The organism is Faecalicatena contorta, from assembly GCF_001404335.1.
Classification (GTDB): domain Bacteria; phylum Bacillota; class Clostridia; order Lachnospirales; family Lachnospiraceae; genus Faecalicatena; species Faecalicatena contortus_B.
On sequence record NZ_CYZU01000046.1, the window covers coordinates 1 to 44,060 of the forward strand.

A 44,060-nucleotide genomic window follows, 5' to 3' on the forward strand; every position below is an offset into this window, starting at 1 on the left:
CGCCTATCCGGCATCGGGTGTTCTAGAATCACTTAGCAGCATGGGTGCATATCGCAACGGCATATACAGCCCCAGCGCCTTCCCGGCCTCCCTGTCATAAAGCGTCCCCATCCGTCGACTAGGCTAAAGCTAGCCGACTAAATCCCGATTTAGATGTTGGCTTGGACGTGAAAGTAACGTCTGAACAGTAACCCCTCTGCAGACTCTGCCGAGTTAACTTTGAGGTTTTCTTTCCACTCATTGAATTTTGTGTTAAAATAGTTATTAAGAATTCTATCAAAGAAGGGCTGGAGATTATGGCGAAATCTAAAGAAAATAAGGGTGTGAAAGCAAGGCTTGTATCCGCTGCATGGCAGCTGTTCCACGATAAGGGATATGACCATACAACGGTAGACGATATCATTGAGCTTTCGGGTACTTCCAAAGGCTCGTTTTATTACTATTTTGACACAAAGGATGAATTGCTCAGTACTTTATCTACAGTGCTGGATGATTTTTACGAAGAGCTTTCTGCGGAAATAGATCCGGATATGAATAATTACGATAAGCTTTTGTACCTGAATTACAGAGCACATTCTATGATCGAGGAGAAGATCAATATAGATCTGCTGGCGTCTTTGTATTCCACTCAGCTGACCGCTAAGGGACAGAGACACCTTCTGGACAGGAACAGAGTTTATTACCGGTTGATCACAGGTATCGTGGAGGAGGGCCAGAAAAAAGGGGAGATCCGCCAGGATAAGTCTATCAATGAGATTACCAAGTATTACTCTCTGTGTGAGCGTGCGCTGATTTCAGACTGGTGTCTGAGCAGGGGGGACTATTCACTGGGGGAATACAGCCGGGAATATATGCCGGTCATGATGGGATATTTTAAAATTTGAGGAGTAAGCAGATGAATATTCAGGGTTTGCAAAAACTGACACTTTTGGATTATCCGGAGAAAGTGGCGTGTACGATTTTTACCGCAGGGTGTAACTTCCGGTGTCCTTTTTGCCATAACGCTTCTCTGGTAACGCATGTGGATGTGAATCTTAACATACCAGAGGAAGAAGTATTTTTTTTCCTTAAGAAACGCCGGGGGGTTCTGGACGGCGTATGTATCACGGGCGGGGAGCCATTGTTACAGCCGGATATAGAGGACTTTATAAAAGAGGTAAAGGATCTGGGCTACGCGGTAAAACTGGATACTAACGGAAGCAGTGCCGCCCGTCTGAAGCGGCTTGTGGATCAGCGTCTGGTCGATTATGTGGCGATGGATATAAAAAATGCTCCGAATAAATATGGTATGACCATCGGGATCGAAGGCTATCACTTGGAGGATATTCTGCAGAGCGTGGATTTCCTGATGTCGGGTGCGGTGCCCTGCGAATTTCGTACCACGGTAGTAAGGGAATTTCATAAAAGAGAGGACTTTGCGGCTATTGGACGCTGGCTCCGGGGAGCTGAAAGATATTATCTGCAGGGATTTGTGGATTCAGGGGATTTAATCAGGCCGGGGCTGCGCGCCTATACAAAAGAGATTATGGAACAGGCGCTGGAGATTGTAAAAAGAAATATTCCCAATGCTGAACTCAGAGGGGTTGAGTGATATTTATTCCCTCAGGCAGACTGCATGGGATGATGAAACAGCGAGGGACGGACTGTGACAGCGTTAAAGGTCAGATCCTTACATAGGAAACTGTAACTATATCTAGTTGGAAACAAAAAAGTTGCATACTAGATATTGTTGTTCTTTGTTGACAAGTGAAATATATGGTGATAGAATATTTTCAGATGCCCAACTGTATCCGGTTGGGCAAAAATTATCTGACTTTGATTAGAGAAAGGGGCGACCGTACAATATGTATCAGGTTACAAAAAGAGATGGGAAGGTAGCTGACTTCAATCTTGCCAAGATAGGGGAGGCAATCAGGAAGGCATTCGAAGCCCAGGAAAAGCAATACAATCAGGACATAATCGATCTGCTGGCGCTGAAGGTTACGGCAGATTTTGAACCAAAGATTAAAAAAGGCCTGGTATCCGTGGAGGATATTCAGGACAGTGTGGAGTCCGTGCTGATAAAGGCAGGATATGCAGATGTTGCAAAAGGTTACATTTTATACAGAAAACAGAGGGAGAAGATTCGGAATCTGAATTCAACCCTGCTGGATTACAAAGAAATTGTGGACAGTTATGTGAAGATTACCGACTGGCGTGTAAAAGAGAATTCTACAGTGACCTATTCTGTCGGCGGTCTGATTCTCAGCAACTCCGGCGCGATCACAGCGAATTACTGGCTGTCTGAGATTTATGACGAGGAAGTGGGGAGAGCGCACAAGAATGCGGATATTCACATTCATGATTTGTCCATGCTTACCGGTTACTGTGCAGGATGGTCCCTGAAACAGCTGATCCAGGATGGCCTGGGCGGCATAACGGGCAGGATCACGTCGGCTCCGGCCAAGCATCTGAGCGTACTCTGCAACCAGATGGTCAACTTCCTGGGAATCATGCAGAATGAATGGGCAGGCGCGCAGGCATTTTCATCCTTTGACACCTATCTGGCGCCCTTTGTCAAGAAAGACAATCTGACATATCCGGAAGTAAAGAAATGTATCGAATCCTTTATATACGGCGTAAATATACCGTCACGCTGGGGGACCCAGGCTCCGTTCTCCAATATTACACTGGACTGGACAGTACCGGGGGATTTGGCGAACCTTCCGGCTATAGTAGGAGGCGTTCAGCAGGATTTCACCTATGGGGACTGTAAAGCAGAGATGGATATGATCAATAAGGCATTTATCGAAACGATGATCGAAGGGGATGCCGAGGGCAGAGGATTCCAGTATCCGATCCCTACGTATTCCATTACAAATGATTTTGACTGGTCTGATACAGAGAATAACCGTCTCCTTTTTGAAATGACAGCGAAGTACGGAACTCCTTATTTTTCAAATTATATAAACAGCGATATGGAACCAAGCGACGTCAGAAGTATGTGCTGCCGTCTGCGCCTGGATCTGCGCGAACTGCGCAAGAAATCCGGCGGTTTCTTCGGAAGCGGAGAGAGTACGGGTTCTATTGGCGTAGTTACGATCAACATGCCGCGTATCGCATATCTGGCAGAGGATGAGGCCGGATTCTATAAACACCTGGATAAGATGATGGATATTGCAGCAAGTTCCCTCCATACAAAGCGTGTTGTTATATCAAAGCTCATGGAGGAAGGACTGTATCCTTACACAAAGAGATATCTTGGTTCTTTTGAGAATCATTTCTCCACAATCGGGCTGATCGGCATGAATGAGGCCGGCCTGAATGCAAAATGGATCCGAAAAGACATGACAAGCGCAGAGACCCAGCAGTTTACCAAAGATGTACTGAACCATATGAGGGAAAGACTTTCTGATTATCAGGAAATGTACGGAGAGCTGTTTAACCTGGAGGCAACTCCGGCAGAGTCAACCACCTACCGTCTGGCAAAACATGATGTAGAACAGTTTCCGGATATCATTACTGCTGCTGAAGGAGATGGAACACCATATTATACAAACAGTTCGCATTTGCCGGTTGGCTATACCGAAGACGTATTTGAAGCACTTGATATTCAGGATGAGCTTCAGACACTTTATACGTCAGGGACTGTATTCCATACCTTCCTCGGAGAAAAACTTCCGGGTTGGAAAGCGGCGGCATCATTGGTTAAGAAGATCGCAGAGAACTACAAAATGCCATATTATACAATGTCACCGACCTACTCCATCTGTAAGAACCATGGATATATTTCCGGAGAACAATACAAATGCCCGCACTGCGGAGAGGAAACGGAAGTATACAGCCGTATTACGGGGTACTACCGTCCTGTAAAGAACTGGAACGATGGTAAGACACAGGAATTCAAGGATCGCAAGGTATATGATATCAGTAATTCCAAGATGAGCATACGGACACATGAGGCACAGAAGGCGGCAGAAGAAGTGGCTGTACCGGCGGGAGAAATGAAAACGCTCCTCTTTACAACCAAGACCTGTCCGAACTGTAAGATTGCAACCAGTTCTCTGGAAAAAGCAAATATAGCCTATGAGATAGTAGATGCAGAAGAAAATGAAGAACTTGTGAAGAAATACGGTGTAATGCAGGCTCCCACATTGGTTGTAGTCGGTGAGGATGGCGTGCAGAAAATGGCAAATGCTTCGAATATAAAAGCGTATGCCGAGACACACTAGTACATCATATAATAATTAACTGCAACATAAGCCGACCTAAATTTCCGATAGCAATGTTCCCCAAGCCTCAGCGTAGCCCACTACGCCTGCGTTTGTGGAGCAGCACTCTCGAAAGTTTGTCTCAGCTTATGAGTCAGTTACTTATTTTACGGTATACTAGAGTATAACAGATAAACGGCAGTGGCGGGCGGAGAGGAATCGGTATCCCCCACTGAAATGAGCTTAATCTACACATCTTTATAGGATGTAGTCGTACTCTGTGAAATTACCGGGCGTGTTATTGAAACAACAAGGAGGGTTGATTATGTATGATATCGGAATTATCGGCGGAGGTACGGCTGGCATGACTGCGGCAATATATGGACAGAGAGCCGGGAAACGTACATTAATTATTGAAAGTATGAATTTCGGAGGGCAGATTACTTCTTCCCACAATGTAGAGAATTACCCCGGGATTGCCAGTGTAAGCGGAAGCGAATTTTCTATGAATCTGCTGGATCAGGCGATGAAGCTGGGAACAGAGACCGTGATGGAACAGGTTACGGGTATCCGGGATGAGGACGGCTTAAAGATCATAGAGACTGCAGGAAAAGAATACCCGTGCAGAACCGTGATTATCGCCACAGGAGTTACGCACCGGCACTTAGGGCTGGAAAAAGAGATCCAGCTCACCGGCGCAGGCATATCTTACTGTGCTACCTGTGACGGAGCATTTTTCAAAGGCCGTGATGTTGCGGTCATTGGAGGCGGAAATACGGCGCTTCAGGATGCGGAATTTCTTTCCAACTACTGTAAAAAGGTATATCTGGTACACAGAAGAGACGAATTCCGCGGTGACAGTAGCCTGGTAGACGCACTGAAGGCAAGAGATAACGTAGAATTTGTGCTCAGTGCCACAGTGAAAGATATCATAGGCGAAACCATGGTAGAGGGTCTGACCCTGAACAATAAAAAGACCGGCGAAGATTTCAACATAGAAGTCGCCGGAGTATTTGTGGCAATCGGACAGATCCCCCAGAACCAGGTTTTTGCCGAATTTGTAAAACTGGATGCAGATGGATTCATACTGGCGTCTGAGGACTGCATGACCTCCCGTCCAGGTGTGTTCGCAGCAGGAGACTGCCGTACAAAAGAAGTGCGCCAGCTCACAACAGCAGCGGCAGATGGGGCGGTAGCGGCTTTAGCGGCTTGTAAGTATTTGGTTTGATGGTCTGTCCGCCTGCCTTGGATGTTGTATGCGGCGCAGGATGGGATGTCTTCCGGTGTTTTTGGATACCGGAAGACATCCCATCCCACCCCGCATACAACATCCAAGACAGGCTGGGTGCATCCTGGCGGTAGAAGCCGTTGGCAAGAAAGGTTCCGTGCAGCAATTAAATATACACCGCACACCGTTACAGGAAGCTCCTTCTTATTTGGAATATTTATCTGCCGATTGGTTGAACCGAGCTGTATGGGGGCGCGGCAGGGCTCTTTGGGATGCTCTTTTGCGGTGTTACAGCCGCTTCATCAAAAGGAAAGCCAGCATATGAACTTTTTACAGGGCCACAAGCCCTGTAAAAAAGCCGACTCAAGCGGGAATGCATCCGGCATTCCCGTGTTTGTCGGCGGTGTTCATATATGCTGGCTTTCCTTTTGATTAGCGGCTGTTACACCGCAATACGCATCCCAGAGAGCCCTGCCGCGCCCCCATACAGCGCCCCCCCCCTTCTATCCAATTCCGTCCGTCTCAATCCAAATAAAGCTTCATCCCCATCCAGGATTTCATGTGGTTTAGCATGGTTTCGTCTGGTTCTATGATGATGCATGTGTTTTTCTGGTTCAGCTGGATCATGATGGAGTAAGCTTTTGCGTTGGCATCCTGTGAGGAAAAATCAAGGGTCTTTTCCGGGTTCTGGGAGTTCAAACGCGGTGAACCCTTTGGCGCTATAATTTCGGCCTGCTGGATGTCAAATGTGAGCAGTTTTTTTCTCTTGGATTTGCTGTAGATGGCATCTACTTCCATATCATGGTTCAGCAGTGTGTATTCGTATTCCACGCTTAGCTTAGGGAAGACAAAATAGTATGCCAGGAAAGCGAGTACGACTGTGATGATTACCCCCAGAAAACCGATGAACATCATGGAAAACACGAGGATCAGGGCGAGGGCCGCGATGATGAGGATACGGATTACGGTATCCAGCGGTCGGGATTTGCGGGCTACAAGTTGTTCGTAAAAAGCGTCATTCATATCAGGAGTTCCTTTCTGTTTGTAAATAGTTAATGACCATGGTGGCAATTTTGAAGGTCATGGCATCCTCGAATCTGCGGATGTCCAGGCCTGTCCTTTTTTCAATCTGTTCCAGCCGGTAGATGAGGGTGTTTCTGTGCATATGCAGCTGTCTGGATGTCTCGGCTATGTTCAGGTTATTTTGGAAAAACTTGTTGATAGTGGATGTTGTCTCCTCATCAAATGCGTCCGGAATATCGCTTCCAAAAATCTCTTTCAGAAAATTTTCACACAAGCTTACCGGCAGCTGGTAGATCAGTCTTCCAATACCCAGCTGATCGTGCGGAAATACGGTCTGCTCGGAATAAAACAACTTACCGACACGCAGCGCCAGGCTGGTTTCCTTAAAAGCGCCGGGCAGTTCCATGAGCGTGCTGATACATCCACTGTAGGCAACCTGCACGTGTGTCAGCGCCTCCATGTTCAGTGTGTCGACGATCATGTGTGCAATCCGGCTGATGTCGCCATCGGTGTCCGAGGACTTCCTTGGGCGTAGTATCACAAGGTTCTTTTCACCCATGGAAACAAGGTTAGTTTTGGCCTGTGAAGGAAACAAATTCTTAAGAATCTCTATGACAGTGTCATCCAGGGTATTTTTGGTTTCCACCAGAAATAAAGTCCTCTGAGATTCCGGATCGATGTGGAGACGGACGGCCCGCTCGTAGATGTCATACGCCGGAATGCTATCCGTCATCAGGCTTTGCAGGAAATGGTTCTTGTTGTACTTTTCCCTGTATGCCTGGGTGAGACAGCGGACTTGCGTCAGCGCATTTTCAAGCTCTTTCGGCGTGTCTGCGCGGACTTCGAGCGTCATGCCGGTTATTCTTTTCAGTTCGGACAAAGCTTTTACAAGCTCTGGTGTGTTCTCCATAATCATCCCTCGTATAGATAGAATTGAAGAGGCTGCACTTTTATAGTACAGCCCCTCTCTTAATTATTATAATATTATTCTAAAGCATTAGTTGGAAATCGTCAACTCTGTATCTTTATCGAATACGTGAATCTTTTCCATATCCAGTGCAAATACAGCATCATCACCGTTTCTCAGTGTTGTGCGCGGATTAACGCGGGCTGTCATCTGAGTGCCTTCTACGTCAAAATACAGATATACTTCTGCGCCGAGCAGCTCGTATACTTTAATTTTGGATTTGATTACGCTGTCAGGTGAGCTTGCGATAAATGCCTCTGAGTCATGTACGTCCTCCGGACGGATGCCGAGAACTACTGTCTTACCATTATAACCGCCATCGATCAGAGCTTTTTTCTTGGAAGCAGGTACCTTGAGCACATGCTCGCCAACGGTCAGTGTAACATCACTGCCTGCAACATTTACAACTGCATCCATAAAGTTCATCTGCGGAGAACCGATAAATCCGGCAACAAACAGGTTGCAAGGTGTATTGTAAAGATTCTGAGGTGTATCTACCTGCTGAACAACGCCGTCTTTCATAACAACGATTCTGGTTCCCAGTGTCATAGCCTCTGTCTGGTCATGTGTTACGTAGATGATTGTAGCTTTCAGATTTTCATGAAGCTTGGAAATCTCGATACGCATCTGAACTCTCAGTTTAGCATCCAGGTTGGAGAGCGGCTCATCCATCAGGAATACCTTAGGATTACGAACGATAGCACGTCCCATGGCAACACGCTGTCTCTGGCCGCCTGACAGAGCCTTTGGCTTACGGTCGAGTAATTTTTCCAGGTCAAGGATTCTGGCAGCCTCACGAACTTTCTTGTCAATCTCGTCTTTCGGCATCTTACGAAGCTTCAGACCGAACGCCATGTTATCGTATACAGTCATATGCGGATACAGAGCGTAGTTCTGGAATACCATCGCGATATCGCGGTCTTTAGGCTCAACGTCATTCATAACTTTTCCGTCGATTTCCAGAGTACCTCCTGAAATATCTTCCAGACCTGCGATCATACGAAGTGTTGTAGACTTTCCGCATCCTGATGGTCCTACGAAGATGATAAATTCTCTATCATCAATCTCAAGGTTGAAATCTTTTACTGCCTGAAATCCATTTGGATATACTTTCTGAATTCCCTTTAATGATAAACTTGCCATTTGTATAGCCTCCTTAAAATATTGTTTCGTTGTATTTTAGATTAAAACAGCATTGCCTTGCTTTCTGAATTCAGTATAATAAAGAAACCCCGAATGGACAATATCACGAGTAACCAAAAAAATTTAAAAAATGTGTACATTTCGACCATAGGCATTAAATCCGGTCCAGCTGTTCCTTTATTTCAGGGATGGAAAGCCCCTGCAGGCGCAAGTCCCGGATGCGTTCGATCTGTCTAACTGCATTTTCGCGGGGAAAGCGGCGGGTCAGGTTCTCCTCAGCCTGTTCGAAGGGCAGCATGCCTTCCTCGGTATAATACTTCAGGGTGCTGTAACGCGCACCGGTGATACGGACGAGTTCACCGATGGAGACGTATTCAGATGCAAGTATAGTTTCCATAGAACGTTGTCTTGACATTAGAATCTCTCCTTACTTTTCTTAATGTACGGGCTGCTACATGACATAACGACGCAGACGGACGCCCTGAACGGGGGCCTTAACCACGATCTGTGTGGGAATGCACTCATAATGGAAATTATCCACTTTCAGGAGCGGCACGGTGCCGGCGCGCAGGACATGCACCTCGTGCCCCTTCTCTTCCAGCCGGCGGATGACACATTCCAGCCGCTTATCATTGCCCGAGAACCAGGCGTCTGCCTCAATGAAGATGGACTGGGAGCGCTCGAAAAACGGGCAGGCGAACAGAAGTCCGGTTCCAAAGGGCGTTGTAAAAATATCCTCCTTTTTCTTCAGAAACTTTTGGCTGAAGGCTTCAAACGCGTGACGGGTCTGGATGGGGAATAATTGCTTTGCCAAGGGCGACTCCAGATACAGCTGGTTGATCCGTGTGGCAAGGTAACCCTGCTCCGCGCGGGTAAAGAGATCATAAAAGCATCCGCTTTCGCGCAGCAGCCAAAACAGGCAGATGACATCGTCGGTAACATTACCGTCTTCCATAAGTTCCGCGCGCATGCCCTCCGTTTGTCGTGTGTATTCCTCCACATTGCTGCAGTATTCAAAAATATTAACTCCGGCAGTTACATAAAATAAATCACAGGCCAGAAGATTAGGAATTTCGGTCAGCAGATTCTTTTCAGCCAGTATAGCCTTGATCTCTTTTTCAGTCTGTTTGAGTGTACGGGAAGAACCATCTGCAGCAGATTTTAATTCCTGTTCCAGAGCATCCTGGTCCGGCCAGACAGCATCCAAATACTTTTCTAAAATCTCCGCTGCTGCGATAGAGCGCAGGGCGGCTTTTTTAGCTGTCGTCATATGCAGACTGTCCTGTGCGTTAAGAGCAATAAGGGCAAAACGTTCTTGTAAAGTTAATTCTGACATAAGAACCCTCCTTTTTTATCGTGTATTAAGTTACTACTTATTACTTACTACTTACGATTTAAATATACAACAAAAACAGTGAAAATGCAAGAAAAAGTTCAAAGGGGTCAGACCCCTTTGAAGCCGGTGCGGTTTATGCTATACTATATTTTGTTTGATAACATAGTCGGTGGTGCGATCTAATAGATCGAGAAAGATATAAGGAAAGGCGGAAATGGGGATGGAAAGCCGGAGAAATGGTCTTGCATCGATACATATTGCAGTGCTTTTATTCGGCCTGGCAGGTCTTTTTGCGAAGTGGGTGGATCTGCCGGCAGTGATTATCGTACTGGGGAGGGTCATATTCTCCTCTTTGTTTTTGTGGTTTTTGCTGAAGATAAAAAAGGAACGTCTGCGCCTCTTATCGGGCAGGGATTACCTGCTGATGATTACGGCGGGGATTGTATTGGCTGTACACTGGACCACTTTTATGCAGTCCATACAGACATCTACGGTAGCCATTGGGACACTGACATTCTCTACGTTTCCGTTATTCGTAACGTTTTTGGAACCGGTTCTTTTTCGGGAAAAGATACGGCTTTCCAGTGTGGTTTCTGCAGTTATTATGCTGTGCGGGGTTTTGTTTATCGTACCGGAATTCCAGCTGGGAAATACCATGACGCAGGGCGTAGTCTGGGGGATGACCGGCAGTTTGTCCTATGCGGTATTATCGTTAATGAACCGGAAGTTCATGGAGAAATATACGAGCAGCCTTACGGCATTCTATGAACAGGCCACGGCAGGCATCGTATTGCTTCCTTCCGTCTTTTTGCTGAAACCCGCGGTTAATGGGAAAGATATTCTGGTGCTTCTTCTGCTGGGAGTAGTATTCACGGCCGTGGCACATACTATGTATATTGACGGACTGGGAACGGTGAAAGTGCAGACGGCAGGTATTATATCCGGTCTGGAATCGGTCTACGGCATATTGGCGGCATTTTTGTTTCTGGGAGAAAAGCCGGGGATAAAAGAGCTTGCCGGCGGTGTGATCATACTTGGCGTGGTATTTTATTCTACGTTTGCATCAGCCGGGCGCCGGACAAAGTAACGGCAGAACAACATGAGCTTGACGGCAGAGCACTTTGGAGGTAAGGATGAAGAAATTATTAGACTATTTTATGATAGACGGCGAGGTAGGAGGGGACCAGGACTGGTTCACCAATGTGGTGATGCATGTTGGCGGCTGCGCGGCGGCAACTGCCTGCGACAGCTGCATTTATTTTGCAATGTATCAGGGGAAAAAACACTTATATCCGTTTGACGTGGAAAATCTGACCAAAGAGGAGTACATTCAGTTTTCCATGAAAATGAAACCATACATCAGGCCGCGGGTGGGCGGCGTTAAAAAGTTATCCATGTTTATAGAAGGGTTTGAAAAATATCTGCGGGACTGCGGTGATACAAGGCTTAAGATGTCGGGCTTTGACGGCGGTCATACCTTTACGGAAGCAGCAGATTTTATAAAAGGGCAGATTGACGCCGGATTCCCTGTGCCGTATCTGATGCTGAAGCACAAAGACCCAAGATACAAAGACTTTGTATGGCACTGGTTTTTGTGCTTTGGATACGAAGAGAAAGAAGGGGACCTGCTTATCACGGTGGCCACATATGGGGAGGCCAGCACATTTTCGCTGAAGGATCTGTGGGATACGGGATATGAGGAAAAGGGCGGCCTGATCAGATATATGGAATAGTATACCTATGGCTGATTGACGAATGCACTGTAATCCGATACAATAAAGATAATTATTTTTTATAGAAAAGAGGAGTTTATATTATGGAAAATCCAATCGTAACATTTGAAATGGAAAACGGGGACATTATGAAGGCAAAATTATATCCAAACATCGCCCCAAATACGGTGAATAACTTTATATCTCTTGTGAAAAAAGGATTTTATGACGGCCTGACTTTCCACCGTGTCATCAGCGGATTTATGATTCAGGGAGGATGCCCGGACGGGACAGGCATGGGCGGCCCGGGATATAGAATCAAAGGAGAATTCACACAGAACGGCTTTCTGAATGACCTGCCGCATTCACCGGGAGTTCTCTCCATGGCACGTGCCCAGCATCCAGATTCAGCAGGGTCCCAGTTCTTTATCATGCACAGGCGTTCCCCATTTTTGGACGGAGCATACGCTGCATTCGGAGAACTGACGGAGGGAATGGATGTTGTGGAAAAGATCGCAGAGACAGCTACAGATTACAGTGATAAGCCTCTGGAAGCACAGGTTATGAAGAAAGTAACGGTAGAGACCTTTGGAGTTGAGTACGAAGAACCGGAAAGAGCGTAGAGAAATATGCAAACAAAACCACAGAAGGCGAATCAGCTGCAGAATCCGGCGGTGATCTGCATCCTTGCGTTAATTTGCTGCGCGCTATGGGGGAGCGCTTTTCCCTGTATCAAGGTAGGGTATGAGTGGTTTGGAATAGAAGGAACCGGGAGCCAGATCTTATTTGCTGGCTACCGGTTCTTCCTCTCTGGAGTGCTCACATTTGTGATAGGATGTATCCTGGAGAAACGGCTCCTGACGATGAAAAAGTCATCAATCCCGTGTATCTTGCGACAGGGAATCCTGCAGACAACCGTACAGTATTTCTTTTTTTATGTGGGACTTGCGCATACGACCGGCACGAAAGGTTCTATTATCAATGCGTCCAATGCGTTTGTATCAATCGCAGCGGCACATTTTATACTAAAAGATGAAAAGATGACGTGGAAAAAAGGGGCAGGCTGTGCTCTCGGACTTGCAGGAGTCATCGTGATCAACCTGTCGCCCGGCGCCTGGGGGGATGGATTTTCTCTGATGGGCGAGGGCATGGTATTTATCTGTACCGTTGCTTATGGAATCAGTACGGTTATATTGAAAACAATATCGGACAGAGAAAGTCCAATGACAATTACTGCTTATCAGATCTTGTTCGGGAGCGTTCTTCTTATTATAATAGGGTTCGCCCTTGGCGGTCATGTAAATGGCTTTACTGTGAAATCCACAGTGCTTCTGGTCTATATGGCGCTTATTTCCACGGCTGCATTCAGCCTTTGGACTCTGCTGCTTAAATATAACCCGGTGGGCAAAGTGGCCATATACGGTTTTTCCATCCCGGTATTCGGGGTGGCTTTGTCCGGTATCTTCCTTGGAGAGCGGATTGTAACGGTTAAAAACCTTTCCGCCCTGCTCCTGGTCAGTATTGGAATCCTTATTGTCAACAGCAGTAAAATTAATCGTAATACAGCGTCCGGTTCCCATCGATGCTCTCCCTGACGGAGTCCTGGATCCAGTCGACTGCGCCCTGGGTGTCTCTGTCCCGGATGAAGGTCCAGAGCTTATAATTGTTTTCATACAGGACGGGAATCCCATAAAGTGTACAAAAGCGTTCCCACAGTGTGAACACGGGGGCGCGGAAGGACTGGAAAATCAGCGGGATGAGCGTGTTGTGGGAGAGCAGGGCAAACTCATGCTGAAATTCAAACGCAGCCTGTGAGGCTTCGCCTATAGACTGTGCGTCTTTGATCTGTTCTATCTTATCTCGGAGGAGCTGGATCTCCTCCTCGGTAATCCGGTCGATACACAGCTGTGCAACCAGGGTATCCAACGCGATACGGACCTCCAGGATCGAGCGGATTTCTTCGTTGCGTATTTTCCCGCCGTTGTATTTCATAATGGAAAGAAGCGTGTCCAAAGTACCTTTACGGCGGTAGTCTGCCACGAAAGTGCCCACTCTTGGCTTCACATTCAAAAAGCCTTTTCTCTCCAGCTCGCCGAGCCCGCTGTTCACTACGGCGCGGCTGACCTGCATCATCTCGGCCAGCTGGCGTTCCGGCGGCAGCTTTTCACCGATTTTTAATTTCCCGGATAAAATAAGATGTTCCAGCTGCTCCACGAAAAGGTCACGGAGAGACGGGGAACTGATTTTCTGAAATTCCATACATTTTCCTCCCGGTATTATCTTTGTGCATATTATAATATAGAACGAATTCAAAAACAAGAAAATTGGCGTAACCGTGTTACTGTTCAGACCGTGCCGTGCACCTCGCTGCACGGCATCGGAGCCAATAAAGTGATGGTCTCGGGGCATCTGCCCCTCGCCGTAACCGTTCAGACTTGCCTGAGCGGTTATAAATTGACGGTGGCCTGCTATCAGTACTCAAAACTGCACCTTGCAAAAAGCCAGTTCATACCGTACAATAGTGAGCAGTAAATACGTTAAAATGGAGGCGTTAGCCATATATGAAGATGGTCCGGTCAGAAAAACTGATTTATGAATACGAAAAGCGGGATGAAGAAGGCAATGTCATTGGCATGAACCGCGCGGTCGACGGCGTGGATATTGACATTGCCCCGGGGGACTTTGTTGCCATTCTGGGACACAACGGTTCCGGAAAGTCCACGCTGGCGAAGCACATGAATGCGATCCTGGTTCCCTCGGGAGGGACAATATGGGTGGATGGAAGAGACACGAAGGATCCGATGGAGCTGTGGAACGTCAGACAATCGGCGGGAATGGTGTTCCAGAATCCGGACAACCAGATCATCGGCACTGTAGTAGAAGAGGATGTGGGATTTGGTCCGGAGAACCTGGGTGTACCTACCGATGAGATCTGGAAAAGGGTAAAGGACAGCCTGAAGGCGGTCGGCATGCTGGAATACCGGAATCATTCTCCGAATAAGCTGTCCGGCGGGCAGAAACAGCGTGTAGCAATCGCTGGCGTGATCGCCATGGAACCCAAATGCATTGTTCTGGATGAGCCTACCGCGATGCTGGACCCCAACGGAAGAAAAGAAGTCATCCGGACGGTACAGGAACTGCGCAGAAGAAAAAAGGTGACCGTTATTCTGATAACCCATTACATGGAGGAAGTGATTGATGCAGACCAGGTATATGTGATGGACAGGGGACATGTTGTAATGCATGGGACGCCCCGGGAGATATTCAGCCGGGTGGACGAACTGAAAAAGTACAGGCTGGACGTGCCGCAGGTAACGATGCTGGCAGAGGCACTCAAAAGGAAGGGGTTAAAGATTCCTTCCGGAATTTTACGGACAGAGGAGCTGGTGGAAGCATTATGTCAATTAAGTTAGAACATATCAATTACGTATACAGCCCGGGAACAGCTTACGAAAAGCAGGCGCTCAAAGATATCAGCCTGGAGATTCGTCAGGGAGAGTTTGTGGGGATCATCGGACATACCGGTTCCGGCAAATCCACACTGATTCAGCATTTTAACGGTCTGATAAAAGCAAGCAGCGGTGCACTGTATTTTGACGGGAAGAATATCTATGACGAAGGATACAACATGAAGGAGCTTCGGAATCAGGTGGGGCTGGTATTCCAGTATCCGGAGCATCAGCTATTTGAGGTGGATGTTCTCAGCGATGTATGCTTTGGCCCCAAGAACCAGGGGCTGGCGAAAGAAGTCTGTGAGGAGCGCGCAAAAGAAGCCCTGGAGCTGGTTGGCTTTCCGGAGGAATACTACCATCAGTCTCCCTTCGAGCTCTCCGGGGGACAGAAGCGCCGGGCGGCCATAGCAGGCGTACTGGCTATGCGGCCCAGTGTCCTGGTGCTGGATGAGCCGACGGCAGGTCTGGATCCAAAAGGGCGGGACGACATTCTGGATCAGATCGACTATCTGCACAAGAATACCAATATGACCGTAATTCTCGTGTCTCACAGCATGGAGGATATCGCCAGATACGTGAGCCGGATTATTGTGATGAATGAGGGCGCAAAAATGTTTGACGGGAAGCCGAAAGAGGTGTTTGCCCATTACCGGGAACTGGAAGAAGTCGGGCTTGCGGCCCCCCAGGTAACCTATATTATGCACGCCCTGAAGGCGAAAGGTATGAACGTGCGTACGGATGCAACAACGGTGGAAGAAGCAGCAGAAGAGATAATGAGGAGTATTCATGGTTAGAGATATTACAATCGGACAATATTATCCGGCTAAAAGTGTGATCCACAGACTGGATCCAAGGGTGAAGATTGTATGTACGCTTTTATTTCTGATATCCCTTTTTATACAGAGGAGTATTCTGGGGTATGTGGTTGCAACCTTATTTTTAGGCGCGGTTATTTACATGAGCAGGGTACCGTTCAAATTTATTGTGAAAGGCTTGAAACCTATCATGATTCTGCTTTTGATTACGGTACTGTTTAACCTTTTCCTGACAAGGGGCGGCGCAGAGCTGGTGCATTTCTGGATTTTCCATATTACGGAAAAGGGGCTTGAGACCTCTGTATATACGGCGATCCGCTTGATTTACCTGATCATGGGATCGTCCATTATGACGTTTACCACAACGCCAAACTCCCTGACGGACGGGATTGAAAAGCTGCTGCATCCGCTGAATAAGATCAGGGTGCCGGTTCACGAGGTAGCGATGATGATGTCGATTGCCCTGCGTTTCATACCCATTCTTCTGGAGGAGACGGATAAGATTATGAAAGCGCAGATGGCCAGGGGGGCGGACTTGGACAGCGGCAATATGATCCAGAAAGCAAAAGCCATGATTCCCATTTTGGTTCCTTTGTTTGTATCTGCATTCAGGCGGGCAAACGATCTGGCTATGGCCATGGAATCCAGATGCTACCATGGCGGGGAAGGAAGAACCAAGATGAAGCCCCTGGTATACAAAGGCAGAGACCGGGCGGGATATATCATCACACTTTTGTATATGGTGTTGGTATTTATTGTGGGGCGCTATGTGCCGTTCCACATATGGATATTTTAACAAATAAATGCGGTTCCCGGATAGAAAGTGGTTTGGTGCAATGCGCGCCGCGGCACGAGAGGCAGAGGGCTCTTGTACGGTTCGCGGATATGGATCAATATACAGGGCAGTTCTTCCGGGGATTCGGTGAGGGATTATGAAACGAATCAAACTGACAGTTGCCTATGACGGCACAAATTACTGCGGCTGGCAGATTCAGCCGAACGGAATTACGATAGAGGAAGTATTGAATAAAAAACTATCAAAGCTGACAGGCGAGGAGATCCGGGTCATCGGCGCCAGCCGGACGGATTCGGGAGTGCATGCGCGGGGGAATGTGGCCGTTTTTGATACGGATACGACGATCCCGCCCGACAGGCTGGCTTACGCACTGAACCGGCGTATGCCGGAGGACATCGTGATTGTAAAATCCGAGGAAGTACCAGCTGACTGGCATCCGAGGTACTGCGATACTGTGAAAACTTATGAGTACCATATTCTCAATACAAGGGTGCCGGACCCCATCAGAAGACGGACGACATATTTTGTGTCCTACAGCCTGGATCTGGAAAACATGCGCAGGGCGGCGGGATATCTGCTAGGTGAACACGACTTTGCAAGTTTCTGCAACGTCAGGACCAACGTAGAGGATACTGTGCGTACCGTATATGATCTGGATATTCTGGAAAATGGGGAAGAACTTACGATAAGGATCCGCGGAAATGGATTTCTCTATAACATGGTGCGGATTATAGTGGGGACGCTGCTGAGAGTCGGGCGTGGATTCTACACGCCGGAGCAGGTGAAGGATATTCTGGAAGCGAGGGACCGGCAGGCGGCTGGAGTTACTGCCCCGCCTCACGGGCTGGTCCTGGTGGGGATAGAGTATACCCAAAGGGAATCCCGTAAAAATAAAAATGGCGTTATTCCATAATAGAGATGCTTTATGGAATAACGTCGTTTTTGTGTCTACATCATCTTTTCTGTAATGATCTGAGATGTCTTTTTCTTATTTTCCAACGCCTTATCGCCCAGTTTTTTATAAACTTCGGCATATAAGATATCGATTAAAAAGAGCTGGGCCGTCTTTGCTGCAATCGAACCACCTTCCATTGGCCCTTCGTTGGCTCCGCATAGCAGCAGGATATTGGAATACTGGGCGGCGGGCGTCTTAAGAAACATGGTAATAAACACGACGGATGCCCTGGCGCTGTGGCATATCCTTGCAATCTCAATACAATCCTTGGTGATACCGGAATTACAGAAAATGACGGCAAGATCCCCTTCTCCAAGAAGGGCGGCCTGTGTCAGCTGCATATGTGCGTCTGAGTTGTAGATGACATTGGGCAGTATCTTCATAAACTTGTTGCGGGCCTCGCTGGCGCTTGTCCCGGAACCGCCGAATCCAAACAGGTTGATGCTCCTGGCAGACAACATGAGATCCACGACCTTTGGGATTGCGTTGAAGTTCAGAGTCTCAAATGCCTGGTCCAGTGCAACATTGTATGCCTGGAGAACTCTGGCGGCAGTATCCTTGCAATTGTCAGTGTCCGCCACGTCGATCAGTTCCTTTTTAGAGAGGGATTCGGGGGTGGAGGTGCTGAGCGCCAATGAGAGTTTGAAATCCTGATACCCTTTCAATGACAGTGTACGGCAGAAACGGAATACACTGGTCTCCCCGACATCGCAGAGCTTGGACAGGTCGGTGATCGTTGAGCTCAGAGCGGTCTGGGGGGAAGAAAGTACAAAATCAGCGACTTTCTTTTCAGCTTTAGTCATTTTGGAATATCTGCTTGTGATTTCGGTCATGAGATTCGTGGTAGCCATTGTGAAACCTCCCTCATAGTGATACCCGAGGGCATCTTTATATACGCCCCCGGGGCAGGTATGCAGTAATCTGCGTATTTTTAAACCCTGTTCTGCAGCTTGACTGCAGATCCGTCCGCAGGGCATGAGTTACGGGATGCCCTTTGGGTATACCTTATTCTGCAGCTTAGCTGCAGATCCGCCTGCAGGGCATGAGTTACGGGATGCCCTTTGGGTATAGTAATATTTTACAGTAAAAAAAATTTCCTGTCAATCGTCAAGAATGGTTAAAAAGATGTCAAAATAAAATTAAAAACCATATTAAAAAATATAAAAAAGAAAAAATTTTTATTTTATTTTTAAAGTAATAAAACAGTTAAAAAATAATTTATTGGTTAAAAGAACCAAAAAAACACCTTAAAAACTGTTGATTATGTACTGTTGACATTAAGAAAGGTGAATGATAAAATTATTTCAACAAGTAAAAACAATATCGCAGATTTGAAAAAAATAGTTCATAAAAAATAAAATAAAAAAATTTCTTTCAAAAATATCTGCGATATCAAAGGGTGAAGGAGGAAAAACATGAAAAAGAAGATTGTAAGTGTCTTATTGTGTACGGCAATGGTTGCAGGGATGCTGGCAGGCTGCGGAGGAGGAAAAGCGAAGGAAGATACTTCCGCTTCAAAGGATGACAGCGGCAAGCCATACGCAGGAGAAAAGCTGACGGTTCTGTATATGTCAAGTGTATATGCGGATGCAGCCAAGTCCATGGTGGATGAATTCGAAGAGCAGACGGGCGCAACGGTAGAGGTGGTTGACTTCCCTTATACCACACTGCATGAAAAGGCGCTGCTGGATCTGACCAGCGGAACAGGCTCATACGATGTAATCGATGTTGCCAGCCAGTGGGACGGAGAATTTGCACCATACCTGACGGAACTCACTGATTTTATAGAAAAAGATAACTACGATATGGATGAATTTATCGAAAAGGTTCTGGAGAACTCCGGTAGCTGGCAGGGTAAAATCACAGGAATTCCAAACGCAAGCACTCCACAGCTTTTTGCTTACAGGACAGATCTGATGCCGGACGGCATCCCGGATACATGGGAGAAGTACAGAGAAGCTGCAAAGGCACAGACCAAACCGGATGAGGGCGTATATGGTATTTCCGTATCTGCTACGACCGGCCAGCTTGGCGGTGTGTTTGACTATGTGCTCTGGTCCATGGGCGGATCCTGGGCGGATGAGGACTGGAACGTAACCATTGACTCACCCGAGACAAGAGAGGCGCTGGAACATCTGAAAGAGATTCAGAACTATGCGGATCCAGCTATCTTATCCTGGGGAACAGAAGAGTCAATCAAGGCATTCCTGGATGGCAAAGCAGCTGTGTGCGAGACATGGCCCACCTTGGGACTTGTACAGGCAGCTGATGATGAGTCACAGTCCAAAGTAGTTGGAAAATGGGCGCTGGGAACCATTCCTTATGACAAGACCGGAACCACTCTGCTGAGTGCATGGGATTTATCTATACCTGCAAGCTCCAAGAATCAGGAACTTGCCTGGGAGTGGGTCAAGATGTACACGAGTGCTGAAAAGCAGAATCAATTCTATGAAGACTATGGCATCCTGTCACCGAGAAAAGCATTCTGGGAGCAGGACGGCATCAAAGGCACCTATATGGATACTGTAAGAGAAGCTCTGGATACAGCAAACCTGTGGTGGAGAATTCCGGCTTCAACAGAAGTAGATACCATGCTCAACACCGTTGTCAGCGAATATATGTCAGATCAGATAGATCTTGAAACGGCTGTCAGCAAAATGAAAAAAGGTATAGAAGATGCATTGAAGAATGCACCGCCTGAAGAAGGTACAAAGAACTATAATCTGTAATTACTATAAAATTGCGGAATAGATTACCTGCGGATTTATAACCTGCAGGTAATCTTCTTTCAAGAAAGGACTGAAAATAAAGCATGGCTAAGATGAAAAGAACGAAAAGTGCCGCTCCTGTGATCCGAAAGAGCAGAGGCGATAAGTTTGCATCATGGATGTTCCTGGTTCCTACCATGATTTTTCTGGGGATTACTGCGCTGCTTCCCCTGCTGTATTCCCTGTATCTAAGTTTTTTCAGGTTGAAACTGAACCTGCCGAATGCGGTGCCGGAATTTATCGGATTCGGCAATTATATCAAGATGTTCAGTGACCCCACATTGCTTACAAGTACTGGAAATACTCTGCTGTTCGCAGTTGTATCGGTGGCACTGGAGGTAGTGATCGGTCTGTTTCTGGCCATGGCTCTCTGTTCCGACAAGATGTGGGCAAGGATCTGTACCTCTATTTTCCTGATCCCCATGATTATGGCTCCGGTGGCTGTCGGTACACTGTGGCGTATGATGCTGGATTCCTCCACCGGGATTATTAACTACTTCCTGAGCTTCCTTGGGATTCCCAGTATTACCTGGCTGAGCACTCCAAATACGGCCATGCTCTCTGTAATACTGGTGAATGTATGGCAGTTGGTTCCCTGGGTAACGATTATCTGTGCAGCCGGACTGAAAGCGCTGCCGTCAGACTGTCTGGAGGCTGCTTCTGTAGACGGCGCGACCAACGGCCAGATTTTCAGAAAGATTGTTCTGCCGATGATGAGTCCGGTACTGACTGTTGTCGTAATGCTCAGGTTCGTAGACGCATTCAAAGTATTTGATACGGTTTATGTTATGACAAACGGAGGCCCCGGCAGTGCAACAGAGATGCTGCCGAACTACATATACAAACAGGGGCTCAAATTCTTTGATGCAGGATACTCCGCATCTCTTGCCATCATTTTTGTAGTTGTGATGACAGTGGTAACGATGGGATTCCTGAGGTTGAGAGACAGAATGGAGGAGAACTTGTGATGAATAGAAAAAAACACAGAAAGCTGCCAACCATTGACAATATTATCGGAAATTTTGCCGGAAAGCCGGTTCGGGTAGTTTTGATTGTCGTCAGCATGATACTGATCCTCTTTCCATTATACTGGCTTCTGACCAGTTCATTTAAAGTGAAGGCAGACTATCTGGCCAGCCCTCCCGTACTGATTCCTAATCAGCTGACCATGGAGAGCTATGAGAGTGTCTTTGGAAAAGACCAGCTTGCAATGCACTTTTTAAATACATTTGTTGTTGCGGCAGTATCCACAGTTATATCCGTGCTTCTTGGAAGTATGGCTGCATACTCTGTCGCGCGCGGGTCAATCGGTAAAAAGGCGAGGAAGTATTTTGGCCTGTGGTTTATGATCCAGAAGATGTACCCCGCTATTGCGACGGCCATACCGGTGTATCTGGTAATGAGGACGCTGCATCTGATTGATACGAAAACTGCACTGATTATTATGAACACAAGCTTTAACCTTCCTCTTGTTATCTGGCTGATGATGGGATTCTTTGAACAGCTGCCCAATGAATTGGAGGAATCAGCCATGCTGGACGGGTGCGGATTCACAAAACGATTTTTCTATATCATTTTTCCGATTACCAAACCGGGAATCATTGCATCCGGGATCCTGGCATTTATTGGAGCGTGGAATGAATTTTTGTTTGCCGTAATCCTGAGTGTCAATAAATCCAAGACACTGCCAGTAGTCATTGCCGGTTTTATTACGGACCGCGGGCTGGAATGGGGGCCAATGGCGGTTACAGCTGTCATCACGCTGGTTCCGGTATTGCTGATCGTATGGGCGGCACAGAAGAATTTCGTGCAGGGCCTTGCAATGGGAGCGGTAAAAGGATAACGAGATTGGAAGGGCAAAACCATGAGGAAAAGAATTGTTTGTTTTGGAGATTCGAACACCTGGGGATATGATGCGGTGTCGGATGGAAGGTTTCCGGATGAGATCCGATGGACCGGTCGGCTCCGGGAACTGTTGGGAGAGGAATATACGGTAATAGAAGAAGGACTTTGCGGAAGGACTGCGGTGTTTGATGATCCGCTCAATGAGGGAATGAATGGACTGGCTTATCTGAATCCGTGCCTGATGTCCCATTCTCCCATAGATTATTTGATAATTATGCTGGGGACAAATGACTGTAAAGAGCGTTTTTCGGCGACACCAAAGAATATTGCAGACGGGATGAAGCGTCTCATTATGAAAGCAAAACAGACGGATGCGTGGCGTGATAATCCGCAGATCCTCCTGCTGGCTCCCGGGCCGATCGAAAAGGCTTGTGAGACTTCACCCGTGGCAGGGGAGATGGGAATATGCAGTGAAAAGTCGGAGAAGCTGGCGGCGGAATATAAAATCTGCGCAGAATCATGCGGATGTGATTTTATAGATACTGCGGATATCGTCACGATGAATCAGATTGATTACATGCATCTGGACGCCCAAAGCCATAACAGACTGGCTGAAATGCTGGCGGAATTTATCAGAGAGAAGGTGTGACATTGAATAAGGGAATTGAACAAATGAAGGGAAGGCTGATCGTTTCGTGTCAGGCTCTTCCTGAAGAACCGCTGCACTCCTCCTATATTATGGGCCGGATGGCCGCGGCGGCGAAAGAAGGCGGCGCAGCAGGAATCCGGGCGAATACGAAGGAAGATATCACGGAGATAAAAAAGAATGTTGACCTGCCGATCATAGGAATCGTGAAGAGAGACTATGCGGACAGTGAAGTGTATATTACGCCTACGATGCGTGAGATCGAAGAATTGATGGCAGTGGGGCCCGAGATTATAGCACTGGACGCGACAAGTTCGCTGAGGCCGCAGGGGAAGACTCTGGAGGAATTCTATCAGGAAGTACGCAGTGCCTATCCAAGCCAGCTGCTGATGGCAGACTGTTCCACGGTGGAGGAAGCACTCCATGCTGACCGGATGGGATTTGACTTTATCGGTACAACCCTGGTAGGATATACAAAGCAGAGCCGGGGCCTGAAGATCGAGTCTGATGACTTTGCGATTATCAAAGAGATTATGCGCAGTGTTTCCCATGAGGTTATAGCGGAAGGCAATATCAATACGCCGGAAAAGGTGCGCAGAGTGATGGATCTGGGGGTCTACAGTGTGGTAGTAGGCAGCGCCATTACCAGGCCGCAGATCATTACAAAGCAGTTCGTGGAAGCATTAAAAAAATAGACAGGTATAGGGTTTTTGTTATTTTGGAAACGCTGTACTGGTACTGCGGGGTGAGAGCATGAGATACTACATAAGCATTGATATAGGCGGTACATCTATCAAATATGGTCTGCTGGATGAAGAAGGCAGAATATTGGAAAAGAGCAGCATGGATACGGAAGCTCACCGGGGCGCGGCTGCAATATTGGAGAAGGCGGGGCAGATCATCGATCTGTACCGGGAGAAACAGGAGATATCCGGTATCTGCATTTCCACGGCAGGTATGGTGGACTGTGAAAAAGGAGAGATCTTCTATTCGGGAGAACTCATTCCCCACTATACGGGAACACAGTTTAAAAAGGTGCTCGAAGAAACATACGGCATCCCCTGTGAGGTTGAGAACGATGTGAACTGTGCGGGCCTTGCGGAGTACAAGAACGGAGCGGCTTCCGGCAGCCGGGTGGCAGTCTGCCTGACGCTGGGAACAGGCATCGGCGGCTGTATTCTGATTGACGGGAAGGTCTTCCATGGGTTTAGCAGCAGTGCCTGCGAGATTGGATATATGAATATGTACGGCAGCGACTTCCAGACGCTGGGAGCCAGCAGTATACTGAGTAAAAATGTAGCGGAGAAAAAACAGGAGGATCCGAAAGCCTGGCCGGGAATCCGGATTTTTGAAGAGGCCGGGCGCGGGGATGCGGCCTGTATAGCCGCAATTGAACAGATGGCAGAGATTCTCGGGGAAGGGATAGCCAATATCTGTTATGTAATCAATCCCGAGGTGGTGGTTCTGGGCGGCGGCATTGCGGCCCAGGAAGCATATCTGAAACCATTGGTTACGGATCAGCTCCGGAGATTTTTGAAACCGGTTATCTTTGAAAAAACCAGGCTGGAATTCGCAAAACAGCGCAATGACGCTGGGATGCTGGGCGCGTTTTATCACTTTCAAATGCGGAGGCTGGAATGCAGTTAAACCTGTCAGGGCGGCCGAGATTTTGCCTTATGGCGGCAGAATATTTTGGTAAAGGTTTTATCACAGTGATACCGTTATACTGTCAAAAAGTTCACGATAATCTGCTTGACAACCGGTCAGCAGTTTGTTAGTATAAGGGTAATCTAAAAGACTGGGTTGTTACTCAAAGAAGGCAAAACCAGATTTTCCGAGGATAAGGGCTACCTTTATACTCTGAAAGTCTGGTTTTTTCATATATGCAGGAAAGTGCCCAGCACTTTTCTATGATATGAAAAGCCCTCCCGGCGGGATGCGCACTGCGGCGTAAGCGGCAGATACCGCTATGCGGCCGCCGGGGGCGTGTGTTTCGAAATCGAAACTCTAATTTTTGAGTTCCTGCTTGTGCAGAAAGCAGGCAGCGGTATATAATAGAACCGGAATCAAATAAGTGATAGTGGAGGAAAAAACTATGAGAATTATCGAAGCAAAAGACTATGCGGATATGAGCAGAAAGGCAGCAGGTATCATTGCCGCACAGGTTGTTCTGAAGCCGGAATGCGTACTGGGGCTGGCAACAGGATCTACACCGATCGGCGCATATGACCGTCTGGTGGAGATGTACGAGGCAGGAGACCTGGATTTTTCAGGAGTATCCACGGCGAACCTGGATGAATATAAAGGACTTGACAGAGAAAATGACCAGAGCTATTACTATTTCATGCATAAACATCTGTTTGACCGTATCAATATTGATCCGGTGCGCACCAATGTACCAAACGGCATGGAACCGGACTCCGGCAAAGAATGCAGAAGATATGAAGAACTGATTGCATCATTAGGCGGGGTGGATTTACAGCTTCTGGGCCTTGGACACAATGGGCATATCGGGTTCAATGAACCGGCGGAAGTGTTTGACAAAGAGACCCACTGTGTGGATCTGACAGAAAGCACAATCGAAGCAAATAAACGTTTCTTCGCATCTGCGGATGATGTGCCGAGACAGGCGTATACTATGGGTATCGGGACCATAATGCGCGCAAGAAAGATTCTGGTAGTAGCAAGCGGAGAGGATAAGGCGGAGATTGTTGCCAAGGCATTCTACGGCGATGTAACACCGGCAGTTCCGGCATCCATTCTGCAGATGCATCCCGATGTTACGGTTGTTGCAGACGCAGCAGCATTATCTAAGATCCCAAGATAGCTTACAATGCCGGCAGCAGGCCGGCGCTGCAGACACAGTACCTGGAAGTACAGCGGCCGGGCATTGCGGGCGGGGAAGAAAGAAGGTTAATATGATTATTAAAAATGTTCATGTTTTCGGAGAAGATCAGACATTTACTCCGGGCGAGGTCGTGATAAACGGTGATAAGTTCGCTGCTCCTGGAGAAGGCGGAAGTGAAGTGATCGACGGAGAGGGCTGTTTTGCCATCCCGGGACTCGTGGATATTCATTTTCACGGCTGTGTGGGAGACGACTTCTGCGATGCAAGTCTGGATGCAATAAAGCATATGGCTGAATATGAGGCGTCCATCGGTGTCACTTCAATCTGTCCTGCGACAATGACCCTGGCCGAGGAAGAGCTTCATAAGATCATGAAGACAGCGGCCTCTTACGAAGGCGGAAGCGGTGCGAAGCTGGTAGGCATTAACATGGAAGGGCCGTTTATTAGCGAGAAGAAAAAAGGGGCCCAGGCAGCAGAATATATCCGTAACTGTGATAAGGCATTGTTTGATCAGCTTCAGAAAGAGTCCGGCGGGCTGATTAAGCTGGTAGACATTGCGCCGGAGAATGACGGGGCAATGGAGTTTATAGAGAAAGTAAAGGATGAAGTGGTAGTATCGATTGCGCATACCACAGCGGATTACGATACTGCGTCCGAGGCTTTGGAAAAGGGCGCAAGCCATATTACACATCTCTACAATGCGATGCCGCCACTCAGCCACCGTGATCCGGGAGTTATTGGCGCGGCCAGGGATGATGCGGACTGCCATGTGGAACTGATCTGTGACGGAGTTCATATCCATCCTTCTGTAGTGCGCGCCACATTTGCCATGTTCGGCGCGGAGCGGGTCATTCTGATCAGTGACAGTATGCGGGCAACAGGGCTGACGGATGGAGAGTACACCCTGGGCGGCCAGGATGTGTATGTAAAAGGACCGAAAGCAACCCTTGCAGACGGTACAATAGCAGGTTCGGCCACGGATCTGATGGGCTGTCTGAAAGTGGCAGTGCAGCAGATGGAGATTCCGTTGGAGGATGCGGTTGCATGTGCAACCATGAATCCGGCAAAAGAAATCGGCATCTATGATATATGCGGCAGTATTACACCAGGAAAAGCGGCGGATTTAGTTCTTTTAGATCAGGATCTGAATGTAAGAGCTGTTTATGTAAATGGGAGAAAACAGGCATGAATTTTATCCGAAAGCATCAGAAGGCGGTCTTTATTGCCGGGTTAGCGATTATATTTCTTGTGATTCTGGCTTACTGGCAGCGGCAGGTTACACTTTCTAATGCCACGGCGACAAAGCTGAAGGATGAGCCGCGTAATAGCGGTGAAGTGGTATCCACGTTCTACTATGACCAGCTGACGGCAAAAGAAGCGGCAGTATATGATCTGATGAGAGAAAAGCTCGACCGTATGGAGGGCGGAGTGGTGACATTTCCGGAGGCTATGAGCGGGCCGGAATACCTGCGGGTAACGACGGCTCTGGAAGATGAAGGATACAATTATTTTTACGGCTTCTATGACATTCCTATGACGGAAGACGACATCTATGTGAAATATAAAGAATCCGACCTGACGACAGTGAAAGACAAGGTGATTCGTAAAGCCATTCTGTTCTTATCCTGTGCAGAGGGGATTAACCGGGCAGGCGAATACGGGGAAGACGGAAAGGTGCAGAATCTGGCGGCGGTTCAGGAAGGCCTGTCGGTGAACTCGGAGGAAAAGGTCTCGGAGATCATACAGACGCAGAATGAAACAGAGGAGATTCTGGACAGCATTATGAAAGGGCTTCCGGCAGATTATGGGGAGAAAAAGACGGTGGATTATTTTTTGTCCTGGCTGGATGAGAATATATCCTTTGCGTCAGGTATAGAGGAGGAAGCATCCTCTGTCTCTTCGATGGCGGAAGTGTTTGACGGTGTATACATTTATAACAGCCTCTCTGCAGTTACCAGGAATAAAGCGACTTCGCTGGGTTACGCAAAGATCTTGTCCGAATTATGCGGCAGGGCCGGAATGGAATCACATGTTGTGCTTGGGATGTGGAATAAAAGCCGGAGTATCCAGCAGAGTTATGTATTCTGTGCAGTAGATATGAACGGGCAGACAATCTATGTGGATGCCAGCGGGGCAAAAGGCTCCGACCTGGGAGACCAAAAGTATCTGACGCAGCAGGAAGCCATGAATCATATGAAATTTGTGGAATACTTCACATACGATTGATTTGGTAGATTTGCACGAAAATATTAAAAAAATATAAACATTATAACCAAATTATAAATTACTTCACTGCGAACGGTTGACAACTGTGAATAATTTTGTTATAGTTTACACATCAAATGAATAGTAATGGATTGTTACTGTTTGGCAGGCAAAACCAGATTTTATAAGCGGATCAAAAGATCACGTTTATAGGGTTTGGTTTTTTTGTTTTGTAAAGTCCGCCGTATCTGCTCCAAACAGTTACAATGCAGACTAGTTTTCCAAGGGATTTCTTCCAGAAATGTCTTATGAGAACCTAATAGTAATCTGAAAAAACTGGCAACAATAAACAGGTAAGCAGAAAATTTGTTAAAAAGGAATGCAGGGCTATTATGGTAATTGAAAAGGTTATAAATAATAACATAGTTTCCGCCTATGATGATACGGGAAAAGAAGTTGTCATTATGGGCCGCGGCATAGGTTTTGGCACAAAGCCCGGGCGGGAGGTGGCGGAGCAGAAGATTGAAAAAATCTTCCGCATCAAGAGCCAGAGTTTAGCGGATCAGTTCAAGGAGCTGCTTGCAAATATGCCTCTGGAACATGCGCAGATATCGAACGACATTATCTCTCATGCGAAGAAGCACCTCAAATTAAAGCTGAACCAGAGCATATACGTGACACTGACAGACCATATCAATTTTGCAATTGAACGGTTTACGCAGGGGATCAAACCTGAAAATGCGCTTCTCTGGGAGATTAAAAGATTTTACCAGCAGGAGTACCAGCTGGGGAAATATGCGGTGGATATGATCTGGGAGAGACTTCATATTGCACTGCCGGATGACGAGGCCGGTTTCATAGCGCTTCATTTTGTAAATGCAGAGTACGGAACGGACATCAGGGACGCCCTGAACTTTCCTAATCTGATGAAAGACATACTCGATATTGTCAAGAGTGAACTGGATATGGAATTTGATGAAGACTCGCTCCACTATGAAAGATTTGTCACTCACGTGAAGTTCCTTCTACAGAGGGTATATCGAAAAGAATTGCTCCCCAATGAGGAAAGCGAGCTGGCGGAGATGATGATGACCAAATATCCAAGAGAATATGCGTGCAGCAGAAAAGTTGCAGATTATATAGAAGATGCAACAAACAGTAAGATATCCGGAGAAGAAATCATGTATCTGGCCATCCATATCCGGAGAGTCACGATGGCAGAAGAATAAAAGGAGGAAGAAAGATGTTTCATTTTTTAAAGAAAAAAGATTCTAAGCATATGTTGGGAGCGCCTGCAGCGGGCAGGGCTGTATCGATTAAAGAGGTAAATGATCCTACATTCGCCGAGGAGATTCTCGGTAAAGGCGTTGCAGTGATTCCCTCAGAGGGAAAAATCTATGCACCGGCCGATGGTGAAATCGGAATGGTATTCGACACACTTCATGCTGTCAGCCTGACAACAGAGTATGGCGCAGAGGTTCTGATCCATGTAGGCCTCGATACGGTGAAGATGAAGGGAGAAGGTTTTGAGGGTCATGTGAAAGCCGGTGACAAAGTGAAAAAAGGCGACCTTCTTCTGACGGTGGATCTGGAGAAAGTAAAAGCAGCCGGATACGATATCATAACTCCGATGCTGATCTGCAACACCGGAGACTATGCATCTGTGGAGGCAATGGCTGGCAAACAGGTAGCAGCAGGCGACGACGTTCTTTCTGTGGAAGAAAAATAAGCCGCATAGCGGGGCGTATTTTATCCGGCAGAGCGCCGGTTTAAAATAAAAGGGATTATATCAATCAAAGGGATTCAAGAAGGAGGAAAAACATGAAGTATTTACAAAGACTAGGCAAATCCTTGATGCTTCCGGTTGCATGTCTTCCGGTAGCGGCTATTCTGATGGGAATTGGTTATTGGATTGACCCGTCAGGCTGGGGAGCCAACAACATTGTCGCAGCATTCTTGCTGAAAGCTGGGGGAGCTTTGATCGACAATATGGCGATTCTGTTTGCAATCGGTGTTGCTGTTGGTATGTCTGATGACAACGACGGTACGGCCGGCCTTGCAGGTCTTGTTTCATGGCTGATGGTTACAACGCTGTTATCCACATCCGTTGTTGCAATGTTTAAAGGTGTGGAAGAGGCAGTTGTTCCTGCTGCATTTGGAAAGACACAGACACAGTTTATCGGTATTCTCTGCGGTCTGATTGGTGCGGCATGCTACAACAAATTTAAGTCAACCAAATTACCGGATGCGCTGTCATTCTTCAGCGGCAAGAGGTGTGTTGCGATTGTAACGGCAGGCGCTTCTCTCGTAGCAACTATCATTCTGTACTTTGTATGGCCGGTAATTTATGGAGCACTCGTAGCATTTGGCGAGGCTATTATGAGCACAGGTGCAATCGGAGCAGGTATTTATGGCTTCTTCAACAGACTGCTGATTCCGTTCGGCCTGCACCACGCGCTGAACTCCGTATTCTGGTTTGATGTTGCAGGTATCAATGATATCGGTAAGTTCTGGGGTACAATGGAGGGCGGTATCTTAGGTCAGACAGGTATGTATATGTCAGGGTTCTTCCCGGTAATGATGTTCGGTCTTCCGGCAGCTGCACTGGCTATGTACCACACAGCAAAAGAAAACAAGAAGAAAGTTGCGGCAGGTCTGTTAATGGCAGCGGCATTATCTTCCTTCTTCACAGGTGTTACCGAGCCTCTGGAATTCGCATTCATGTTCCTTGCACCGGCACTTTACGCAATCCACGCCCTGTTAACAGGTATTTCTATGGCAATTGTAGCCCTGCTGCCGGTACGTGCAGGCTTCAACTTCAGCGCAGGCTTCGTAGACTGGTTCCTGAGCTTTAAAGCTCCATTCGCAGAGAACCCGCTGTACCTGATCCCGATCGGACTCGTTGTAGCTGTTGTTTACTACATTGTATTCAGAATCGTCATTGTGAAGTTCAACCTGAAAACACCGGGACGTGAGGACGACGATATAGATGAAGCAAAAGTACAGCTTTCCAATGATAACTTCACAGAAATTGCGAAAATCATTCTGGAAGGCGTAGGCGGCAAGGAAAACGTTACATCCGTTGACAACTGTATCACAAGACTTCGTCTTGAAATCAAAGATTACACAGCAGTAAACGAAAAGAAGATCAAATCAGCAGGTGTGGCAGGCGTAATCAGGCCAAGCAAAAATGCTGTTCAGGTCATCATAGGAACAAAAGTACAATTCGTAGCCGACGAATTCAAGAAACTCTGTCAGTAGGTTTTGGTGACGGTGGGTATTGGATGGTATGGGGACGCTGCGCGGAATTGAAATATGCCTGTTCCGGATGCGGAATTAGGGCATAAGTGCCGCTAATCAAAATCGGAGCCGGCATGCTGAACACCGCCGACACTTGCGAGAATTCTGATGAATTCTCACTTCGGGTCGGCTTGCCGCCAGGCCTTGTGGGCCTGGAGGCAGTTCACATGCCGGCTCCGATTTTGATGAAGCGGCACTAATGACCTAAAGGAGCATCCGGAACAGGCATATTTCAATTCCGCGCAGCTGGCTCATCCAGCCGGTAATAAGACCATCGTCTCCCGGAAGGGAACCTGGACGGGGGCAGTGGATCGAATTGAATTGATTATAGCAAATGACTTAAGCACGTTCTTTAAAACAGAGCTGGTAGTGGTGGGAATAATAAAAGCTTGATCTGCGTGCTGGTGGCTATTCGCGTAATCAATTCAATTCGATACACTGCCCCCGTCCTAAGTTCCCCCGTAAGGGGGAATTTATCTGCCGCCTTGATGCGTCAGCCTGACTGGGGAGGGGATTGTGCGGCGGCGGGGGAGCCTGCAGTGCGATTTCTGAGAGCATAGAGTGCGTCTTAGAAACACTTAATAAAAACCATGCCGGATTTGAGGGTAAAATGCTGCTTTCCAAAGCAGCATTTTACCCGGCCTGAGCCGCGCAATCATCAAGATTGCGGGGTGAATGCCGGGGAATCCTCAAATCCGGCATGGTTTTTATTTAGTGTTTCTTGACAAACGGAAAGCTGCCAGAAATCGCACTGCAGGCTCCCCCGCCGCCGCACAATCCCCTCCCCAGTCAGGCGTCCCCCCTTCATCGCCCTCATCAATAAATCCCCCCATACATACGAAAAAGCGATATGACTTTTATGGAAGGACATGATAGCATTAGTAGGAGAGTATGAAGACAGGAGTTTTTAGGATGAATTATGTTGGAATTGATATTGGGTCCACCGCATCCAAGGTGGTGGTGCGGGGGGAGAAGGCGCAGCAGTTTGTGATGCCCACCGGATGGAGCGGACGGGAGACGGCGGGGGTGATTCAGGCCCGCCTGAGAGAAGAGGGGATTGATGTGGGCGCTGCCGATACGGTGACCGCAGCAACGGGGTATGGGCGGATTTCTGTGGATTTTGCGGATTATGTGATCACGGAGATTACCTGCCACGGCCGGGGCGGGCGCGTGCTGGCCGGAGATGAGTGTACGGTGATTGATGTGGGCGGACAGGATACAAAAGTGATCCGGATTCAAAATGGAGCCGTGACAGATTTTCTTATGAATGATAAATGCTCGGCAGGAACGGGCAAGTTTCTGGAGATTATGGCTAACCGGCTGGGGATAGCGCTGGATGAATTGTTTGAATTAGCTGCCCAGGGGACGGCTCTGCCTATCAGCTCTCTCTGTACGGTGTTTGCGGAGTCGGAGGTAATCAGCTATATTGGGGCGGGAAAAGCCCGGGAGGATATTGCGGCCGGCGTTGTTGATTCTGTAGCCGGGAAAGTTGCACAGCTTGCGCAGCGGCAGAACCTTTCGGGGAAAGTGATTCTGACGGGTGGGCTGAGCCACAGTGAGTATTTTGCTTCCCGGCTTACTAAAAAACTGGGAATAACCGTGGAGCCGACGAAACAGGGGCGGTATGCGGGGGCGCTGGGTGCATCGTATCTGGCGGAAGAAAAGGCAGAGAGAGCGTAGTTTAAGGAGGAGTATAGCATGGAATTAATCAAAAATTTACCGGACGTATTTGTGGAATTTGCGGAACAGCGGCAGAAATCTTTTCTGGGAATTAAAGAGCTGAAGGAAAAGGGGATACCTGTGGTTGGGGTTTACTGTACCTATTTTCCTCAGGAGATCGCCATGGCTATGGGGGCGGCGGTTGTAGGGCTTTGTTCCACATCTGACGAGACCATTTCCGAGGCGGAAAAAGATCTGCCGAAAAATCTGTGTCCGCTGATCAAGTCCAGTTATGGATTTGCAAAGACCGACAAATGTCCGTTTTTCTATTTTTCAGATGTGGTTGTGGGTGAGACTACCTGTGACGGTAAGAAAAAGATGTATGAGTATATGTCGGAAATTAAACCGGTCTATCTGATGGAACTTCCAAACCGCCAGTCAGAAGACGGGCTCAGGCTGTGGAAGAATGAAATCATCCGCGTGAAGGAATATCTGGAGGAAAAATTTGAAGTTAAAATAACGGATGAAAAGCTAAGAGAAGCCGTGCGGGTTATGAATGAGGTCAGAAGATCCATAAAGGGGCTGTACAGTGTGATGGCAAATGATCCGGCGCCCATCAGCGGGCAGGATCTGTTTCATGTTATGTATGGCAGTACCTTTAAGTTTGATAAAAAAGCAATCCCGGGAGAAGTGGATGCGCTGACGGAAAAGATCAAAAGAGAATATGGGGAAGGCAGGAATGTAGGAAGGAAGCCGAGACTTCTTGTAACAGGCTGTCCGATCGGCGGCGCCACAGAGAAGGTGATCAGCTCCATCGAGGAAAATGGAGGCGTGGTGGTTTCTTTTGAAAACTGTGCAGGAGCAAAGTCATTTGACCGGCTGGTAGATGAAGAAGCCGAGGATATCTATGAGGCGCTTGCCAGAAGATATCTGGATATCGGATGTTCCGTTATGACTCCGAATCCAAACCGTCTGGAACTTTTGGGACGGCTTATGGAAGAGTTTAAAGTAGACGGCGTGGTTGAAGTGATCCTGCAGGCCTGTCATACATACAGCGTGGAATCCATGGGGATACGCAAATTTGTAAACGGAAAGGGAAAGCCTTATATCAGTGTGGAGACAGATTATTCTATGGCTGACCTTGGACAGCTCAATACAAGGCTGGCAGCATTTATTGAAATGCTTTAAGTGTGTGCCCTTCGAAGGCTGGCAGCGATCCCTTCATTTTGCTGAGTGCATCCAATCGGAAGATAAGGTCGTCAACCAGGGGAGCTTCATGATGAGGACGGCGTATGGATTCGCTTGGCGGTACGAAAAAGAGAAAATGATATCTTATTTCACGCCCTCCAAACTCAAATTTTCGCCTTGACAAATTCAGAAGAATAAGATAAGATTGCAACAGATATGAAAAAAGCGATGAAGAGAACAAGTAATAGCTGATTCGGAGAAAACAGAAAGCTGCCGGCTGATGAGAGGCGCGTGATACGATTGGTTATGAATACATCTCGGAGCTTCACACCAAAAGCATTGGCGTTATCCGTTGCATAGCGGGCGGATATGCAAGTAGGCTGTGACGGGGTGGTGCACGTTATTGCACTGAGTAATTATGCACAATATGCAGGTCGGATCAAGCGGACTCTAGGTGTGCAGGATATACTCACTGAGGCAGGGGATGCGAATCGTCTGCGAATAAAGGTGGTACCACGAGTTTTATGAGTCCTCGTCCTTTTGGATGGAGGGCTCTTTTTGCGTGAAATGCGGAGCGTACAAGAATGCATCTGATTCTTCGCCCGCACGCTTATTATCAGAACAGCGAAAGAAAGGATGAATGTAAAAATGACACTGTATGAAGAATTACAGGCCAGAGGGCTGATTGCCCAGGTAACGGATGAAAAACTGATTTCTGAATTAATTAATAATGGGAAGGCTACATTTTATATCGGATTCGATCCCACGGCAGACAGCCTCCATGTAGGACATTTCATGGCGCTCTGCCTGATGAAACGCCTGCAGATGGCGGGGAATAAGCCCATTGCTTTGATCGGGGGAGGCACAGGGATGATCGGTGACCCATCCGGAAGATCCGATATGCGCCAAATGATGACGCCGGAAATTATTCAGCACAATTGTGACTGCTTCAAAAAACAGATGAGTAATTTCATCGATTTTTCTGAAGGAAAAGCAATGATGGTAAATAATGCCGACTGGCTTCTGGACTTGAATTATATCGAAGTTCTGCGGGAAGTCGGGTCTCATTTCAGCGTAAACCGGATGCTTGCTGCGGAGTGCTATAAGCAGAGAATGGAGAAGGGCCTGACCTTCCTGGAATTCAACTATATGATTATGCAGGCATATGATTTTTATGCTTTATACCAGAAATATGGCTGTAACCTGCAGTTTGGCGGGGATGACCAGTGGGGAAATATGCTTGCGGGAACAGAACTCATCCGCAGAAAACTTGGAAAAGATGCAAGCGCCATGACCATTACCCTGCTTTTGAACTCAGAGGGAAAGAAAATGGGGAAAACCCAGTCGGGCGCTGTGTGGCTTGATCCAAACAAAACATCTCCGTTCGAGTTCTACCAATACTGGAGAAACATTGCGGACGCCGATGTATTGAAGTGCATCCGTATGCTTACGTTTCTGCCTCTGGAACAAATTGACGCAATGGATTCGTGGGAAGGCAGTCAGCTAAACAAAGCAAAAGAAATACTGGCGTACGAACTGACGCAGATGATACACGGCAAAGAGGAGGCGGACAAGGCGCAGGAAAGTGCAAGAGCCCTCTTCAGCCAGGGAAATGCGGCGGAAATGCCGACGGCAGAACTGACGGCAGAGGATCTGACAGAGAATGCTGCCGATATTCTCACCCTGCTTTTGAAGAGCGGCCTTGTTTCCTCCAAATCAGAGGCGAGACGCGCGGTAGAACAGGGCGGGGTCGCTGTGGACGGAGAAAAAGTCACAGACATCCATGCGTCATTTACAGCAGATGCATTGTCCGGAGAAGGTGTAATACTGAAAAAGGGTAAAAAGAACTTCCGTAAAGTGGTATTAAAATAAGCAGAACCCGAGTAAAAATAATATAATACAAATACAGGAGGTAATCGATGATGGGATTTAAAGAAGTATCTGCAGAAGAATTGCAGTTTAATCCATTTACAAAGATTGGGAAAGAGTGGATGCTCGTAACCGCCGGGGATGAAGAGAAACACAACACCATGACTGCCAGCTGGGGCGGTATGGGAATTATGTGGGGAAAAAACGTAGTGAGCGTCTACATCCGCCCGCAGCGTTACACAAAAGAATTTGTGGATGCCAATGAGCTGTTTACGCTGTCCTTCTACGACGAATCATACAGAAAAGCATTGAACATCTGCGGCAGCAAGTCCGGAAAAGACTGTGACAAAGAAGCAGAGGCAGGGCTGACGCCTTACTATACGGACGGAACAACCGCATTCGAGGAAGCAAATATGATACTCGTCTGCAAAAAACAATATCATCAGGATATGTCATCAGAACATTTTGATGAGAAAGAAAATGATTCAAGATGCTACCCGGGGAAAGACTATCACACCATGTACATGGCGGAAATCCTTAAAGTGCTTGTGAAGGAAGCATAATGTGAGGGGGGATGGGGACGCTTCCCTGATTTCGTAAAGCTGGCGCATCTGCCCGGGATATTATGCTCCTCCGGGGGAGGAGCACAAAGACGGGGGCGGTGGATCGGGGATAGATGCACCGCGCCCCTCCTCTACTCAATCCTTAAATACTGCACACTATAAGGTTTCATATCAAGTCTTCCGTTTAGTGTTCCTTCTTTTCCTGTTATGACATCGGTATAATCTCCCTGCAGTTCTCCGTTTTCTGCGGTGAAGTCGGAAGCGGAGGCGTTGATTGCTGCCAGGATTTTTTCTTTTTCTGATTTCCGCTCAAAGATCAGCTGATGGTTTGTGATGACTATGTTATGGTATCCCCCGTTACAGAGGGCATCGCTTTCTCTGCGGAGTTCGATCAGGGTGCGGATAAAATCGGTTAGTTTGTTCGGCTTCGGTTCTTCGAATGAAGGGCGCAGAGCGTAATCGTTGTCCGGGGCCTTTATCCCCTCCTCTCCCCATTCGCTTCCATAATAGAGGCATGGGATGCCTGGCATGCCGAATAGGATGCCATAGGCGGGGAGGATATGCTCTTTATTCGTTAAAATACTGGCAATTCGGGTGACATCGTGATTATCTACGAAGTTCATCAAATGCTTGCCCCTGTATATGCACCACTGTTCCGGGCCGTACTGGCGGTTGAGCGAATGGGCGATTTCAAAGAGATTCATGCTGTTAAAGCTGGAATAGATGCCCTTGTAGCATTCATAATTGGTACAGCTGTGCAGCATTTCGTCATTGACGATCAGGTTATAGTCGCCAAAGAGCACTTCTCCAATCAGGGCAAATCCAGGTTTGCGCTCTTCACAGAATGTGCGGAGACGTCTCATAAAGTTGTGGTCCAAGCTGTATGCAACATCGAGGCGCAGTCCGTCAATGCCGAATTCTTCCATCCAGAATCGGACACAATCCAGCAGGTAATCTGTGACTGCCGGGTTTTGCAGATTCAGCTTTACCAGCTCGAAATGGCCTTCCCAGCCCTCATACCAAAAGCCATCGTTATAACCGCTGTTGCCGTCAAAATTAATGAGAAACCAGTCCTTGTACGGAGATTCCCATTTCTTTTCCTGTACATCCTGAAATGCCCAAAAACCGCGGCCTACATGGTTGAAGACCCCATCCAGCATGATTTTGACATCATGGGAGTGAAGCGTTTCACATACGTATTTAAAATCTTCATTCGTGCCGAGACGGCAGTCTACTTTTTTAAAATCCCGGGTATCATATCCGTGATTATCGGATTCAAATATCGGATTCAGTATAATGGATCCTATCCCAAGCTCCTGGAGATATCCTCCCCACTCAGCAATCTTACGTATACGGGGTACTGTGATACCGTCATTATGTACTGGGGCGTCACAAAATCCAATCGGATATATTTGATAGAAAGTTTCATTATAAGCCCACATAAATTCCACCTGCTTTCTAAAATTTTATTATGTTTGTATAATAAGTATACTATTTTAGTATATCATAAATCCGGGTAAAAATAATGCATTTTAATAGTACATAAAATAAAAAAAATGTTGACAACGTGGTGTTAACATACTATAATAGAACAGCATGAAAAAAGGAGAAACAGCATACACCAAAGCCCCGGAGTGCGCTGATTTCATATAAAAGATTAAGCAAGTTAAGTTATATGATATGATTATGATAGGAGGAACACCCATGAAGACTTATATGGCTAACCCAGACAAGATTGAAAGAAAATGGTATGTGGTTGACGCTGAAGGATGTACTTTAGGACGCCTTGCATCTGAGATTGCAAAAGTTTTAAGAGGTAAGAACAAACCAGAATTCACACCACATGTTGATACAGGCGACTACGTAGTAGTTGTAAATGCAGAGAAGGTAAAGGTAACAGGTAAGAAGTTACAGCAGAAGATATATTATAACCACTCTGAATATGTAGGCGGCATGAGAGAGACTACACTGGCAGAGATGATGGACAAGAAGCCGGAGCAGGTCATTGAACTGGCTGTAAAAGGAATGCTTCCAAAAGGACCTTTAGGTAGAACGATGATGAACAAACTTCATGTATACGCTGGCCCAGAGCACAAACAGCAGGCTCAGAAACCAGAAGTATTAACATTTTAAGGAAAGGTTGAAAGGAGGACATTACAGTGGCTAACGCAAAATATTACGGAACAGGAAGAAGAAAAAAATCTATCGCAAGAGTATATCTTGTACCTGGAACAGGTAAGATCACTATAAATAAAAGAGACATTGACGATTATTTAGGACTGGAGACTTTGAAGGTCGTTGTTCGCCAGCCGCTTGTAGCAACATCAACAAGCGACAAATTCGATGTACTGGTTAACGTACATGGAGGCGGATACACAGGACAGGCAGGAGCAATCCGTCATGGTATTTCAAGAGCACTTCTTGAAGCAGATCCGGACTACAGACCGATTCTGAAGTCAGCTGGTTACCTGACACGTGATCCACGTATGAAAGAACGTAAGAAATACGGTCTCAAAGCAGCTCGTAGAGCACCACAGTTCAGTAAGAGATAAGCATACGTTTCTGAATGTACAATTTCAAAAAGATTTTACAACTCCTCAGGGCTTCGGCCTTGGGGAGTTTTTTAGTGATTAAGCCGTAGATATACTTATATATTTGGCAGAAAAGGTGTATATTATATATAAGAATTGCGGTGGACGTCTTCGGACTACACCTAAAGGAACCTGATGCGTTGGGTTCCTTTTGCATTTTATTTTGAGGTGTGGTAAGGAGTAATGAGAAGCCCTGCTATTGTAACATGTTTGTAATACCACGTTCTAATAACTCAGTAAATATAGGCAGCCGCATTTCAGCAAACAATAAAAATTGCATATTTTATCGCATGGAAAACCCACGAACATTATGTTTGTGGGTTTTTGAAATGATTATGCAATTTTTTTATCGTGGCAGACAAGGCCGCAATCTTCTAAATATTTTTCCATGCTTACCAGCACCTGCCCCTCACAGCCCTGAACCGTCAGTACAAATGTTCCGTCGCTGCAGCGGTCAAACAGAGAGAGAACGTCGTCTGGCTGGACATTTAGACAGTCTGTTGCAACAATTCCTGTAAAAGAAAAATTTCCCAGCATATACAGATAGTCTTTTAACTTTTGCACAGTATCTAAATGAATCACATATGTTTTCATACCCGCCACCTCCTTGGTTTCATTGCTTATACCAATATTATATGGTAAAATGAGTCATCAGAACAGGGAGTAATTACACGTCAATGTGTGATTTTCTCACATTTTAATTGGGGCGAAAGTATGACACAGGCGCAGTATAAAGTTCACGGAGGAGGTGCATATGCGGCAGAATAAAATGGCGGAGTCCCTGGCTGTTGTAAAAAACCGCCGGGGAGAACCGCAGAGAGAGCATAAAGTGATTCTTCCGCAGGAGCTGCTTAAGCACAACTATAACGAGCTGGAGGAACATTATTTTATTCACGATATTCAAAAACTTGCATCCGGATTTCCCGAACGGGAGAATATTTACATATTGGGACATGAGGTGACAGAAGATTTTCCGCTGCATAATCATGATTTTTTTGGATTGTGCTATGTATGCCAGGGGGAGCTGCTGAATGAAATTGATGGCGTAGAGCTTTACATGTCCCAGGGAGATATTGTACTGTTGAACAAATATGCGCTTCAGGCAATCCATTGTGTAAATCCGGAGACGCTTATCGTAAATGTCTGTATTAAGGATAAACTTTTTGGACGGACACTGCGGGAGTTTGTGATGGATAGAAATCCAATCTCGGAATTTTTGAGATATGATAATCCGGGCAAAGAAAAATATATGTTTTTTTCTACCGGATACAGCAAAAATATTCCGATATTCATGAACAACATGGTCGAGGAGTACACACAGGCGGGATTTCATCAGACTTTTGCATTGGAAGCATGGCTTCTTTTGCTTTTGGACAGTCTTGTGAAGCGCGGCCGGTACAGTTACTATGGCATGGACAGGAAGGCGAGGAAAGTGGTTCAGTATGTACGGGAACACTGTATGCAGCAGACCCTGGAGGAAATGGCAGCGGGACTGGGATACAATGCCAATTATCTCACCGGATATATAAAAAAGCACACCGGCAGAAACTGCCGTGATATTATGAAGGAGGTCAGGCTGAATGAGGCCATGCACCTTCTGGCCGATACCGGGCTTACCGTCTATCAGGTATCTGAGGCCTGCGGCTATTCAAGCCCCAGTCATTTTTTCAGGATATTTAAAGAATCTGTGCAGATGACCCCGAAAGAATACCGGAAACAGATACAGGCAGGAGAAGGTCGGTGAGGAGCTATATATCTGACGATTCATGGCCCGGACTGTGCAGAATACACAAAGATCTGTAGGGAATTTTTGAAACAAATTCATGAAATTTATCGGATAGAAGCAAAAAGCCTTACAAAAAGCGGTAAAATATGATATAATCAAAATATAGAAGCTGAGAACAGGCCGTTACAGATGATGTACCGGCCTTTCTTAAATCCTAATTAATATAGTCAGAGTGTACCTGCAGTAGATTTGGAAAGAAAGAGGAAGCGTAAAGAATGAATCCGGGTGAAGTAGTAGTTTATAAGTGCAAAGGGATGTTTAAGGTAGAAGATGTAGGAACTTTGAATTTTAGCTTTGTGGACCGCAGAAAAAGGTATTATACCCTGCAGTCTTTGGAGGATTCAAGAGAGCGGGCATATGTGCCCACAGAGGATAAGGAAAATATCAGGAAACCAGTGAGCAGAGACGAGGCGATCGAGCTGATCCAAAAATTGGATGAGATTGATGTGCTCTGGATCCAGAATGAAAAGCTGAGGGAGCGAGAATACAAAGACTGTATCTCCGGCAATAGACCAAAAGATTGGGTAAAAGTACTGAAGACACTCCATAAAAGAACGATCAGCAGAGGCAGCATAACCAGTATTGATAAGAAATACCAGCAGCTGATTGAGCATGCCCTGTACAGCGAACTGGGGTATGCGCTTGGGATACCGCAAAATAAAGTGGAACACTATATACAAGAGACAAAGAGTTATGCACAGGAAGATGAGTGATTGTATTAAAGGGGCGTCTGCCTGAAAAAAGAGGAGATGCCGCCGGGAAAGCCGGGATAGGTTCGGAATGTATAGAACCTATCCCGGCTTTTTGGCGCCATCCCGCCATTATTTCTGGCAGGCGCGGTGTAAAAGTTATTTGGAGCAAATACGAATACGATTGCAGAAAAACAGGGTTGACTTATGTATTATTTGTATTATAATGAGTAATACAAATAAAGATGTGTAACATAAAAATAATTTTCGGGGAGGTGATGTGGTGATTCTAAAACTGGATATGTCCGGAGATATTCCTATATATGTGCAGCTGCGCAATCAAATTGTACTGGGCATTGGAAGAGGGGCGTTAAGGGTTGGGGAGAAGCTTCCAACTGTGCGGCAGCTTGCAGGAGACGCGGGAATAAATACGATGACGGTGAATAAAGCGTATCAGGTTCTAAAAGCAGAAGGGTTTATTGAGATTGACAGACGTCATGGGGCTGTGGTGCGGCCGGTACAGGATGCGGACGGCGTATTCCATGAGAAGCTGGAAGAGGAATTGGAGCTGCTGACGGCGGAGGCAAAGTTGAAAGGGATGAACCAGCAGGAGTTTGTATCCCTCTGCGAAAAGATGTTTTCGGAGCTGCATTTGCAGGAATATGAAACGGCAACAGAGGGATAGAAGGTCTGAGAAGGAGGCTGCATGGCTGTTTTTCTAATATTTTTATTTACGGATATATTTATAACAGTAATATTTATGGCTGTTTATGGACACAGGAGAACATACAGTGAAGGAATGCTGCTGGGAGTCCATATACCATCCTATGCCGTGCATGAACGGGAAGTGGAAGCGCTGATGGAGAAACACAGGCGCAGGACAAAGTGGTTTTATGCAGTGAACCTGCTATTGTCGGCAGCGGTTTGTTTTCTGAATTTTTGGTATCTCTCCATATTTATCCTTGCTTGGAGCGCTTGGCTGATTGAACTTACAGCGGGCGCCATGGGACTGCTTAATGCAGCCCACAGGCAGCTGTATGATCTTAAGATGGAACGGGGATGGCAGGGTGCATCCGGCAGTAAGATTGTTGTGGTAGATACGAATGTTTCTGCAGAGAATGACAGACTTCCCTTCTCTATTTGGTGGAACCTTCCTGTTTTCGCGGCTGCAGGGGTTTTGGCTTTTATCCCGCATGTCAGGGAAACTCTTGCAAAAGCGCCGGAAATGTGGGGGCTTACCGGTGCCGCCATTGTGTCAGCGCTGTTCTTTACCGGGATGCATTTGTGGGCAGTACGCAGAAGAAATGAAGTTTACAGCAGCAACACAAAGATCAATTTGAAAGTGAACCGGCTTGTCAAGAGAGTCTGGTCGGGTATCTGGATGATCAGTAATTATCTGAATCTGGTGGCTATCGGGACCGTGATTTATTCAGGAATACGGCTTAGGGCCTTTACGCCGGCAAACATCCTATGGTACATAGTGGTCCAGTGTACCATGGGAATCCTGATCCTGGCTGCACTTTTATACCTCAGATGGAAAAAGAAAGATATCATAAAGCAAGACCAGCAACCACTATATGTGGATGACGATATATACTGGAAAAATGGCTGGTATAATAATCCGAATGACCCAAGAGTATGGGTGCCGGATCGGTATTGTACTTCCAATTACACTACGAATATGGGCCGGACAGGAGGAAAGGTCTTTACTTTTGGGACTATAAGCTTTGTTCTGATTACCTTCATCGTAATACTGATGGTATTTCTGAAGATGGATTTCACCCCCAGATATCTGGTAGTCAACGGGGAGGATATCAGTGTCTCATCCCCTATGGCTCCTATTTCGTTTAAACGGGATGAGATAAAAGGGATAGAACTGCTGGATTCAATGCCTGATGGGGATTTTACAAGGACGAACGGCCTCGGAGACGAACGCCAGCTTGTCGGTAAATTCAGGGAGAAAAAGCAGGGAGAGTTCCGGCTGTATATTTACCGCGGCTATTCTCCGATTTTAAAAATAGAACTCCCCCAATATACGGTACTAATAAATAGCCAGGAAAAAAGCGAAACGGAACGTTGGTATTTGGAGTTGGTGAATGAGTTTTAGACTCGGGAGAGGATGAAGGGGGGGCGCTTACCGTAAGCCGGGACGGTCAGCTAGGTTCATCCGATCGGGAGGAATAAACTCGCTCCATGATAGGGATCACAGGCGGAGCAGCGGATGTGTCCGTCTGCCCAGACACATCCGCTGCCCCCGTTTGAGTTCCCACCATAGAAACAAGCTTTCCTGCCGATTGGATGAGCCAGCTTTATGACAGGGAGGCCGGGGAGGTACTGGGGCTGTATATGCCGTTGCGAAATGCTAGAGTGCGCCAACTGCTCCTTGGACAAGCGCTGCCGGATAGGCGGGGAAAAACTTGATCACCAAATCAAGTTTTTGCTGAACCCAGCGCGGGAAATCATCAGATTTCCCGTGATGTGTTCAG

At 46.9% G+C, this 44,060-nt stretch carries 44 protein-coding genes and 1 other annotated feature; of the genes, 35 read left to right on the forward strand and 9 right to left on the reverse strand.

Features of this window, described 5'->3' with window-relative positions; genetic code table 11:
• The first annotated feature begins 296 nt into the window (after window positions 1-296).
• The 4 genes from ARB69_RS18820 (at window position 297) to trxB (ending at window position 5,418) form a co-directional block, all read left to right on the forward strand.
• Window positions 297-884: a TetR/AcrR family transcriptional regulator gene (locus ARB69_RS18820; protein ID WP_050640427.1), complete on the forward strand. Its 588-nt coding sequence runs from the start codon at window positions 297-299 to the stop codon at window positions 882-884.
• Window positions 885-895: 11 nt separating this feature from the next.
• The gene (locus ARB69_RS18825; RefSeq protein ID WP_050640426.1) at window positions 896-1,591 is read left to right on the forward strand and encodes an anaerobic ribonucleoside-triphosphate reductase activating protein; all 696 of its coding nucleotides are present in this window, start codon (window positions 896-898) and stop codon (window positions 1,589-1,591) included.
• A 253-nt stretch (window positions 1,592-1,844) separates the two neighbouring features.
• Complete coding sequence (locus tag ARB69_RS18830) at window positions 1,845-4,211, forward strand: ribonucleoside triphosphate reductase (protein ID WP_050640425.1); 2,367 nt, start codon at window positions 1,845-1,847, stop codon at window positions 4,209-4,211.
• Between the two features lie 304 nt (window positions 4,212-4,515).
• A complete protein-coding gene (trxB, locus tag ARB69_RS18835) occupies window positions 4,516-5,418 on the forward strand; it encodes a thioredoxin-disulfide reductase (protein ID WP_050640424.1) in 903 nt (300 codons plus the stop codon).
• A 522-nt stretch (window positions 5,419-5,940) separates the two neighbouring features.
• Here the strand turns inward: trxB and ARB69_RS18845 are convergent.
• The 5 genes from ARB69_RS18845 to ARB69_RS18865 all read right to left on the reverse strand — a co-directional run bounded on the left by ARB69_RS18845 (window position 5,941) and on the right by ARB69_RS18865 (window position 9,887).
• On the reverse strand, window positions 5,941-6,441 hold the full coding sequence (locus tag ARB69_RS18845) for a DUF6106 family protein (RefSeq protein ID WP_055154685.1): 501 nt from the start codon (window positions 6,439-6,441) through the stop codon (window positions 5,941-5,943).
• Between the two features lies 1 nt (window position 6,442).
• Entirely contained in the window at window positions 6,443-7,351 is a 909-nt protein-coding gene (locus tag ARB69_RS18850; protein ID WP_055154686.1) for a PucR family transcriptional regulator, read from the reverse strand.
• An 87-nt stretch (window positions 7,352-7,438) separates the two neighbouring features.
• On the reverse strand, window positions 7,439-8,551 hold the full coding sequence (locus tag ARB69_RS18855; RefSeq protein ID WP_050640420.1) for an ABC transporter ATP-binding protein: 1,113 nt from the start codon (window positions 8,549-8,551) through the stop codon (window positions 7,439-7,441).
• 154 nt (window positions 8,552-8,705) lie between these two features.
• The gene (locus ARB69_RS18860; RefSeq protein ID WP_050640419.1) at window positions 8,706-8,966 is read right to left on the reverse strand and encodes a helix-turn-helix domain-containing protein; all 261 of its coding nucleotides are present in this window, start codon (window positions 8,964-8,966) and stop codon (window positions 8,706-8,708) included.
• Window positions 8,967-9,002: 36 nt separating this feature from the next.
• Window positions 9,003-9,887: a hypothetical protein gene (locus ARB69_RS18865; RefSeq protein ID WP_055154687.1), complete on the reverse strand. Its 885-nt coding sequence runs from the start codon at window positions 9,885-9,887 to the stop codon at window positions 9,003-9,005.
• A gap of 220 nt (window positions 9,888-10,107) precedes the next feature.
• Here ARB69_RS18865 and ARB69_RS18870 point away from each other — a divergent pair, with 220 nt between their 5' ends.
• The 4 genes from ARB69_RS18870 (at window position 10,108) to ARB69_RS18885 (ending at window position 13,194) form a co-directional block, all read left to right on the forward strand.
• Complete coding sequence (locus ARB69_RS18870) at window positions 10,108-10,974, forward strand: DMT family transporter (RefSeq protein ID WP_050640862.1); 867 nt, start codon at window positions 10,108-10,110, stop codon at window positions 10,972-10,974.
• A gap of 46 nt (window positions 10,975-11,020) precedes the next feature.
• Window positions 11,021-11,620 (forward strand): hypothetical protein, encoded by a 600-nt coding sequence (locus tag ARB69_RS18875; RefSeq protein ID WP_050640417.1) that lies wholly within the window; start codon window positions 11,021-11,023, stop codon window positions 11,618-11,620.
• 83 nt (window positions 11,621-11,703) lie between these two features.
• Entirely contained in the window at window positions 11,704-12,222 is a 519-nt protein-coding gene (locus ARB69_RS18880) for a peptidylprolyl isomerase (RefSeq protein ID WP_050640416.1), read from the forward strand.
• 6 nt (window positions 12,223-12,228) lie between these two features.
• Window positions 12,229-13,194 (forward strand): DMT family transporter, encoded by a 966-nt coding sequence (locus ARB69_RS18885; protein WP_055154688.1) that lies wholly within the window; start codon window positions 12,229-12,231, stop codon window positions 13,192-13,194.
• Here ARB69_RS18885 and ARB69_RS18890 read toward each other — a convergent pair.
• Complete coding sequence (locus ARB69_RS18890) at window positions 13,151-13,858, reverse strand: FadR/GntR family transcriptional regulator (protein WP_050640414.1); 708 nt, start codon at window positions 13,856-13,858, stop codon at window positions 13,151-13,153. The genes ARB69_RS18885 and ARB69_RS18890 overlap by 44 nt on opposite strands.
• Window positions 13,859-14,160: 302 nt before the next feature.
• On the opposite strand from ARB69_RS18890, the gene ARB69_RS18895 reads away from it, so the two are divergent.
• The 4 genes from ARB69_RS18895 (at window position 14,161) to truA (ending at window position 17,575) form a co-directional block, all read left to right on the forward strand.
• Window positions 14,161-15,012, forward strand: a complete 852-nt coding sequence (locus ARB69_RS18895; RefSeq protein ID WP_050640413.1) for an energy-coupling factor transporter ATPase — start codon at window positions 14,161-14,163, stop codon at window positions 15,010-15,012.
• On the forward strand, window positions 14,997-15,845 hold the full coding sequence (locus ARB69_RS18900) for an energy-coupling factor transporter ATPase (RefSeq protein WP_050640412.1): 849 nt from the start codon (window positions 14,997-14,999) through the stop codon (window positions 15,843-15,845). The genes ARB69_RS18895 and ARB69_RS18900 overlap by 16 nt, the downstream gene beginning before the upstream one ends.
• Window positions 15,838-16,662 carry an energy-coupling factor transporter transmembrane component T family protein gene (locus ARB69_RS18905; protein ID WP_055154689.1) on the forward strand — a complete coding sequence of 275 codons (825 nt, stop codon included), beginning with the start codon at window positions 15,838-15,840 and terminating at the stop codon, window positions 16,660-16,662. Before ARB69_RS18900 ends, ARB69_RS18905 begins: the two co-directional genes overlap by 8 nt.
• Before the next feature lie 136 nt (window positions 16,663-16,798).
• Window positions 16,799-17,575: a tRNA pseudouridine(38-40) synthase TruA gene (gene truA, locus ARB69_RS18910; protein ID WP_055154690.1), complete on the forward strand. Its 777-nt coding sequence runs from the start codon at window positions 16,799-16,801 to the stop codon at window positions 17,573-17,575.
• Between the two features lie 35 nt (window positions 17,576-17,610).
• Here truA and ARB69_RS18915 read toward each other — a convergent pair whose 3' ends face one another.
• Window positions 17,611-18,468, reverse strand: coding sequence for a MurR/RpiR family transcriptional regulator (locus ARB69_RS18915; RefSeq protein WP_025656140.1), 858 nt, complete (start codon window positions 18,466-18,468; stop codon window positions 17,611-17,613).
• Window positions 18,469-19,032: 564 nt separating this feature from the next.
• On the opposite strand from ARB69_RS18915, the gene ARB69_RS18920 reads away from it, so the two are divergent.
• The 16 genes from ARB69_RS18920 to ARB69_RS18995 all read left to right on the forward strand — a co-directional run bounded on the left by ARB69_RS18920 (window position 19,033) and on the right by ARB69_RS18995 (window position 36,508).
• Complete coding sequence (locus tag ARB69_RS18920) at window positions 19,033-20,346, forward strand: ABC transporter substrate-binding protein (protein ID WP_055154691.1); 1,314 nt, start codon at window positions 19,033-19,035, stop codon at window positions 20,344-20,346.
• Between the two features lie 92 nt (window positions 20,347-20,438).
• On the forward strand, window positions 20,439-21,353 hold the full coding sequence (locus ARB69_RS18925) for a carbohydrate ABC transporter permease (protein ID WP_025656142.1): 915 nt from the start codon (window positions 20,439-20,441) through the stop codon (window positions 21,351-21,353).
• Window positions 21,353-22,228 carry a carbohydrate ABC transporter permease gene (locus ARB69_RS18930; protein ID WP_025656143.1) on the forward strand — a complete coding sequence of 292 codons (876 nt, stop codon included), beginning with the start codon at window positions 21,353-21,355 and terminating at the stop codon, window positions 22,226-22,228. Before ARB69_RS18925 ends, ARB69_RS18930 begins: the two co-directional genes overlap by 1 nt.
• A gap of 21 nt (window positions 22,229-22,249) precedes the next feature.
• A complete protein-coding gene (locus ARB69_RS18935) occupies window positions 22,250-22,879 on the forward strand; it encodes an SGNH/GDSL hydrolase family protein (RefSeq protein WP_050640407.1) in 630 nt (209 codons plus the stop codon).
• Window positions 22,880-22,881: 2 nt separating this feature from the next.
• Window positions 22,882-23,571 carry an N-acetylmannosamine-6-phosphate 2-epimerase gene (locus ARB69_RS18940; RefSeq protein WP_050640406.1) on the forward strand — a complete coding sequence of 230 codons (690 nt, stop codon included), beginning with the start codon at window positions 22,882-22,884 and terminating at the stop codon, window positions 23,569-23,571.
• 58 nt (window positions 23,572-23,629) lie between these two features.
• Window positions 23,630-24,523: an ROK family protein gene (locus ARB69_RS18945; protein WP_050640405.1), complete on the forward strand. Its 894-nt coding sequence runs from the start codon at window positions 23,630-23,632 to the stop codon at window positions 24,521-24,523.
• A 448-nt stretch (window positions 24,524-24,971) separates the two neighbouring features.
• Entirely contained in the window at window positions 24,972-25,703 is a 732-nt protein-coding gene (nagB, locus tag ARB69_RS18950; protein ID WP_055154692.1) for a glucosamine-6-phosphate deaminase, read from the forward strand.
• Between the two features lie 91 nt (window positions 25,704-25,794).
• Window positions 25,795-26,913, forward strand: a complete 1,119-nt coding sequence (nagA, locus tag ARB69_RS18955; RefSeq protein ID WP_055154693.1) for an N-acetylglucosamine-6-phosphate deacetylase — start codon at window positions 25,795-25,797, stop codon at window positions 26,911-26,913.
• Window positions 26,910-27,950, forward strand: a complete 1,041-nt coding sequence (locus ARB69_RS18960) for a hypothetical protein (RefSeq protein WP_055154694.1) — start codon at window positions 26,910-26,912, stop codon at window positions 27,948-27,950. Before nagA ends, ARB69_RS18960 begins: the two co-directional genes overlap by 4 nt.
• Window positions 27,951-28,321: 371 nt before the next feature.
• On the forward strand, window positions 28,322-29,158 hold the full coding sequence (gene licT, locus ARB69_RS18965; RefSeq protein WP_050640401.1) for a BglG family transcription antiterminator LicT: 837 nt from the start codon (window positions 28,322-28,324) through the stop codon (window positions 29,156-29,158).
• Between the two features lie 14 nt (window positions 29,159-29,172).
• On the forward strand, window positions 29,173-29,658 hold the full coding sequence (locus tag ARB69_RS18970; RefSeq protein WP_050640400.1) for a PTS sugar transporter subunit IIA: 486 nt from the start codon (window positions 29,173-29,175) through the stop codon (window positions 29,656-29,658).
• A gap of 92 nt (window positions 29,659-29,750) precedes the next feature.
• Window positions 29,751-31,190 (forward strand): N-acetylglucosamine-specific PTS transporter subunit IIBC, encoded by a 1,440-nt coding sequence (nagE, locus tag ARB69_RS18975; RefSeq protein WP_055154695.1) that lies wholly within the window; start codon window positions 29,751-29,753, stop codon window positions 31,188-31,190.
• Window positions 31,191-32,141: 951 nt separating this feature from the next.
• On the forward strand, window positions 32,142-32,909 hold the full coding sequence (locus ARB69_RS18980) for an acyl-CoA dehydratase activase (protein ID WP_055154696.1): 768 nt from the start codon (window positions 32,142-32,144) through the stop codon (window positions 32,907-32,909).
• A gap of 18 nt (window positions 32,910-32,927) precedes the next feature.
• The gene (locus tag ARB69_RS18985) at window positions 32,928-34,076 is read left to right on the forward strand and encodes a double-cubane-cluster-containing anaerobic reductase (RefSeq protein ID WP_055154697.1); all 1,149 of its coding nucleotides are present in this window, start codon (window positions 32,928-32,930) and stop codon (window positions 34,074-34,076) included.
• A gap of 219 nt (window positions 34,077-34,295) precedes the next feature.
• Window positions 34,296-34,619 (forward strand) — a binding site (T-box leader).
• 105 nt (window positions 34,620-34,724) lie between these two features.
• A complete protein-coding gene (gene tyrS / locus ARB69_RS18990; protein ID WP_050640396.1) occupies window positions 34,725-35,948 on the forward strand; it encodes a tyrosine--tRNA ligase in 1,224 nt (407 codons plus the stop codon).
• Between the two features lie 50 nt (window positions 35,949-35,998).
• Window positions 35,999-36,508 (forward strand): flavin reductase family protein, encoded by a 510-nt coding sequence (locus tag ARB69_RS18995; RefSeq protein ID WP_050640861.1) that lies wholly within the window; start codon window positions 35,999-36,001, stop codon window positions 36,506-36,508.
• Between the two features lie 131 nt (window positions 36,509-36,639).
• On the opposite strand, the gene ARB69_RS19000 is transcribed toward ARB69_RS18995, so the two are convergent.
• On the reverse strand, window positions 36,640-37,950 hold the full coding sequence (locus ARB69_RS19000; RefSeq protein WP_055154698.1) for an alpha-amylase family glycosyl hydrolase: 1,311 nt from the start codon (window positions 37,948-37,950) through the stop codon (window positions 36,640-36,642).
• A gap of 262 nt (window positions 37,951-38,212) precedes the next feature.
• Between ARB69_RS19000 and rplM the strand changes: the two genes are divergently transcribed.
• Window positions 38,213-38,641: a 50S ribosomal protein L13 gene (gene rplM, locus ARB69_RS19005; protein ID WP_025656162.1), complete on the forward strand. Its 429-nt coding sequence runs from the start codon at window positions 38,213-38,215 to the stop codon at window positions 38,639-38,641.
• A 26-nt stretch (window positions 38,642-38,667) separates the two neighbouring features.
• Window positions 38,668-39,060, forward strand: a complete 393-nt coding sequence (gene rpsI, locus ARB69_RS19010; RefSeq protein ID WP_025656163.1) for a 30S ribosomal protein S9 — start codon at window positions 38,668-38,670, stop codon at window positions 39,058-39,060.
• A 372-nt stretch (window positions 39,061-39,432) separates the two neighbouring features.
• Here rpsI and ARB69_RS19015 read toward each other — a convergent pair whose 3' ends face one another.
• Entirely contained in the window at window positions 39,433-39,693 is a 261-nt protein-coding gene (locus ARB69_RS19015) for a hypothetical protein (RefSeq protein ID WP_055154699.1), read from the reverse strand.
• Window positions 39,694-39,853: 160 nt separating this feature from the next.
• On the opposite strand from ARB69_RS19015, the gene ARB69_RS19020 reads away from it, so the two are divergent.
• The 5 genes from ARB69_RS19020 (at window position 39,854) to ARB69_RS19040 (ending at window position 43,681) form a co-directional block, all read left to right on the forward strand.
• The gene (locus ARB69_RS19020; RefSeq protein ID WP_055154700.1) at window positions 39,854-40,843 is read left to right on the forward strand and encodes an AraC family transcriptional regulator; all 990 of its coding nucleotides are present in this window, start codon (window positions 39,854-39,856) and stop codon (window positions 40,841-40,843) included.
• Between the two features lie 257 nt (window positions 40,844-41,100).
• Complete coding sequence (locus ARB69_RS19025; RefSeq protein ID WP_050640392.1) at window positions 41,101-41,598, forward strand: CarD family transcriptional regulator; 498 nt, start codon at window positions 41,101-41,103, stop codon at window positions 41,596-41,598.
• A complete protein-coding gene (locus ARB69_RS19030) occupies window positions 41,595-41,801 on the forward strand; it encodes a hypothetical protein (RefSeq protein ID WP_055154701.1) in 207 nt (68 codons plus the stop codon). The genes ARB69_RS19025 and ARB69_RS19030 overlap by 4 nt, the downstream gene beginning before the upstream one ends.
• Window positions 41,802-41,857: 56 nt before the next feature.
• Entirely contained in the window at window positions 41,858-42,259 is a 402-nt protein-coding gene (locus ARB69_RS19035) for a GntR family transcriptional regulator (protein ID WP_050640391.1), read from the forward strand.
• 21 nt (window positions 42,260-42,280) lie between these two features.
• The gene (locus tag ARB69_RS19040) at window positions 42,281-43,681 is read left to right on the forward strand and encodes a hypothetical protein (RefSeq protein WP_055154702.1); all 1,401 of its coding nucleotides are present in this window, start codon (window positions 42,281-42,283) and stop codon (window positions 43,679-43,681) included.
• Window positions 43,682-44,060 lie beyond the last annotated feature (379 nt).

Bases quoted from the DNA above. Each gene is read 5' to 3' on its own strand.
- ARB69_RS18830 (WP_050640425.1), top strand. From the start codon at position 1,845: ATGTATCAGGTTACAAAAAGAGATGGGAAGGTAGCTGACTTCAATCTT.
- ARB69_RS18850 (WP_055154686.1), bottom strand. From the start codon at position 7,351: ATGGAGAACACACCAGAGCTTGTAAAAGCTTTGTCCGAACTGAAAAGA.
- nagA (WP_055154693.1), top strand. From the start codon at position 25,795: ATGATTATTAAAAATGTTCATGTTTTCGGAGAAGATCAGACATTTACT.
- ARB69_RS18915 (WP_025656140.1), bottom strand. From the start codon at position 18,468: ATGGCTACCACGAATCTCATGACCGAAATCACAAGCAGATATTCCAAA.
- truA (WP_055154690.1), top strand. From the start codon at position 16,799: ATGAAACGAATCAAACTGACAGTTGCCTATGACGGCACAAATTACTGC.
- ARB69_RS18865 (WP_055154687.1), bottom strand. From the start codon at position 9,887: ATGTCAGAATTAACTTTACAAGAACGTTTTGCCCTTATTGCTCTTAAC.
- ARB69_RS18860 (WP_050640419.1), bottom strand. From the start codon at position 8,966: ATGTCAAGACAACGTTCTATGGAAACTATACTTGCATCTGAATACGTC.
- ARB69_RS19015 (WP_055154699.1), bottom strand. From the start codon at position 39,693: ATGAAAACATATGTGATTCATTTAGATACTGTGCAAAAGTTAAAAGAC.
- ARB69_RS18885 (WP_055154688.1), top strand. From the start codon at position 12,229: ATGCAAACAAAACCACAGAAGGCGAATCAGCTGCAGAATCCGGCGGTG.
- licT (WP_050640401.1), top strand. From the start codon at position 28,322: ATGGTAATTGAAAAGGTTATAAATAATAACATAGTTTCCGCCTATGAT.
- ARB69_RS18960 (WP_055154694.1), top strand. From the start codon at position 26,910: ATGAATTTTATCCGAAAGCATCAGAAGGCGGTCTTTATTGCCGGGTTA.
- ARB69_RS18855 (WP_050640420.1), bottom strand. From the start codon at position 8,551: ATGGCAAGTTTATCATTAAAGGGAATTCAGAAAGTATATCCAAATGGA.
- nagB (WP_055154692.1), top strand. From the start codon at position 24,972: ATGAGAATTATCGAAGCAAAAGACTATGCGGATATGAGCAGAAAGGCA.
- ARB69_RS18880 (WP_050640416.1), top strand. From the start codon at position 11,704: ATGGAAAATCCAATCGTAACATTTGAAATGGAAAACGGGGACATTATG.
- ARB69_RS18825 (WP_050640426.1), top strand. From the start codon at position 896: ATGAATATTCAGGGTTTGCAAAAACTGACACTTTTGGATTATCCGGAG.
- ARB69_RS18820 (WP_050640427.1), top strand. From the start codon at position 297: ATGGCGAAATCTAAAGAAAATAAGGGTGTGAAAGCAAGGCTTGTATCC.
- ARB69_RS18890 (WP_050640414.1), bottom strand. From the start codon at position 13,858: ATGGAATTTCAGAAAATCAGTTCCCCGTCTCTCCGTGACCTTTTCGTG.
- ARB69_RS19000 (WP_055154698.1), bottom strand. From the start codon at position 37,950: ATGTGGGCTTATAATGAAACTTTCTATCAAATATATCCGATTGGATTT.
- ARB69_RS18920 (WP_055154691.1), top strand. From the start codon at position 19,033: ATGAAAAAGAAGATTGTAAGTGTCTTATTGTGTACGGCAATGGTTGCA.
- ARB69_RS19020 (WP_055154700.1), top strand. From the start codon at position 39,854: ATGCGGCAGAATAAAATGGCGGAGTCCCTGGCTGTTGTAAAAAACCGC.
- ARB69_RS18905 (WP_055154689.1), top strand. From the start codon at position 15,838: ATGGTTAGAGATATTACAATCGGACAATATTATCCGGCTAAAAGTGTG.
- ARB69_RS18945 (WP_050640405.1), top strand. From the start codon at position 23,630: ATGAGATACTACATAAGCATTGATATAGGCGGTACATCTATCAAATAT.
- ARB69_RS18875 (WP_050640417.1), top strand. From the start codon at position 11,021: ATGAAGAAATTATTAGACTATTTTATGATAGACGGCGAGGTAGGAGGG.
- ARB69_RS18995 (WP_050640861.1), top strand. From the start codon at position 35,999: ATGGGATTTAAAGAAGTATCTGCAGAAGAATTGCAGTTTAATCCATTT.
- ARB69_RS18970 (WP_050640400.1), top strand. From the start codon at position 29,173: ATGTTTCATTTTTTAAAGAAAAAAGATTCTAAGCATATGTTGGGAGCG.
- ARB69_RS19040 (WP_055154702.1), top strand. From the start codon at position 42,281: ATGGCTGTTTTTCTAATATTTTTATTTACGGATATATTTATAACAGTA.
- trxB (WP_050640424.1), top strand. From the start codon at position 4,516: ATGTATGATATCGGAATTATCGGCGGAGGTACGGCTGGCATGACTGCG.
- ARB69_RS18895 (WP_050640413.1), top strand. From the start codon at position 14,161: ATGAAGATGGTCCGGTCAGAAAAACTGATTTATGAATACGAAAAGCGG.
- ARB69_RS18930 (WP_025656143.1), top strand. From the start codon at position 21,353: ATGAATAGAAAAAAACACAGAAAGCTGCCAACCATTGACAATATTATC.
- ARB69_RS18980 (WP_055154696.1), top strand. From the start codon at position 32,142: ATGAATTATGTTGGAATTGATATTGGGTCCACCGCATCCAAGGTGGTG.
- ARB69_RS18900 (WP_050640412.1), top strand. From the start codon at position 14,997: ATGTCAATTAAGTTAGAACATATCAATTACGTATACAGCCCGGGAACA.
- ARB69_RS18870 (WP_050640862.1), top strand. From the start codon at position 10,108: ATGGAAAGCCGGAGAAATGGTCTTGCATCGATACATATTGCAGTGCTT.
- nagE (WP_055154695.1), top strand. From the start codon at position 29,751: ATGAAGTATTTACAAAGACTAGGCAAATCCTTGATGCTTCCGGTTGCA.
- tyrS (WP_050640396.1), top strand. From the start codon at position 34,725: ATGACACTGTATGAAGAATTACAGGCCAGAGGGCTGATTGCCCAGGTA.
- ARB69_RS18925 (WP_025656142.1), top strand. From the start codon at position 20,439: ATGAAAAGAACGAAAAGTGCCGCTCCTGTGATCCGAAAGAGCAGAGGC.
- rplM (WP_025656162.1), top strand. From the start codon at position 38,213: ATGAAGACTTATATGGCTAACCCAGACAAGATTGAAAGAAAATGGTAT.
- ARB69_RS18985 (WP_055154697.1), top strand. From the start codon at position 32,928: ATGGAATTAATCAAAAATTTACCGGACGTATTTGTGGAATTTGCGGAA.
- ARB69_RS19025 (WP_050640392.1), top strand. From the start codon at position 41,101: ATGAATCCGGGTGAAGTAGTAGTTTATAAGTGCAAAGGGATGTTTAAG.
- ARB69_RS18845 (WP_055154685.1), bottom strand. From the start codon at position 6,441: ATGAATGACGCTTTTTACGAACAACTTGTAGCCCGCAAATCCCGACCG.
- ARB69_RS18935 (WP_050640407.1), top strand. From the start codon at position 22,250: ATGAGGAAAAGAATTGTTTGTTTTGGAGATTCGAACACCTGGGGATAT.